Raw genomic sequence first — 57,671 nt, forward strand, 5'->3', positions numbered from 1 at the left:
TGGGAATTAAGCTATCCCGCAGGTGCATAACCTCCCTATCCAGGGTGAGAGTTTCGATCTGCCTGTGTGCAAAATGGAGAATCGTTCCTCCAGGGCACTCATAGACCCCCCTGGATTTGATGCCTACAAAGCGATTTTCTACTATATCAATCCTCCCAATCCCATTCCTGGACCCCAATGCGTTTAGAGATCGTAGTATTTCTACGGGCTCTATTATCTTCCCATTGATTCCAACACAGTTGCCCCTTTCAAATTCCAAGTCGACTACCTCCGGGCGGTCTGGGGCTTCTTCAGGATTTCTCGTTAACCGGAACAGATCACGGGGAGGCTCTTGCCATGGATCTTCAAGCACCCCGCTTTCATAGCTGATATGGAGTATATTCCTATCCATAGAATAAGGTCTTTCAGGACTGACCGGTATTTCTATACCTTGCTTGTGGGCGTAGGCGATAAGGTCTTCCCTTCCTTTGAAATTCCACTCTCTCCACGGCGAGATGACTTTTAAGTCCGGCGCCAAAGCAGCATAGGTCAATTCAAATCGGATCTGATCATTTCCTTTTCCTGTTGCCCCATGAGCTAAATAATCCGCTCCCTCTCTCTTGGCTATTTCCACTTGTCTTTTAGCTATAAGAGGACGCGCTATGCTTGTTCCCAAAAGATACTGGTTTTCATAGATGGCTCCAGCTCTAATCATCGGATAAACATAATCACTCACAAACTCCCTGGTCAGATCTTCAATGATACACTTTGAAGCACCGAGTTTTTTTGCCCTTTCTTCTAGACCTTCAAGTTCCTCCTGCTGCCCCAAATCGGCACAAAAAGCAATAACTTCAGCCTCGTAAGATTCTTTGAGCCACCGTAAAATAACAGAAGTATCCAATCCCCCCGAATAGGCCAAAACAATTTTCATATCGTTTAGTTCGTGTCCTCAAGCAATTTCAAGATTAGTGTCGGACTTAGGATGCTTTAAAATCTTTAGAGATTGCTCCAAGGCGTTCTCCACGGTAATCCCGTATTTCTTCCTTAGAATGTCCACTTTGCCATGTTCTATAAATTTATCCGGCCAGCCTATTCTCACTACGGGTATTCTTAGTCCTAGGGCTTGAAGCTCCTCAAGAATAAGAGAACCAAATCCCCCTGCAAGAACATGGTCCTCAATAGAAACAATAAGATCAACACTCCTTGCAAAAAACTCCAGCGTTCCTCGATCAAAAGGCTTAACCGTCCTTGGGTTGATTAAGGCCGCGGAATAACCACATTCTTCTAGCTTTTGTGCGAGTTCCTTCCCCATTTCCACCATGATCCCCAAGCTGAATATCGCAACATCTCTTCCATGCTTAATCACCTCCGCTCTCCCTATGGGAATCAGTTCAGGACGTTCTTTTACGGCGACTCCACTGCCGCTACCCCTAGGATACCGAATGGCTACAGGTCCCGGATGATGCATGGCCGTAAAAAGCATGTCTGCCAATTCATCTTCATCTTTGGGATGCATGATCGTAATATTGGGAACCGTTCTTAAATAGGCTACATCAAAAAGCCCGTGGTGGGTCGGCCCATCATCCCCGGACAGCCCGCCTCGATCCAAGCAGAAAACAACGGGTAGCTTCTGCAAGCAGACATCATGGATTATGGGATCATAGGCTCTTTGAAGAAAAGTGGAATAAATTGCACAATAAGGCTTGAATCCCTTGGTCGCCATTCCCGCCGCAAATATGACCGCATGTTCTTCGGCTATACCCACATCAAAGTACCTGTCAGGAAACTTGGGTTGAAACTTGTCCAAAGCTGTTCCATTAGGCATGGCAGCGGTTATGGCAACGACATTCCTGTTCATATCCGCAAGCTTAATCATTGTCTCAGCAAACACCTCTGAAAAAGTCTTTCTTGGACTCGAAGGGGTTTCTCCAGTAATCGGGTTATAAGGCCCAAGCCCGTGGAATTTCTTCTGCTTTTCCAATGCAGGAGGGAAACCTCTTCCTTTTTGGGTAATAACATGGAGTAAAACCGGATACTCCTGGTTTTTTAGAAATTCAAAGGTGGATATCAACCGAGCAATATCATGCCCATCTATGGGACCATGATAGGTTAACCCCAGCTCTTCAAAAATCACGCTAGGCCAAAGGAGGCTTTTAAAGGCTTCTTCAGCTTTCCTAGCCACCTTGAGAACATTTTTCCCAGGCCATTTTTCCAAAACCTTCTCAACCCTATCGCGCAGGTAAGAGTAAGCCGGGTTGGTAACGATCTTGTTGAAATAACTGGCTATGGCTCCTACATTCTTGTCAATTGACCACTCATTATCGTTAAGAATGACAATAAGCCTTTGAGTTGTGGAAGCGACGTTATTCAATGCTTCGAAAGTAATTCCACAGGTAAAAGCGGCATCTCCACAAAGGGCTATGACGTGTTCTTTTCCCCCTCTCCTATCCCGGGCTACCGCCATCCCCAGGGCAGCGGATAGGGCGGTTCCGGCATGGCCGGCGCCATAACAGTCATACTCACTTTCTTCCCGAGACATGAACCCTGAAATTCCTCCATGTTGCCTAATCGTGTGGAACCTATTCTTCCTTCCCGTAATCAGCTTATGGACATAGGCTTGATGACTCACGTCAAAAACAAAATGATCCCTTGGAACGTCAAAGACATAATGGAGTGCAAGGGTTAGTTCCACAACGCCGAGGTTTGGACCTAGATGACCTCCACATTTTGAAAGTACCGTGATCATCTCCTGACGGATCTCTTCGGCCAGTTTCGTCAATTCCGAAACCTGAAGTTTTTTAAGATCCGCCGGACTATCTATTCTATCGAGCAACTTCTCCATAATCTTCCCTCCACGATTAAAAAAAACTTAAGAATCCTCATTTTAAATACTGTTATTCTCTCGACGAGAGAGATGGATTATTCTTTGTTCAGCTTGATTCAGTTTATCATCGCAGATTTTCAACAGTCTCCTTCCTTCTTCATATTTCTGGAGAAGATCTTCTAGGGGCAATTGACCTGACTCCAAGCTGTGAACAATCTCTTGAAGCTTTTTAAAAGCTTCTTCAAAACGCATTTCTTTTTCTTCTGGGGCATTCGCTTCGCAAAGACTCATGATTCACAAAGCCAGGGGTTGATATTTTCCTATCTTGAACCGGGGATCGGAGGATATTAAGTTTCCAAGAGATTTCCATCTTACCCCCTCCATTTCATAAAACCCTTGAAGGTATATAGAGACATATTCGTTGGGAAACTCTTCAAAAAGCCTATCGACAGCCTTCCGTAAAGTCTCTAAATCGGGCTCGTCAGGGACATCTTCCACAACCCCTTTTTCATCATGAACTATCCCTAAAATGTCCAACCAGCGACACAACATCGGACTCTGAGTTTCTATAAGCCAATGAGAGAGAAGATAAAAACTCATGGTTTCACTCCGAGGATGGGAAAGCAGTTTTTTACATAGCGAGTGTCTTTGGGTTTTAGGCATTTCTAATAACTTGCTTTGTCTCATCCCTATTCCCTTGGAAACCATGTCAAGCAAAAGTCGATAGAGCTTTTTATCTGACTTTTGTGCACATAAAAGTATTTGATGGGCTAAATCATCGCTGATCGAATCCCAAATCAGGTAAGTAGGCATAAAGCAAAAACACATAATAGAAGAAAATTTTAAAAAAACAATCTCATTCTCTTTCTTCTGTTATTTTTCATTCTTTAGCCATCCTCATCGCTAAACGGCCTATCCCTAACAGGATCAACAGTTGCACCTTTTCTCCCAATAGTCTATAATCAGCTCAACCGGTCACTGGGCAAACGCCGTTTCCAAGCCAACGAAAAGGGGTTTGGGATGCAATCGTAAATGAGAACATAGTTTGCCTGAATTTGGACGTGCCTTGTGCTCTGCAAAAAAATGAGAAAATCTGGTAAAAGGGATAAAGGATAATCCCAAGCTTGTTTTTAGAAAACATTCCCTTTTGTTTTATCAATGATAAATTAGAGCTGATGCATACCGAAAATTTTTTCCCTAAGGCTTACGAACCGCTCACCGTACAAGACCGGCTTTATAAACAGTGGTTGGAACAAAAAATATTTCATGCCAACGCCCATTCATCCAAGCCTTCTTTTTCTATCGTTATGCCTCCTCCCAATATCACAGGCGTACTTACTTTAGGTCATGTACTCAACAATACCATTCAGGATATTTTGTCTCGAAAAGCACGCATGGAAGGCAAAGAAGTCCTTTGGCTGCCCGGACTTGATCATGCCGGCCTTGCCACTCAAGTCGCCGTACAAAAATACCTGCTTAAAACTAAAAAAATCGATCCCCAAACATTATCAAAAGAAGAATTTCTGAAAATCGTGTGGGAATGGAAAGAGAACCATTCTCAGAAAATATTGGAACAGCTCCAAAAATTGGGATGTTCGGCAGATTGGCAGAGAACAAGGTTTACCCTGGATGCTGCCTATAGCCAAGCCGTTGCAAACGCATTCATAAGGCTTTATCAAAAAGGATTGATCTACAGGGGAAAGCGGATGATCAACTGGTGCCCTGCCTCACAAACGGCTCTTTCGGATGAAGAAGTGATTCCTAAAAAAATCGATGGTGTCCTTTTTTTTGTTCGATACCGGCTCTTCGACGATCCCTCTGTTTCACTAACCGTAGCCACCACAAGACCCGAGACCATCCCCGCTGATTCCGCTTTAGCCGTTCACCCTGACGACAGCCGTTACAAGCAGTTTATAGGAAAGTTCTGTTTAAGACCCTTCCCCAAAGAACCGATACCGATTATCGCCGATCGGAGGGTCGATCCTCAATTTGGAACGGGTGTGCTCAAGATCACCCCGGCCCACGACAAGCTCGATTTTGAGATTGGAACTGAACACAACCTTCCCATTCGAGACATTCTCACAGCAGAGGCTAAACTTAATTGTCCTGAAGTAGTTGAACTTCACGGATTGGATCGGTTTGAAGCCCGGAAAAAAGCCGCAGAGCTGCTCTCTTCGCTAGGACTTTTAGAATCCGAACAACCCTACTCTCATGTCGTAGGGTTCAGCGAACGTGCCGATGTGGCTATTGAACCGAGAATCAGTGAACAGTGGTTTTTAAGGTACCCCAAAACAACAGAAGCCTTGGAGGTGGTCAAACAGAAAATCATTTCTTTCTTTCCTTCCTATTGGGAAAAAGTTTACGAACACTGGATAAAAAACATTCAAGACTGGTGTATTTCCCGCCAGGTATGGTGGGGACATCCCATTCCCGTATGGTGGAAAAACGGCTCCTTTGTTTGCCAGTTGGAATCTCCAGGTGAAGGTTGGAAGCCCGATCCGGATACACTCGACACCTGGTTTTCTTCGTGGCTTTGGGCGTATGAGACCATGGATGTTGAGACAAGAAAAAAATTTTATCCTACTGACGTCCTGGTTACAGGCCCAGATATTATCTTTTTGTGGGTTGCCCGAATGGTCATTGCAGGATTAGAATTTAAGCCTAGCCAGACCGAAGACCTTCAACAGAACATCCCCTTCCGTAAAGTCTACTTTACGGGTCTTATTCGTGATAAACAGGGAAGAAAAATGTCTAAATCCCTGGGAAATTCCCCTGACCCAATCGAGCTTATCAACAAGTATGGGGCTGATGGCTTGAGATTTGGTCTTTTGCGTATCGCCCCTCAAGGACAAGACATCCGTTTTGATGAATCTCAAATTGAAGAAGGAAGAAATTTCTGCAACAAGCTCTGGAATGCCTGCCGATTTAGAAATCGCCTTGGGCAAACCAATCCCCATCCCAACCCCTGGATACATCCCAAATCTTCTTTTTCTCATGAAATCTTGAAAAAAGTCGGCCAAACTTCCTCTCTTTTAAATGAAGCTTTTGATTGTTTTGAATTTAACCAGGCCGCCATTACTCTTTATGAATTTGTCTGGAACGAATTTTGCTCAAAATTTATTGAAGCCATGAAGTGGGAGCTTGCTTTCGATTGTAAAGAAACCCATTTAGGAGCCTATGAAACATTCGACTACACGATGTCAATCATTCTCCGGTGGCTTCATCCTTTCGTCCCCTTCGTAACCGAAGAACTATGGCAGAAAATGGGTTTTGGACGATCCTCCATTCAATTCGAAAAGTGGCCGGGAGAAGAACTCCAAGATATTTTAAGAAAGCCTCTGTATGATCCTGTTGCTTCCTCGATGGCCAGCGCTATTTATGAAGCGGCTGCTGCCGTTCGTACTCTCCGGTCTCTTTATTGTCCTAACCTCAATCAAAAAGTTAAGTTCTTTATAAAGAAAGAAAAAGAATTAACCGACCTTGAAAAAGCTGTATTCAGTGGCCTTATTGGGGCATCCTCGGTTCTCTCCATCGATGTTCGTCCTCTCGTTAAAACTCCAGCCGTGTTAACTCCTCTAGGAGAAATATTTTTGCCTTTAGAAGGCCTCATTAATTTTGAATTGGAAAAACAACGGATCGACAAAGAACTGACACGATTAAAAAAAGATCTTTTGCTCTTAGAAAAAAGACTGTCTGATGAACAGACTCTTTCTAAAGCCCCCAAAGAAAAAATTGAAGATTGGAAAGAAGAAAAAAACAGCCTTGCCCTGAAAATCAAAAAACTTGAAGAACAGCGGGATTTTCTTAACGATAGGACAAACAGATAATCTTAAAAAAAACTTCCTTTGTCATTCCTTAACTGCCCGATACCGGAGCAGAATTTTTCCCATAAATCTTTTCCTTGGCTGCAGCTTCAAGTTTAGCACAAAGATTGACATCCGTTTTCAAAAGGCTGACTACAGCTTCTCTACCCTGCCCTAGTTGTGTCCCTTCAAAATAAATCCATGAACCTCTCTTTTCGACTATCTGTTCTTCAATAGCCAAATCGATCAGAGAACCTTCCCTGGATATCCCTTCGTTGTAAAGAATATCGAATTCACATTCGGTAAAAGGAGGAGCCACCTTGTTTTTTACGACTTTCAGCTTTGTTCTGTTTCCATAAACGGTTCCATCCGTCCCCTTCAATTGGGCTAGCTTCCTGATGTCTATCCTGACAGAAGCATAAAACTTCAAAGCTTTCCCTCCCGGCGTCGTCTCGGGATTACCAAACATGACTCCAATCTTATCCCTAAGTTGGTTAGTAAAAATACAAACGGTTTTAGCCTTGCTTATTTGTGCCGTCAATTTCCTTAAGGCGCTGCTCATAAGCCTAGCTTGAGCGCCAACAACCGCATCTCCCATTTGTCCTTCTATTTCGGCCCTAGGAGTCAACGCGGCAACAGAATCAATGACAATGACATCAACCGCATTAGAGCGAATAAGAGTTTCGGCAATCGTCAAAGCCTCTTCACCTGAGTCAGGCTGGGAAATAAGCAGTTCATTCATGTTTACCCCTAATTTTCTGCAGTATTGTGGATCTAGGGCATGTTCAACATCAATGATTACGCCTACCCCTCCCATTTTTTGAGCCTGGGCGATAACCGTTAGAGCCAAGGTCGTTTTACCCGAGGACTCAGGACCATAAATTTCGACTATCCTCCCCCTGGGGAAGCCTCCCACCCCCAAGGCCTTGTCAATGACTAGGCAACCCGTTGGGATGGTTTCAATTTGAAGCCTGGATCGATCATCTCCCAACCGCAAAATGGACCCTTCACCGAATTCTTTGGCGATTGCTTGAATAGCAAGCTCTAGACTTTTATCCTTAAGAGGAGCTCTATCCTCGATTTTTGTTCCCATAAGTACCGTTCTCCTGTATAGCTTAATTGTAGCAGAGTTGCTTCCGCAATCGAGCATGTTTTTTGATATATTCGTTGGGTTTTTTCCAGCCGCCAGCCCTCCTTGTCGATCCTCGAAATAGGCGAATGGACACAAAATCCCGGCCCTTTAAACAAAGAATATAAAAGGTTAAAGAAAAAGCTTAAAAAAGCTGGTCTACCTCGAGGAAACCTTTCAAATGACGCAGTCTTGTAGGATGACGCATTTTCCTTAGGGCTTTGGCTTCGATCTGTCGGATTCTTTCACGAGTTACCCGAAACTGTTTGCCTACCTCCTCCAGGGTTCGAGGATAACCGTCAAGCAATCCAAAACGTTGCTCAATAACGGTTCTCTCTCGTTCGGTCAGCGTTCCCAGTACATCTTTAATTTTCTCCCTCAACAAAGAATAACCGGTCATCTCGGAAGGATTTTCAGCGGCTTTGTCTTCAATGAAATCTCCAAAGGTCGTATCCTCGCTTTCCCCAACCTGGGCTTGAAGAGAGATAGGATGTTGGGCCATCTTAATGATCGTCCGTATTCTATCCACGCTCATCTGGGTTTCATCCGCTATCTCTTCAGGAGTAGGCTCCCTGCCTAGTTCCTGGATTAATTGTTTTTGCACACGCATAAGTTTATTGATCGTTTCAATCATGTGCACAGGAATCCGAATAGTGCGGGCTTGATCGGCAATACTCCGGGTTATAGCTTGCCTAATCCACCAGGTCGCATAAGTTGAAAATTTGTACCCTCTCCTGTACTCAAACTTTTCAACCGCTTTCATCAACCCCATGTTTCCCTCTTGAATCAGGTCCAAGAAGGAAAGCCCTCGGTTGCTGTATTTCTTTGCAATAGATATAACAAGCCTCAGGTTAGCTTCCACCATTTCACTTTTAGCCTTAATCGCCTCATTCAGCCATTGTTTTAACTCCTGATGCTTTTCTTTAAAAACAGGCAGGGGAAGTTGGATCTGCTTTTCCAGTTCCCGTAGTTTTGAGTGAACGGCCTTGAGATTTTTTTCCCTTTCTTGGGGATCTGCCTCTTCTTTTTCGAAGTTCTCCAAATTTTGTTCTAGGCTTATTATTTCACGATAATAACTTTCACTGGTTTGAACGAAATCCTCGATAACCTTCTGTTTAAAATAAAATTTTTCATATATTTTTTCTAGGCATCCTTTTTGCCTTTGGAGCTCTTTTTCCAAGCTTTTCCTCTCTTTAGATTTTTCCGGACAGTCGAGGAGTTGGGAATAAAGAGAATCCACTTTTTCTATCAACAGCTCTAATCTCTCTATGAGCTCGGGTAGTTTCGCCAGATATTCCTCGCGACATTCCACCTGCTTATCCTGGATTACACGGTCAAACCTTTCTTTACCCTGTCTTAATTTTTTAGCCAGATTTAAATACTCCTTGGCAATAAAATGAAAGCTATGCAAGCAGCTCTTGACCATAGCTTCAGATTGTTCAATTCTTTTAGAAATTTCCACCTCCTGTTCCCTCGTTAATAAGGGAACTTGCCCCATCTGCTTCAAGTACATCCGTACAGGATCATCAACGATGTCCAGTTTTGATTCCTTGCCTTCGATCTCCTCTGCATCTAGAGCTGTAACCGCCTTAGCATTGTCAACATCCGAGCTATCGATAATGTCTATCTCTAGGGTTCTTAGAAAATCATAAACCGCCTCAATTTCTTCCGAATTATTTACACTTTCTGGAAGGGCTTCATTGATATCGTCATAAGTTAGATATCCTTGCTCCTTAGCCAATTTAATCAAGGTCCGCAGCTTCTCCTGCTTATCCGGGCACTCATCCCAAATTTTTGCCAGCCTGGAAGCGATCTGTCGATCTTCCAAGACAAGTAAATTAGAGGAACAATTCTTATCAGAGAACAAACTCCCTGCGGATCCATCTAAAGCTTTTTCACTCCGCTGCTCATTTCCATATTTAGCATCAGTTTCAGGGGGGGAATCGCTCGGGTTAGAAGATGAAGGGCTTAAAGATAGAGAGACAATATCACCGGGTTTTTTGCTTTTCTTTTTCATAGAGAAGAGCTTTTGAAATCAGTCTTTGAGCATTTTTGACAATGAGTAGTAAAATTATAGAAGCTTTCTTGCTAAGTCAACAATCTCCTTTAATTTTGCTGAAATTTCTTGCCCCGAAAGTATCCCCGATTGGCTTTGAAGCTTTATTCTTTCAAGGCATTTTTGCCTCCACAAAAGGAACAAACCTTCTTGAAGGATCCTACAGTGCTCTTCTGGAGTATAACCTTCAGGTTTTTCTTGAAGAGGATGAAACATAAAAGAAACGACGATCCCTTTTTGTTCTTGAGAAAGAGTTTCAAGAAAAGAACTAATCGATACCGTCTTTTGCGCCTCCTCAAAGTCATAAAGTCTTATCAATAATTCTGCTGCCGGCATAGCGGATAAAACTCCAGCAGGGAATGTTTCTTTGAAATGAGCGATAAACTGGGGATACTCCATTAAAAACCAAAGGCTTTCTAGTATTACCGGGGGAATCTTTTCTCCCCAAGACTGTTTTTCTTGATCTTCTTTGCGGTTCAGCTCTTCAGGTCTTTTGTTGGCCGTGTCGAGTTGAGCCATTTTTTGCTCGAAAATTTCCAAGCTGATCCCGAGCCGGGCAGCTACCTCTAAACTAGCCGTATGACGGCGGACAGGATCACTTATTTTGATAAGAAGTCCCGCCATCTTCTCGGCAATTTTGCTTTTGCCAAAAGCTTGTTGGGGAGAATATTCCAGGCAAGCTTTGTTTAAAACGAACGAAGGATAAGGAAGGGCTTCTTCAAGGACTTTTTCAAACGCCTCTCTTCCCTTTTTAGAAATCAGGCTATCGGGATCCTCTCCAGGAGGAAGCTGCGCTATTTTGATTTCAAGCCCCTCGGCAAGGAGTATCTCCGACGCCCTCAATGCTGCCTCTTCACCAGCCCTATCTCCATCATAAGCTACGAAGACCTCGGAACAAAATCTTTTCAATAATCCTGCTTGATGTTCGGTTAGTGCAGTACCCTGGGTAGCCACGGCGGTAGAAAATCCGGCGGCATGGAGTCGTATGAGATCGATATGACCTTCACACAAAATCGCTTTGCCTGTTTCTGCAATAGCTCTCTTTGCCTTATGGAAGCCATAAAGAATTTTTCCTTTTGTAAAAATGGGACTTTCGGGAGAATTAAGATATTTAGGTCCCTGTTCTCCTTCAATAAGCCTACCGCTAAAACCAACGACTTTCCCCGCTTCATCGGTGATCCTGAACATGAGCCTGCCTCGAAATCTATCGTATATTTTTGAATGCTCTGTTCGAATAACCAGTCCCGCCGGCTCAAGCATTTCGAGGAGCCCCTTTTTAGTCGATGCCCACCTAAGCAATCCATCCCAGCTGTTTAGGGCATAGCCGAGGCCAAATTCTTTTGCTATACATAAATCTATATTCCTTTCTTTGAGATAGGCCCGGGCAGGCTCCCCGGAAGGCTCGTCAACCAGGATCTTCGTCCAGTATTCCGCAACAGCCTCATGGAGTTCCCACAATTTTTGCTTTTGCCTCAAGGATTCATTTTGTTCTTCGTAGCGAAAGGACGAGGGAAAGCTCAATCCCGCTCTTCGGGCAAGATGTTTTAATGCACCTATAAAATCCAATTTTTCATAATACATGATAAAATCGAACACCGTCCCTCCATAACCGCTGCTAAAGCACTTAAAGAGTTGTTTTTGGGGATCTACAAAAAAAGAGGGTGTTTTTTCTTTCTTAAAGGGGCTAAGCGACTTAAACTTAGAACCGGCTCTTTTTAGCACCACGTATTCACTCACCACTTCAACGATGTCGTTGGCTTGACGCACTTTTTCGATGAATTCTTTAAAGTCTACTTTGTCCATGTAAAAAGAAGAATTAACCGGCTATTGTTCTTGTCATTTTTTTAATTTATCATTATGAATAAAACCGAATAAATTTATATCATTATAACCGCTTATAGTGATTATTGTTTATCTCTTATTTGTTGAACTTTTAGTTTGTCCCTTCTCTTCAATCTGGGCTACTGAGAAACACCGAGTTATCGTTGTAGAGAATTCGGCTTCCATTACGGGTTACGAAGCCAACGGCCCTGTAGTCAAGGCCATGTTTCAAGCCGCACTCAAGAGCTATACCCTAAAATCTACAGAAAAAGAAGCTTGGACGGCCTTTTTCCACATTAGTCCCAAAGAAGATGTGATCGGGATAAAGATAAACTCGAGTGGGGGAAAGGTGATGTCCACAAGAAAGGCGCTGGTGAACGCCATTGCAGAAAGTCTCATGGAAGCGGGTGTGCCTTCCCAGCACATCATTGTTTGGGATAAATATGAAGATGACCTTTACAATGCAAGTTATCTTCCTTTAGCTGAAAATAGCCGGTATTTTGTCAAATCGGTCATTCCTCAAACGGGTTTTGACCCGAAGGTTTTTTATGTCAATGAAATTTTAGGAAAGCTCATATGGGGAGATATGCTCTTTCAGGGACTCAGACCCACTCCCCTACAAGCAAGACAACCTTCAGATTCTGAGGAAAATGTTGCCCGATTGTACGAAAAAGGAGTTCCTGTAAGCAGCCTAGAAAGGCGGGTAAGCAATAAATCCTTTTATGCAAGGCTTGTCACCCAGATTTGCTCTAAAATTATCAATGTTCCCGTTCTTTCCGATAACCCCAACATTGGACTGAACGGCTGTTTGGCTTCCCTTGCCCTAGGCATGGTCGATAACACCAGAAGGTTTCAAGGCGAAGGGGTTTGGGGAGATCCTGCCATAGCTGAAATACTTGACCAACCCCTGGTTAGGAAAAAAATCATTCTTCATGTCATGGACGCTCTCATTGCCGGATTTGCCGGAGGACCTCAATTTAGCCCTGAATACTCGGTAGTTTCCGGAAGTATCTACTTGAGTACCGATCCTGTCGCTATCGATTCTTTCGTTCTCCCGTTGGTTGATTCCTGGAGGTTAACTGCAAAAATACCGCCCCTCAGTCCTTGCTCCCATTACATCCAAACGGCCGAAGAATATGGATTGGGTATAGCCAATCGCAAAAATATCGAAGTTGTAAAAATTTCCCTTTCACCCTAATCGCAAAAAAGGGGATAATTGTTTAACAGAGCGTTAATCCTTATAATAATTGAATCTCTTTATTGAGCTGACTATGAATCCCCCAGAATGGCTCCTTTTTGATCCTCTTCTCAGGGTACTAACGATAATGACCATACTCAGGTCTCCCCAGGGTTGTCCCTGGGATAGGGAACAGACGCATAAAAGTTTAAAATCCCAATTGATAGAAGAATGTTATGAACTTCTCGAAGCGATAGACCAAGAAGATCCATCCTCGATAAAAGAAGAACTGGGAGATATCCTTCTTCATGTTCTCTTTCATGCTCAAATAGCCCAGGAAGCAGGAAAATTTTCTTTTTGGGATATACTGGATAATCTCTCTGCCAAGCTCATCCGCCGTCATCCCCATGTTTTTGGAACCCAAACAGCTTCTACTACCGATGAAGTTTACCAAAATTGGGAGAAGATTAAGAAAAAGGAAAAACCCCATAGAGAAAGTCTTTTTGACGGAATTCCCCTTTATCTGCCTGCATTAATAAAAGCCATGAAACTCCAATCCAAGGCTTCAAAATTAAACTTAGACTGGAAGGATCCTCAAGGTCCTCTTTCAAAAATGCAGGAGGAACTCGATGAAATAAAAGAAGCTTACGGAGAAAAAAATAGAGAAAAGATAAAAAAAGAAATAGGCGATCTTATATTTTCTGCCGTGAATTTTTCAAGGATGCTTGGAATCGATCCTGAAGAGGCGATCAAAGAATCCTCTGTTGTTTTTGAAAAACGATGCCGGTTTATTGAAAAAGAATTAAAAGCCAGCACCCTTCCAGAAAACCCCGAAGATCTCGATAAACTCTGGGAAAAAGCCAAGGAGATCTACCCTTAAAAATATTTTGGCATTACCAAGGCCTCTGCATAGCTGGGTTGTAGCGAGGAGGGCTTTTCCTAAGCAATAGCTGCATATGCTGGGTATAATAAGCGACTTTCTTGAGCTGTCTAGCATTCCGCGCGACGGCTACTTCTCTAAAGTCCGTCCCAATGATTACGTATTTGATCTTGATCTTATTGCGTGCCATATTTGCACCAACTCCTTGATTTGCTGTTCCGTAAGCTCCCACCCAAATCCGCTCTGAAGCCTCGAGACAATGTCCAGCACTGCATCGAATTCTTCATCTTTAAGGCCAATATCAATGACCAAGTCCCTCGCAAGCTGCTGCGGCCCGGGGCCTCGAAAGCCCCACTCGTGCACGGGCCATCCCTTATCTAGGGGGATCCACCGCCCGTTTTCCTCCACGATATAGACGCGCGGCCAATGGTCACCTTCATATACACCGACGTATTTCTTCACTCCCATCTCCCGTTAATTTGCGGACTGGATTGCGACTAGCTGGCTGCTCGAACCGACAACGTCAAGCTCCACCCAGCACGCTCAACATGCTTTCGCGAAAGAACGCACGACTCTCTCCACGTCTCCAGCATCGCGTATCACGGCAAGACTGATATAGTCTTTTTTGCCGAAAGTGCGAACAGCTATAGTTGTGATTTTTGTTTCGCTGCATGCCATTGCTTCACCCTTTCCCTTATTTCTTGTTCCGTCAGTTCCCAGTTGGATCCGCGCCTAAGATTAAGAACGATATCAAGCACAGCATCGAAATCTATGTCTTCAAGACCAGCGTCAATGATTAAGTCCCAAGCGAGTTGCTTAGGCATGGAGCCAATGTATCCCCACGCGTGGGCGGACGAACCCCCGTCAAGGGGGTTCCGGATGTTAACCTTGAGGCTTCTCTTATTGCCGTGTTCTAAAACATAGACGCGCGGCCAACGGTCACCTTCATATACACCGACATATTTCTTCACTCCCACCTCCCATTATTTGCGGACTGGATTGCGACTAGCTGGCTGCTCGAACCGACAACGAACTTTCCGGTCCAACATTGACTATTGTTCCCTCGGTCAGCGGAGGATCAACGACAACAGTTACCTCATCGCGTCTTTCTTCCACTTGTGTAATTTTAGTTTGCGGAAGCTCTTCAATCCGTAGCCATTTTTGAGTTTGCGGGTCAAAGACCCTGGTAAACACGATGCCGAAACGTGGATGATCAATAACAAAGTCCAACTTCATGTCTGTCTCTTTGAATTTATATTATTTTTACATTATTTTTATTTTATTTCAATAAAAATTCTGTAAACCTTTTGAAAAATATGAAAAATCTGACTATTAAAAGAAAGTATAAGCCTCTGAGAATACCTCTTTGCACAAGAATAGCTCCGGCCGCGCGCCTGCGTCTGCAACAGCTCCGTGCGAGGTACAACCTGCCCGTCGGGGAGGTGATCGAGCTGCTTTTATTGTTACACGACAAAAAAATAAACAAAAACGATCTGGAAAAGATCGAGAAGGGGGAGAAAAAGTTCAGCGCCTACCACCAGGAATGAATAAAAAATGCCGGACGCTTGTTAGGAGAGAGGAGACAGGCGAGCGTCCGGTGGAACAGCTACTATGAAAAAAATAACTGAATGCAACAATGTAAGCAAGCAGATTAAGAATTTTGTCGCAGCCGCCGACGAGATTCATTCTGGTCCCCCAACACCGACGGACGTCGGCTTCTATCACAGAATTGTTTGCCAGGTAAGCTTGCCACGCAGTCAAGTAGATGGGGCATTTTTCGCGCGCAAGATCGGACGCGCATCCATAATTATACAACCAGGCACGCTAGTCATTGACGGCAATCCCACGCAACAGATAATTCCCTACAGCGTGTTCCCGAGGCTCGTTTTTGCGCGCATGATGACATATACGATCAAAACGCGATCGTGCGAAATTTCTTTAGCCCGCAACCCGGCGGACCTTCTCCGCTCCCTCGAGCTGTCAGCAGAGGTGCGTCGGTATAGAACATTATACAAGCAAACGGCAACGCTCGCCGCATGCTCAATACGCCTCGGCTGGGGACACACGACTATCACTCCCAGCATATTTGAAGAATTTATGATATGACATCAGGACGCGAGGAAAGAGGCGGCGATAGTTCTCTCATCGCGATTCTACGCGTCATTGATCGATCACGCCGTTTCGTTTGACATGCGCGCAATCTACGCTGTGAGAGGAACAGCTCTCGGTTTTGACATATATACAATGCTGGCATACCGGCTATGCAGGCTCACGGAAATGATCGTTGTGTCCTGGGCAGCATTGAAGGAACAATTCGGGCAAGAACACGCCAATCCTCGAGACTTCCGACGCGAGTTCATCCGTCTGTTGCGACGCGTCCTAGCGGCATACCCAAAAGCCCGCGTTTGCCCGGTTGCTGGAGGCCTCGAGCTCCGACCATCTTCACCACCAATTCCAATGCTGCTTTTGAAGTGAATAACCCTGTAAAATAAGAGTGGTCTTTTGAAAGATGATTGCCCCCTTTATGGCAGAGCAACCTTTTCTTTTAAATTGGACACTATATTTTAAAAAAGAATATTGCAGCTATGACAGTTCCTTTTCACGATCCAGAATGGGTTCACAAAAAAATGATCCAGATTAGCAAGGAGCTAGGATGGAAGAGAAAACTCCTGTGCACTGTTGCCAAAAAGTTCCCCGTAGAAGCTTTTTATTCTCATCCCGGCCGCAATCCTCCATCTACTCCGCACATTTACTTGTCTGCAGGCATACACGGAGATGAACCGGCGGGAGTCCTGGCCCTTATTTATTGGTTAGAAAATTTCCGCTCTTTTTTTTATCCTTACCGTTTCTCCCTTATTCCCGTGATCAACCCTTGGGGATTGAAACAAAACAGTCGACTCAACGAACAGGGCATCGATCTGAATAGAGCATTCCAAAATACGAATCTTTCTCCTATTAAAGAAATCCGGTCCTTTCTCGAAACTCAAGGACCTTTTGATCTCTCCTTGCTCCTTCACGAAGACTATGACGCCCATGGAGTTTATCTTTACGAAACCCCGGCCAACCTCAAGCTGGGTAAAAAAATCTTGGATGAAGTTTCAAAAATTTGCCTCATAGAGAATCGCCCCAAGATAGAGGGGAGAAAACATAACGGCGGAGTGCTCTCTCGACCCTTAAGGAAAAACCGCTTTGAAAAAATGGGATATCCTGAAGCCGTTTATCTTTATTTTCAGCTCCAATGCAAGAAAATTTATACGATTGAAACTCCCTCAGAATGGGACATTGAGAAAAGAATACAAGCTCATTTTACAGCCATTAATACCGCTCTTTCCTTGCTTTCAAGGGAAAAACAGTTATTTTTGGAGAACGCTTCTACGGATTCTCCAAAGAATACCATTCAAGATTAAGACGTTGAAAGTCTCTCTCATTTTAGCCCGATTGTCGTCCAATCAATTTTTAAGGATTTTGGATAGAAAAGTGTCGAAAGAACGATTGCAAGAAACCGTTACCTGAATAGTCCTCGATCCTTTCCCAACCGTCATCCCATAAAACCACCTGGTTGAAAGTCCCCTGCCCTTTGAAGACCTACCTGGGGCGGGGAATTTTTTCTTTCCATCTCTGCTGGGCTGAACAAGGCCATTCAAAAGGCTCAATGTTGTGCTGTTTAACAAGCTGCCAAAAGAGCATAAGGAGGCTATCATGGATTTTTTGCGTCAACTCGGCCCTTTTTTCCCCTTTTTCGGGGAAAATCAATTCTCCAAATTTTACAAATATTCTCGGTCTATAAAACCAAGTTTTAGGTTGATACAAAAGGTCGGAACCTATGATGACCACCGGCAGGATTGGGCATTGAGAAAGTTGAGATAAAGTAGCCGGACTAAAAGACAATTTTGCCCCAAGCAAAATAGAATTCTTTCCATGTCTAATCCCTCGTTCCGGGAACAGTCCCACAAGCCTTCCCGCTTTGAGCCTACTGACGATGGCCTTCGCAGCCTTAGGGTCCATCCGCTCCCTATCCACCGGAATGACATTAAGATTGGTTAAAATCTGGGAAAGAACAAGATCGTTAAAAAGCTTACCATCAGCCACGTAATCAATGGGGCGGGGAGCATGCATCCCCAAAATAATAGGATCAAAATGGCTAATGTGATTGGAAACCAGTAGACAGCCCCCGCTCGAAGGTATCCTTTCTAAACCATAAATATGTATTTTAGAGGAAATGTTAAGAATCCTCTTGCAAATGATTCCAGAAAAGAAAAAAAAACCGTCTCGCGCTTCTTGATTCATCGCAACTATAGCGAATCAGAACATCCGACTTTTGCTTTTTTTTAAGACTATGACAAGAAAAAGTTTCAGACAAGAAAAAGGCATTCAAACAAAACGCACCGAAAGCGTCAAGGCTAGGGCTAATCTCCGGAGATATTCGCTGCGCGGTATATCCACGGCTCCCATTAAGCGCGTAACGGGTGTGGCGACCTGGGTGTCAAAAAGGACAAAACCCCTTTCCTTCAAATGAGCAACGGTAAAAGCCAAAGCCGCCTTCGAAGCATCGGTTATCCGATGAAACATCGATTCACCGGCAAAAAAACCGCCGATAGCAACTCCATATAATCCGCCAACCAACATCCCCTTGGCCCATACTTCCACGCTGTGGGCATAACCGTAACGATGAAGCTCGGTATAGGCTTTTATAAACCTGGGGCTGATCCAGGTGTGTTCTCTGCCAGGTGCCGGTTTAGCACAATTTTTGATTACTTCACTAAAACACTGGTTAATTGTAAACTGGAACTTCCCCTGCCTAATTTTTTGAGCAAGCCGCCTGGGAGGCTTAAAAGTCTCTATTTCGAAAATCGCCCTGGGGTCCGGTGACCACCACGTCAACGGTCGATCCGTCCAAGGAAATATTCCGGATCGATAACCTGCAAGAAGCCTGGAAATAGACAAATCCCCACCGACAGCAACCAAGCCGTCAGGATCGGCCTTTGTCACATCGGGAAACTGTATCCGAAATAAATTAAGAATCACGGCAGCCACGTTTATAAAATCAACAAAAAATAATTTAATGCAACTTTTAAATTACTTAACATTTAGGCAAATCTTTGTCGAGTATTATCCTCCTTAATAGGTCTATACCGAATTGAGAAACCAATCGTTTAAAGGTAATTCTATCGGAAGGGAAAAACCGTTTATAAGCCACGGGGACCATTCCCTTCCTACTTATGGCTATCCATACCAGCCCTACGGGTTTTTCGGGGCTTCCCCCTTGGGGACCGGCAATACCCGTCACGGCAAGAGCAATATCCGCTCCACTTGTTTCCAAGGCTCCCTGGGCCATGGCTTCAGCAACCTCCTTACTCACGGCTCCAACAGAATCAAGCAAAGATTTATTCACTTTCAATTGGCTTACTTTTGCCTCGTTGGAATACGTAACCCATCCATAAGTAAAAGCGGCTGAACTGCCGGGAACATTGGTAAGCCTGTTGCTTATCAAGCCTCCAGTGCAAGATTCAGCCGTAGCTATCTTTAATTTTTTTGCCACGGCATTTTCTATGACCACTTCTTCTAGCTCTTTATCTTCCAAGGCATATAAATCGCTACCGAATGTTTCGGTCAAAAGTTGCATGATTTTTGTCGCCTTCTCTTGCTCCTGGAACGACAAACGAATCGAGACTTCTCCCGGACTCTCACAATAGCCTATCTCATCAACACCTATTTTTTTGAGTTTTTCTTCTACTTTTTCCTGGATCAAGGATTCGGCTATCCCGACGACCTTACCGATAAGCCGGTAAGCCTTTTTAAGGTCAAAACGGGAACGCCACCAAGGAACAACATGCTTTTTCCACATCGGTTCCAGCTCATGGGGAGGGCCAGGAAGCATGATGAGGAAACGGCCTCCCTTTTCAATTATTGACCCACAGGCGCTACCATACTCATTATCCAAGAGAAGTGCATTTTCAAGGCAAAGAGACTGTTTCTGGATGGCCCAGTCCGGGACGGTTATTCCCGCCGCATCGTAAAAAGACTTGATCTTTCTTGATAGCTCTTGATTACCTATTAATGGAATGCCTAGAGCTTCGGATACCGCCTCTTTGGTAACATCGTCAGAAGTAGGACCCAATCCTCCCGTAACGATGGTGAGAGCTGAACGATAAAAGGACCGCCTTATGATTTCCACCAGGTCTTTGCTGTCCGCAGCGGCAATTTGTAAAGTAAACTTTTCACCGAGAAAAAACAGTTCATGGGCCAAAAACGGCAAATGGGTATTGCTCCTATCACCCCGGATGATTTCCGTACCCGTATTAATCAATTCCACTCTCATGAACGACCCTATCCAGGACAATAAAATGGCTACTTTTTAGCCCCTTTGTGCCCCTCTTCAGGATAAGGAAAATCCATGGCTATCTTTAAACAACATTTAGCTCCCTGCGCTCCACAACAGTTCTTGAATTTTTTCCTTGGATCCAAGGGGCAAGGATCATTTCTTCCCATCTTTGGTCCCGATCTTCTAACAGGAAGACTCACTTTTGTTGATTTTTTTTCATGATCTTCTTTGCCGTCTTCCTCAGGGACTTGAGATTGAACGGCAGGCAACTGCTGGGCCAACTGCTCGTTGCGGTTTAAAGAAGAGAGAAACTGTTCAAAAGCCATGACACTGGATGCAGACCGGAAAACATTATGGGCTATCTCTTTTTTGATGCGATCCATGAGATCTTCAAAAAGAGAATAGGCTTCCTGCTTGTATTCGATCAAGGGATCTTTTTGTCCATAAGCTCTTAAGCCGATGCTTGCCCGGAGACCATCCATCGAATAAAGATGCTCTTGCCAGAGCTTATCAATAGCGGATAGAACGATGTATCTTTCCAAGGAAACCAGTTCTTCAGGATTTTCAAATTTAATCTTCAATTCATAGGCGTTCTTTACCTTTTGCAAAATGAAGCGGGCGATCCCCTCTATAGAACCATTCTTTTCTAATTCTTCCTGTTTCAAAGCTACCGGGAAAAGTTGGTTGACCCAATGGACAAGCCCTGGGTAGTCCGGGTTTTCTCCCAGAGAAAGCCTATTCTTTACCTCCTTTTCTATAACTTCCTGTACAGCAGCAAAAATTTCCTCCCTTGGATTATCCGTCTCCAAAACCTCGTTGCGGTATCCGTAAACGACCTCCCTCTGCAAGTTCAAAACATCATCATACTGCAGGGTATGCTTGCGAATCATGTAGTTTCTCTGCTCTACCCGCTTTTGTGCCGTCGCTACGGCTTTGGTCAACCACGGGTGTTCTAATTCCTCATCCTCTTTCATGCCCATTTTCGTTAAGAGAGAGGCGATTTTGCGGGAATCCCCAAAATTGCGCATTAAATCGTCTTCAAGAGATATATAAAATTTAGAAACCCCTGGATCTCCTTGCCTGGCGCATCTGCCCCTGAGTTGGAGATCAATCCTTCGGGCCTCATGCCTTTCTGTTCCGAGTACAAACAATCCCCCCAAGTCCGCAACGCCTTCACCCAGTTTTATGTCCGTTCCTCTTCCCGCCATGTTGGTGGCTATAGTCACAGCACCCCGCAATCCCGCACGGGCTATGATTTCAGCTTCTTGCTGGTGATGCTTGGCATTCAGCACATTGTGAGGAATATTTTCCCTTTTTAACATTCGGCTGAGCAGTTCAGAAGCTTCGACCGAAATCGTTCCTACCAATACGGGTTGACCCTTGGCATGGAGCTCCTTGATTTTTTGGACAATATTCTGATATTTTGCACGCCTTGTTTTGAAGATCGTATCTTCATAGTCTATTCTTCTACAAGGTTTGTTTGTGGGGATGACAACCACGTCTAGCTTGTATATATCATGAAATTCGTTGGCTTCTGTCTCTGCCGTGCCTGTCATTCCTGCCAGCTTCTCATAAAGTCTAAAGTAATTCTGAATGGTTATCGTGGCTAAGGTCTGGGTCTCTCTATCAATATGAACCCCTTCTTTGGATTCGATCGCCTGGTGCAAACCTTCACTCCATCTTCTCCCCGGCATCAACCTCCCTGTAAATTCGTCAACAATGACTACCTTGTTATCCTGGACGACATAATGAACATCTTTTTCATAAAGGCAATAAGCCCGGAGTAACTGAGAAACACAATGAATTCTTTCCGTGGCTTCTTCGTATTTTTGTTGGGCTTCAAGCCTGATTTTTTCTTTTTCATGAATTCCCAATTCCGGATTTCTCTCCAGCTCATCAAAAAGGGCGACTAGATCAGGAGGAGCAAAGTAATCCGGGTCTGTTGGATTAAGGAATTTCCTTCCCCTCTCGCTGATGTCCACCTCGTTATTCTTTTCATCTATGGAAAAAAGCAGTTCCTCTTTGAGAGCATAAAGCTCAGTTCTGCGAGAATCCTGGTAAAGCGAAAGTTCGGCATCGTCCATGAACCTTCTTATCTCAGGATCTTCAAGCAATTTCATCAGTTGCTTGTTCCTCGGCATACCCAGCTTTATTTTGAAAAGAAGCCTGCCGATTTTGTCTTTGTTGGAGGTTTTATCCTTGAGTAATCCTTGGATTTCTTCAGCCATTCGGGCACACTCGATCACTTGTTGTTGAACAAGGCGATTAACCAGGGGTTTATAACGTTCGTATTGTTGATTTGTAGCTACGGTAGCCGGACCCGATATAATTAAAGGAGTGCGCGCCTCATCGATCAAAATACTATCCACTTCGTCAATAATCGCATAGAAATGGCCTCTTTGGACTTTTTCTTCCTTCTGAGTAACTATGCTGTTATCCCGGAGATAATCGAATCCAAATTCACTGTTTGTCCCATAAGTGACATCACAAGCGTATTGAGCCCTACGTTCTTCATAGGATTGACCTTGCTGTAGGCAGCCAACACTGAGATTCAAAAACCTGTAGATTTCCCCCATCCACTCGCTGTCTCTAGCCGCCAAATAATCGTTGACCGTTACAACATGAACCCCTTTGCCCAGTAGTGCATTGAGATATACAGGAAGGGTGGCAACCAATGTCTTCCCCTCGCCCGTGGCCATTTCAGCGATTTTCCCCATGTGAAGAACAATGCCTCCAAGGAGTTGAACATCAAAAGGGACCATATCCCAGACAACAGGATGACCGCGAACAATGACTACCTTGGCTCGCTGCTTAAACCTGCGGCAAACATGCTTAACAACGGCAAAAGCTTCTGGCAAAAGAGAGTCTAAGCTTTCACCGTCTGCTATCCGTTTTTTAAATTCAAAAGTCTTTTGAGCAAGATCGTCGTCGGAAAGGCTAAAAAGTTCTTTTTCTAACTCGTTTATTTTTTGAACGATGGGCCAAAGCCGGCTTAACTCTCTTTCGTTTTTCGAACCAAATACCTTCTGAAGCAACTGCTTGATCATACACTTTTCCCTTCCCTTCCATATTCTCAAAAATAAAACAGAGCCACTATTTTTTCTTTAAGACATATCAGGGAAAAAATACACTGTTTTCTCTTCCATTTCGAATGGCAAAAATCTATCTCGCAAACACCTCCACCGTAGCCGTCTGGCTGAGAAAAAAACCTTGGCTTTCTTTAACCATCATCACCGTCATCAAAACCGCCTCTCCACTTTTTATGCCTTTAAGGAGCTCTGGATATAATTCTAATTCATCAATTTTCCTATTTCCTATGCCAAGGATGATCATTCCAGACTTTATTCCTGCCTTGGCCGCCGGTCCATACGGATCCACATCTGATACCAGAAGCCCCATTCCTTCCTGTACATGGAATGCCTCGGCTAAATCCCGGTTTATTTCTTGGACGTGCAACCCAAACCTTTTGGCCAATACCTGCTCGATATTCAATTCTTTTCGGCTTGCAGGACCCTTTTTCAGTTGAGCTAACGTCTCCCGATAAAAAATATTCACCCTTCGGGCAGGAATAGCAAATCCTATCCCTTCGATAGCTTCTCCGGCGAATTTTGCCGAACTTATGCCTACAAATTTTCCGGAGATGTCAACTATCGGCCCACCGCTATTCCCTGGATTGATAGCGGCATCCGTTTGGAGTAATCCTTCTATTTTCCCTCCCTCCGTTTCGATTGTCCTATCTACAGCACTCAATATCCCCTTAGAAACGCTATTTTGATAGCCTACAGGGTTACCCAGGACAATGACGGTCTGCCCAAGCAAGGTCGGAGAGACACTTTGAATATCCAAGAAGGGGAGAGCTGTTTTAGAATCGACTTTTAAAAGAGCAAGATCCGTGGAGGGATCAACAGCAAGTATTTTGGCTTCAGTCTCTATTTTTTTTTCATTGAGTGTTACCTGGACCTTCCGATCTATCGACCGTTCAACGACATGGGCACAGGTAATAATGTATCCTTCCGCACTGACAAGAACACCGGAACCCAGGCTTTTGACCCTTTCCTTATAGCTGTAATACCTTCCAAAAAAAAGATCGAAAGGATCTTGCACCCTTTTTTGCACTATCCTTTCTGAACTGATATTGACGACAGAAGGCATGACCTTTTTAACCACTAAGACGGCGGGTTCATCTTCGGCTTGGTAAAGAGGGCTATCTTGGGATAAGGCGGGAAGTAGAAAAAACGAAAAGAAAAGAACAAAGCTGATCCCTGTTTTCAGAAGGGACTGAAAAAAAAATAGTCTAAATGAAGGAAAAAAACAATGAAGGGGGGATGCTGATAAACAAGGCAAAGGCAACACATCGGCGCTATTCCTTTTTGTCATTGAGGGATTTCTCTAAAAGTTAAAAAAGATTTTTATTCTTTATAAACCTTTTTAGACTACTTTACGCGTTTTAAAGCCTCCTGTAAGGGTATTCTTTTCCCCACTCGAATGCAAAAACTCGGGCTTGATGCAACTTTTTGTAAACCATTCCCGAATCTATCGCTTCTTCTATAGATTGTAGGGCCTCTTCGAGTTCTCCCTTCCAACCCCAACTTAATAAGCCCAGAAAAGAGTTGGCCACAACCAGGCCTCGAGCATATCCCTTTATTTCTCCCTTGAAAATAGCCTCGATTATTCGAGCACTTTCCAAGGAAGAATCGACAACCGCTTCATTCACCGATCCAAGGGTATAGCCTCTTTGGCGCGCATTTTCGGTTAGAATGGGTCCTATAATTTCAAGAGAAAGACCGGAGGCTTTACCTCTTCCCTCTATCCCAATCTCCCCCATGGGATTGCATTCTTCATCAACGCCCCAGATGACAACCGGCTTTTGAACACCTAGACGGCCCAACGCCGCGGCAAAAAGATCAATATGCTCTTCTCTAAAAACACCGGTCAACTGGGTCCTCGGTCTTGCCGGATTAAGTAACGGTCCAAGAAAATGAAACACCGTCTGAATCTTTCTTTTAGCTAACTTTTGCCTTATAGGGGCAAGCCGAGCATAACCAGGATGGTAATCCGGAGCAAAAATAAAAGCAAAGCCCAGTTCCTCTAGCGACCTATAGACCCCTTCCGGAGGAAGCCTGTAGGCTATTCCTAACTTTTCAAGGACATCGGCGCTTCCCGAAATTTTCGTTATGCCCCTGTTGCCATGTTTAACAACGGGAACTCCCAGGGAAGCAAGGACAAATATCATGGCCGTCGAAACATTAAAAAGGTTGCGTCCCCCTCCTCCTGAACCACAACAATCAAAAAGGGGTTGATTTTCCCATTCTTCTTGAAAAGAAAGTTTGACGCATTTTTGTAAAAAAATCTTTGCAAAATAAACCAATTCATCCGCATGAAGTCCACGAGAGGAAAGTAAAACCAAGAAATTTTCTTTTTCCCAATCGGCCAAAGAGGGATCCAAGAGATATTCCACGACTTGGGAAGCTTGTTCTTCATCCAAAACCTTTCCCAATGAGACAAGCTCACAAATAGTTCGCCATTTCGGAATCATCTTACCACTCACTGCTTTTCTTACTTTTATCGTTCTGAACCTTGTTAAAAAAAAGTTTAAAATAATCTAACGCATCGTGAGGACCCGGTGCAGCTTCAGGATGATACTGGACGGAAAAAAGAGGGAGTGATTCATGAATGAATCCTTCAATGGTTCCATCATTAAGATTGATTTCGCTGATTTTAAGTCCCTCCGGAAGAGAATCTGCGCAAACCGCATAGCCATGATTCTGAGAAGTAATTTTGATCGTCGAATCAAAAAGATTTTTTACAGGGTGGTTGGCTCCCCGATGTCCGAACCGAAGTTTAAAAGTTTTTGCTCCAAGGGCAATAGCCAGCAACTGATGACCCAGGCATATCCCAAATAAAGGTTTTTTCCCTAAGAGAGATTTTATTTTGGAATGCAATTTTTCAAATAGAGCGGGGTCCCCTGGACCATTGGATAAAAAAATACCATCGGGATCGGAGTCCAAAACAGCTTTTGAAGAGGTGTACGCTGGAAAAACGTATAAATCAAATCCCTGGCGACGCAAGTACCTCAATGTAGAAAACTTGACCCCAAAATCTAAAACCGCCAACCGATACAAAGGAGGATCTAAACGGCGTAGGTTGCTTTTCCACTTTTCTATTAAACATTTCTTCTCTTCGGTTAACGGATTTTCAACTCCCATCCGTTCAATGATCGGATCCAAGAGCTCTTCTTCATTCCATTTATAAAAAGCAGGAGTGGTCACCTGGGCTATAAAATCAATCTTCGAGTAATCCCACCGATGAGCCAACCCCATAGCGTCCATCCTCTCCATATCTTCAGTTGTCAATACTCCCCTAAGAACTCCCGCTTCCCTTATATGCAGGGTGAGTTGGCGAGTATCCACTTTTTTTATACCCACGACCCCTTCCTTTTTTAAAAAATCGGAAAGATTACAGAACGATCTCCAGTTGCTGGCTATGGGCGAAAGGGACCGAATAACAAGACCTGCAACCTGGACGGCTTTCGATTGATGATCGAAGGGATTGATGCCGTAATTGCCGATCTCAGGATAGGTTAAACAAACGATTTGTCCCTTGTAAGACGGATCGGTAAGAATCTCTTGATAGCCGGTCATCGAGGTATTAAAACAGATTTCTCCTACCACCGTTCCTTCCGCTCCAAAGGACTCACCCCTAAAAACGGTTCCATCTTCAAGAATTAAAAAAGCTTTTCTCCGGTGATTTTTCATTGACTGAAACAAGAAGCCGATTTTTTATTCAAGTGCAGATTACATCCTTTAGGAAATTTTTAAACAACAGAATAGGAATCAACATTCATTCTTTTACGGTTCAATGGAGGTAGCCTCCCCCTCCTCGATAAAATATGGATCGAGGGCAAATTAAAGCCTGGAGAATAAGGAAAAGAAATAAAAAGAGCATTAAAAAAATCTATTTCACCACCAAATTTCTTTCCTCCCTTTGCCAGGCGATTTGTCCATCAACCATAGTCAACACGACTTTTCCTTTGAAAGTCAAACCTTCAAAAGGAGTATTTTTTCCCTTGGATAAAAACTGGTTTGAATCCACCTTCCACTCTTCCTCCAGATCCAACAGAATGAGATCGGCTACAGATCCATAACTTAACGAGGGTTGAGGAAGACCAAGAACCCGGCTAGGTCCCAAGGTCAATCGGCTAAATAGATCAAGAAGATCCATCTTTTTGGAAAAATAAAGTTCTTGGAGGCAGACCGACAACAGGGTCTCAAGCCCAACGACTCCAAAAGGAGCCTTGTCAAACTCCACTTCCTTTTCAAATTGGGTATGGGGAGCATGATCAGAAGCTATGACTTCGATCGTTCCATCGACAACGGCCTCTATCAAGGCTTCCCTATCTTTTTGTCCTCTTAATGGTGGATTCATCTTAAAACGGGTATCGTAATTCCTGAGCGAAGAGTCTGTCAAAGCCAGGTGATGGGGACAAACTTCAGCACTGACAGGTAATCCCCTTTTTTTAGCTTCACGGAGTAATCTTACAGATCCCTCGGTAGTGAGGTGCTGCAAGTGGATTCGAGCTTGTGTCTTCTCACAAAGAAGAATATCGCGGCTCACCATTAGCTCTTCTGCGATACTTGGCCAGCCGGGCAATCCCAGAAGAGTACTCCAATATCCTTCGTTCATTACCCCTCCATCGGATAGGGTCGTATCTTCACAGTGATCCAGGATGGGAACGTCGAGGACCGAAGCATACTCCATTGCTAAATACATAATACGGGAATTCTGAACGCAGTTTCCGTCATCAGATAGGGCAATGGCTCCAGCCTGGACGAGCGATTGAAAAGGAGAGAGTTTTTCACCTCTTCGCCCTTCGGTAATACAACCCGTAGGATAGACCCTTACCAGCGCCTCCTTTTCAGCTTTCTTTCCAATCCATGTTATCGTATCCGGGTTATCGGCCGGAGGAAGGGTATTGGGCATGGCTACAACGGTCGTTATTCCTCCGGCTGCTGCAGCCATAGTGCCGGTTCTAATAGTCTCTTTTCTTGTTTCTCCCGGTTCTCGTAAGTGCACATGCATGTCTATCAAGCCTGGGGCAACCACAAGTCCCCGAGCTTCAATCCTGGTCCATCGAACATCCGGCTGGAGCTCAGCGGGATTAACTACCCGTCCATCGAAAACATAGATGTCTGCAATTTCATCTCTACGGGACAAAGGATCAATAATTCTGCCCGAGGTGATGTGAAAACCGGTCTTTCGGTCGTCCATTTTCGGTTTTTAGTTATATGAAATGGTTTATCTCTACCTTACACAAGATCTACTGAGAAGATAATAAACGGCCATCCTCACCGCTAATCCATTTTCGACTTGCTTCAAAATAGCCGATTTGCTGGAATCGGCAAGCTCGCTTTCAATCTCTACCCCTCTTTCTACCGGTCCAGGATGCAGGATAAGAACATGCTGTTTACACCTACCCATTCTTTCCTTGGTTAATCCATAGGAAGCAATATATTCGTTTAAGGAAGGAAAAAGATCTTTTTTCTGCCTTTCATGCTGGATACGCAGCAAAACAATACAGTCAGCAAATGGCAGTGATCGATCCAGATCATAACTTATTTCAGCTCCAAAATCTCTAAAATAGCTGGGAAGCATAGTTTTCGGGCCCACAAATTTTACTTTTGCCCCACATTTTGAAAAAGCCCAAAACGTAGAACGAGCGACCCGGCTATGGAGAATGTCTCCAACAATTAAGACATGCAGACCGCTGACCGTGCCAAAATGTTCCTCAACAGTCATCAAGTCCAGAAGCCCTTGAGTCGGATGTTCATGAGCCCCATCTCCACCGTTGATAACAGAAATCTTAAGAAGATTGGCAAGAAAAAAGGGAGAACCTGCGGTGGGATGGCGAAGAATAAGAAAATCGATTCCAAGGGCTTCGAGATTTTTAGCCGTGTCTTTTAAAGATTCTCCTTTTTGTATGGAACTTGATTTATAGTCGATCGACAAAAAGGAGATACCCAGTTTTTTTGCCGCTATTTCAAAAGATACCCTTGTGCGGGTGCTGGGTTCAACCATTAAGGCGACCGCGGTATGCCCCTTTAAAGAAGGAAGGGGATCATCTTGTTGCAGTTTTTTCTTAAACTCCTTGGCTAAGAACAAGATAGATTCTATATCCAAACGATCCAGTTGTTCCAGAGAAATTAAATCTTTTCTTTTCCACTTTCTTTTTATTTCATCAAGTTCTAACTTTTGCATTAACTATTGAAAATATAAAAAGAAACCCAACGAGAAAATGGCAAATAGAATTTTTGGCAAGGTTTTTGTAGTAAAAGACAATATTGATACCGATCAAATTATCCCGGCACAATATCTCATGTACTTGCCGACGGTACCCGAGGAACTTGAAAAACTGGGTAGCTTTGCCCTCTCCGGGTTACCTGAATCCTCCTATCCCCATCGTTATGTAGAAGCCGGAAAGACCAAAACCATCTACCCCATCATAATCGCGGGCAAAAACTTCGGTTGCGGTTCATCTCGAGAACATGCTCCCATAGCTTTGGCCGCTGCGGGATGCAAAGTGATTATCGCTCGAAGTTATGCCCGAATCTTTTTCCGTAATTGTATCGCAACAGGAGCGGTTTTCCCCTATGAAATTCAAGACGAATTTCCTCAAGAAATCCCTACAGGAAAAGAGGTGATTGTTGATCTTGACGAGGAGAAAGTCATCATCGACAATCACTTTTTTGCCCTGAAATCTCTCGGCGATGCCAAGGCGGTTATCGAAGCCGGGGGAATATTTAATTATGCAAAAAAGTCTGGAATGATTCCCCTCAAGTCTTAGAGTGAATGACTTCTTTGATTTTTCATCCTTATGAAAACCTATCGTGTGGCTGTATTGGCGGGAGATGGTATAGGGCCAGAGCTTGTTAGAGCCACCATTCCTATCCTCAGGTTGGCTTCCCATTTATACGGTTTTGAATTAATTTTCGAAGAAGCCTTAGTGGGAGGTACGGCCATCGAAGCGACAGGCAAGGCTCTTCCCCCTGAAACCCTGGAAATTTGTAAAAGGTCTCAGGCTATCTTTTTCGGAGCAGTCGGTGGCAAACAATGGGAAAACCTCCCTCCTGAAAAACAACCTGAACGAGCAGCTCTACTTCCTTTACGGAAAACTTTTTCCCTTTTCGCCAACATCAGGCCGGTATACTGTTATCCCGAATTGCTGGATGCCTCTCCTCTGAAACCCGAAATCGCCTCAGGTGTGGACTTGATTATTGTCAGGGAACTGACCGGAGGGCTATATTTCGGTCAACCCAAGGGGAAAATCTATACCGAACAAGGAGAAAGAGCGATAGATACTCTTGTTTACGAAACCTCGGAGATAGAGCGAATAAGCATCATCGCTTTTGAAATCGCCCTGCGCCGAAAAAAAATTCTTACCCTTGTCGATAAAGCCAACGTCTTAGAATCGAGTGTGCTTTGGCGGAAAACAGTTAAAGAAATTTCGAAAAACTACCCTGACGTTCAACTGAACTTCCTGTACGTTGACAATGCCGCGATGCAAATGGTATTGAGACCTTCACAATTTGACGTCCTTCTTTGTGAAAACCTTTTTGGTGACATCCTCAGCGACGAAGCGGCAGGCATTGCAGGTAGCCTTGGACTCCTTGCGAGTGCTTCTATTGGTTCTACAAAATTTGGACTGTATGAACCTGCAGGGGGATCAGCCCCAGACATTGCTGGGAAAAACATAGCCAACCCCATAGCTCAAATACTATCCGGTGCATTGATGTTTGAATACAGTTTTCATGAAGAAGCAGCGGCTCAAGCCATCAAAACAGCCGTAGGCGATGTTTTAAAAGAAGGCTACAGAACTCTTGATATTGCTAAAGGTTCCTCCCGGTATTGTTCTACCGAAGAGTTTGCTGATAAAGTGGCACAAAAACTTGAAGAAAATTTCAAAAACAAAAAATAACCCTCTTTTCCGGTAAAAAAACCTTAAAAATGGGGCTTTTTGGAGTATATTTTTTTTAATAATTATTCGGGAAGTACTTATGCCTTACGCAGCCTTTGATTCTACTGCCAGTGTCGAAGATGAAATAAATGAAAAAATTCTTTCTATTTCTGAAGATAGGCTACAAGGATTTATTGCCGATCCTTTTAAAGAAATAGCTCTTCTTACAGGTCTTCCTTTATCCCTTGTTATAGAAAGAATCCGGGCGATGTTCTCCGCCGGAACCATCCGTCGCATTCGATTGACCCTCTTGGCGAACGACCTGGCTCCCGGGGCATTGGTCGCCTGGAAAGTTCCAGAGAATATTCTCCACGAAGCCTTTGATTTCTTGTTCCAAAAAGATCCTTTTAGCGGTCACGTAGTCATTCGCTCTACCGACCCCGGCGCGGCCGGAGCGCGCTACCGTCTATGGAGTACGCTCAAAGTTCCCCAAGGTTTTTCTTTAGAAACTCACTGTAAAATTTTGAAAAGTTTTATCGGTGCTGAAGGCTACAAGATCATGCCCGCCAAAGGAATTTTCACCCTTGGAGTGGGGCATATCCGCAGGAAAACAATCCTTCCCGGAACAAAATCGGATACGGTGGCCACCATGCACCCCATATCCTTAAAAAAATTAAACGACAAGCAGTGGAAAGTTCTTGGCGCCCTTAAAAAAGAACTGACCATTGATGAGATAGACGAAGGGTTATGGGATAAAAGAGCCCGGGCGATAGGCATGGAGAGTAAAGAGTTTTTTTCTGTTGCCAAGGAGCTTGAAAAATTGGGGGTTCTAGGACGTTTTTCAACATTTTTAGAACATGTCAAGCCTCTTTATGACGGCAAAAAGGTAACCAAGTTTAACGCTCTTTTTCATTGGGCGGTCCCTAAAGGGATGGAAATAGCAGCGGGAAGTCAAATTGGAAGATTTGAAATCCTCACCCATTGCTACTGGAGAGAGGCAGGAAGCGAATTTAAAGATGTCAATATTATGGCTGTAGCCCATGGAAAGGATAAAGATCTGCTGGAATCCCACAAAAAGGCTATTGATCACCACTTGGAATTGACGGGAATCCCCATCTCTTATACCAATATATTTTGGGGAGGAAGGAGTGAAATTAAACCTTCTGAAATTTTCCCTGAGGCATATAAAGAATGGCTCCAAAAGATGGGATTAGATTTAAACACAATCTAAAATTTTTGAAAAGAAGGTTCAAACCCTCTTTTCATAGATGGAAGGAACAGCTTAAAGACCAATTTCTTGAATTACATCTTGATCTTGGTCCATTCCGGAACATTTTAAAAAACTATTCGAAAGAAAAGTTTCAGACCGATTTCAAAGCCGGGATCAATGTCGCTTTGCTTTCCATTCCTCAAGGAATGGCTTATGCTCTTATTGCCGGACTTCCCGTTCAATATGGCCTATATGCCTGCGCCATTTCATCATTACTCGGGCCCTTCTTTCAAAGTTCCCGCTACGTGGTTCTGGGACCCACCAATGCCACTTCGGTCCTTCTTTTTAGTACCTATTTAAATATCCAAAAACAGGTAGATAAATTATCCACTCTGCCTTTTGTTCTTCTTTTTGTAGGCCTTATCTTGATCCTGGTCAGCCTCTTCCGGATGGCGGGTTTAACCCAGTATGTATCAAGAACGGTTATCGTAGGCTACATTACGGGAGCTTCCTTCCTGATTATTGCCGGACAACTCCATCGGGTATTAGGTTTTGATCTCCAGGAAGCTTATACTTTTTTTGACATCGTCGCCCAAACCTTCAGTCGGCTTCAATTCACCCAATGGCCTTCCGTAGCCATGGGAATATGTTCCCTTGGCTGTTGGTGGTGGCTTAAAAAGCGATTCCCCAAAATTCCTGCCATCGCCATCAGTCTCTTATTGATGAGCTTTGTTGGCTATTTTTCCCAGTTCTTCCATCTGCACATCGAGTTTTTAAAACCCATTCCCATAGCTTCCTGGCCTATAACCTTGCCTACGGTGAACTTCCATTGGTTTTCAACTTTGGCAAGCATGTCTTTTGCCTTGGCTTTTTTTGCAGCGGTAGAAGGAACGGGAATTGCCAGGTCTCTATCTAATAGAACGGGTGAACCTCTTGAATTGAACCGAGATCTTTTCGCCCAAGGGATCGCCAACATTGGCTGTAGTTTTTTCAGCGGCATGCCCGTGTCCGGGTCCTTGACGAGATCAGCCTTGAATTGGGCAAGCAAGCCCGCCACCCAACTGGCCAATCTTTGGAGCGGCATTATCATGTCTATAGCCCTGCTGGTGGGTGGTCCTCTCCTCGGATACATTCCTATTCCTGCCCTTTCCGCCCTGGTCATCAGTGCGGGCTTATCCCTGATCAACCCCAAGGAAATAAAAATAGCTCTTACGGCCACTCGATTCGACTTAGCCGTTTTTGTAGTTACCTTTATCGGGGCTCTTCTTACCCCTCTTGATTTTGCCATAGGTCTCGGGATTGGGGCTTCTATTCTTTTTTTCCTTAAACAAGCCGGAGAACCCTTTTTTGTTGAATATACCTTTGATACGGAACAGGGAGATCTCAGGGAAAAAATCAAGGGTGAAACCACCGTCCATCCCGATATTTCCATTATACATATCGAGGGAGAACTTTTTTTTGGCGTTTCCGAACTCTTTAGGAGCCAAATTAACAAGATACTTTCTTTAAACCCAAAAATACGGGTGGTTATCTTGAGAATGCGTAATGCCCATCACCTGGATGCTACCAATGCCATGGCTATAGAAGAACTGCACCATTGGCTCACCGAACAGGGGAAATTTCTTCTTATTAGCGGGGTCATCCGTCCCGTTTTCCGCGTCCTGAGAAACTCGGGAGTTTTGGATAGAATAGGGAGAAAAAATGTTTTCCCTCTTATCCCCCTTCAACCCAATCTTTCAACACGTCAAGCCCTCATCAGGGCCCAGGAACTTTTAGGGAAAAAAGAAAGCGAAGTCAAAATTTTCTTTGAAAGCCTCCCCAAAAAGTAAGCTTATATTATCTGTTTTTAATACCGCATATAATAAGCAGAAAAACTTCAATCCTCTTCGGAGTTGACTTGGGCAAAAAACCTTTTTCCACACTTCAGTATCGATCCTTTTTTGAGCTCTATAACTTTATGGACGTCAGTCACTCTTTCACCTTGGAAATCTACTCCACCCTGGCTAATCAACCTCCTTGCTTCGGATTTACTTTTTACCGCACCCACCGCAACAAGCAGCTCTACGATAGGCATCGTTTTTTGAGGAAAGCTAAACTTCGGCATTTCCTCGGGAATCTCTCTTCTAGAGAAGATCCGTTCAAATTCGTTCCTCGCCTTTAATGCTTCTTCTTTGCTATAAAAGAGGCTAACTATTTTTTCGGCCAACCTTTTCTTTTCTTCCATAGGGTTGCATAGAGGATCGAGCTGTTCTCCAAAAAGGACTAAAAACCATCTTTTCATCAAGGCATCGGAAATACTCATGGTTTTGCCGAACATTTCTTTAGGAGAATCTGTCAGACCAATGTCATTTCCCAGGGATTTGCTCATTTTTTTAGTTCCATCAAGACCCTCAAGGATAGGTAAAGTCATAACAACTTGAGGAGTCATGCCTTCGTCTTTTTGAAAATCCCTTCCCAAAAGCATGTTAAATATCTGGTCTTTTCCTCCGATTTCCACATCGGCACAAATCTTCACCGAATCCCATGCTTGCAATAGGGGATAAAAAAACTCGTGAAGAAAAATCGACTGATCCTTTGAAATACGGTCATGGAAATCTTGCCTGTGCAGGAGATGGTTCACCGTAACCCTGCGTGCCAAAAAGAGGAGTCTTTCTGCCGACATTTCGTTGAACCACTCCCCATTAAAAAAGATTTCCGTTCTTTCCCTGTCGAGTATCTTGAATGCTTGATCGGTATAGGTTTTAGCATTATTCAAAATCTGTTCCCTCGAAATAACAGGTCTTGTCGAATTTCTTCCACTTGGATCTCCAATAGAAGCGGTAAAATCCCCTATAACCAGAAGAACTTGATGCCCAAAATCTTGAAATTGTCTGAGTTTCAGTAAAGAAACAGCATGGCCCAGGTGAAGATTAGGGGATGTGGGATCAACCCCGAATTTTATGCGCAGCCTCCGATCAAGGCTAAGGAGTTTTTCTAGTTCTTCCGTCGTAACAACCTGTTCGGTCCCTCTTATTAATATACCCAACTGAGGATGCATAACCGCTTGCTTTCAGTTGCAAAAATCAGCCTGTAGTTCTTAGAATTGGCTTGAATCTTTTCTATCGGATTTTGCTCCGGTAACGATAATGCGCCTACCCATGATTTCTATTCCATTGAGAACGGTTGCAGCTTTTCGAGCAGAATCAAGATCGGCCATTTCAACGAAACCAAAGCCTTTTGTCCGATTCGATTTCCTATCTCTCACAATTTCAACATTCTTGATCGGACCAATCTTGGCAAAGATCTCAAACAAGTCGCTGTCGGTCAAATTATAAGGAAGATTCCCCACGTAAAGCTTGTTTGATGTTACGGCTTGTTCGATAGACAGGGAAGAGGGTTGAGATTGAAGCTCTTTGTGCTCGGTCGGCTCTTTTTGTTCGCCGGCTTTCAACTGTTCTTCTTGAGCTTCGGATGGGACTCCTAATGAAGGAGATGGTTCAGCAATCAGACTATTTCCCTTGGGTGACCACTCCTGGTAGGTATTATTTTGTTCTTTAGGCTTAGTCGTATAAACCCTATCCGCTGGTCTTTGTTGGTCTAAATCATGTTTTACAGGGCTTTTCTTTTCTTCTCCTTTGGATTCCGCTTTTTTGTCAACTCTTTTGGTAAAAGAGAGATCTTTTGCGGCTCTGGCACCGAAAAGATTTCCAAAATAAGCCAAGACCTTGTCTTTTAAGCTCTTCCAAAAAGAAGTTTTCTCTTTTTTCGATCCTTCTATCCGCAAAACATGCTGATTTTTCCTTGTATATTTCCGCGGAGAAATCTTCCTGCGAGTGGTTTTTGATTGACGATCTTTCATTGATGTATCCTTTCTTCACGAATCCAGAGTTGAATTGTTCATTCAATACGGCTGCAGGGAATTCCCTTAGTCTAAAGAGAGCAAACACAACTAGCTGCTTGATGAACAAGGCCATTTCGAAAGCCAAAAAAAAGAATATTCTTAAGCAAACAAAGCGATTGAGAATAAATGCCTTCGCCGCCCCCTCCTCTTCTAAAATAAGAACAGGGGGAAAAAAGGCGTTAATGAAAAGATATTCCAGTGGCTCTCCTTTAACTTTCAGCTTAGCTACCCTGGATTCAAAATTCATGAATTCTACGTTATCTTCTCCTACAGCCATCTACTTCTTGTAAGCCACTAATTGGCTATTCCTTTACTATCTCTATAAGCGGGTTCTATGCCCACTATTTTAAAATAAATTAAAAAAGAAATTGTTCAAAATTTTTTCATCTTCAACCCGCTCCTCTCCCCTATGAAGCTAGGCAAACCCAAAAAAAAGGCTTTGAGTTATAAAGGGATGAAAATGTTGTTTTTTAAAAACTTTACAATGCATTTAAGGTGGAATTAAAAGAGAAAACTTGGGTATTGGAACGACTATGGGCATGTTTTCCGAATTGATTCCAAAATAAGCTCCCTCGGCCACACTGGGTCTAGAAAAAAAATGGTGGCTGGAATACCGGAATTTTTCCCCCAGCCGCAACTTTGGATAACTGCCTACAATACCCATTCCCTCGATGACGACCTTTTCTCCTAGATCATTGGTCACTATCCACTTTCTTCCCTTAAGGATAATGGTTTGAGGGCTTAAATTAATAATAGAAATATAATAAAAACAGACGTAAAGATAATAAGAAGAAAGACTCTTCGAGCGCTCGAATTCCAAGTGTTCAATAATGACTTTGACGTCATCCACCTTTTTTAGAGATTGACCCATCTGAAACTTTATTTGTTTTTTCCTCTACCTCATTTTATCTTTTTAGAAGATCATCACAAGATGAATGGTATACTTATCATTGGAGGATCTGATTGTAGTTGTGGAGCAGGAATCCAGGGAGACTTAAAAATTATAACTTGCCTTGGAGCCTATGCAACCACCGTTATCACCTGTGTCGTGGCCGAGCATCCCGGTCGAGTTGAATCCCTCTATCATCTCCCCTCATCCATCATCGAATCTCAATTTCATTCCATTCTCGATTTTTTCCCCATAGACGCCATCAAAATCGGCATGCTCTACAAAAAAGAACTTCCACAGAAGATAGTCGAATTGATCCGGAAATTTAAAATCAATGCCCCCATCGTCGTGGATCCTGTTCTTGCTGCAGGAAATGGCGACTCTCTTGCTGAACCCGGAATGGAAGAAGAACTGGCCAGGAATCTCTTTCCCCTAGCGACCGTTGTTACGCCAAACATTGAAGAGGCTGAACTATTGAGCGGGTTAAGAATTGAGAGCCCTGAAGACATGCTTCGGGTGGCACAAGATCTTTCAGAACAATATTCCACTTCGTTTCTAATAAAAGGTGGCCACCTCCAGGATAAAACCACTATCGATGTTCTTTACCATAAGGGGATAGCCCATAAGTTCGAACTGCCAAGGATTCTCCATGCTAATCCTCATGGGACAGGTTGTTCCTTAGCCTCTGCAACCGCCGTTTTTTTAGCTCAGGGTCTAGACCTTCCCAAGGCCGTAGAAAAAGCCAAAGCAAAACTTTATGAAAAGATAAAAAGTCAACTCCAAATCGGTCCCTTTTATTTCCTTCCCCCGACTTAACATTACCGCTTCACTGGAGCCGACTTCATACAAAGCCAGGTGCAGCTTTGAGGAAAACAAGGTAGAATCAATCAACGATTTTGATGACAATTTTCCCAAAATGCTCCCCGCTTTCCAATAAAGAAAAAGCTTCCTTGTAAGCATGGAAGGGAAATACCTCATGGAGGAGCGGTTTTATTCTTAATTTTTCAATAGCCCTATTCATCCCGATAAACAGGGATCGATTACCCACATAAATTCCATGAATTTTTACCTGTCTCATAAGAATTGAAACAACATCCACCTCGGTTTTAAAGCCACCCAAAATACCTATGGCACAGATCATGCCTCCAAATTTTAGCGATTGGATACTTTCATCTAAATCCACTCCAAGAACATTGACCAGGACATCAGCTCCTCTAGCCCCCGTAAGTTCTCTTATCTTTTGGCTCCAATGTCTATTTTGAGCGATATTAATCCCTTCCCTAGCTCCCATCTTTTTTGCCTTTTCTATTTTTTCATCCTTTCTTGAAAGAAAAATGACCTCCGCTCCACAAGCCCGGGCAAACTGTAAAGCAAAAAGACTTACCCCTCCACTGCCTTGGACAACGACCGTTTGCCCAGGTTGCAGTTGAGCCTGTTCAAACAGTCCATTCCAGGCCGTCAGAGCTGCACAAGGTAGGGTTGAAGCTTCTTCAAAACTCAAATGACTAGGAATCAGAAGAGCTCCTTGTTCTTTCAAATAGATGTATTCAGCCAATGTTCCATCGAGTGGACCACCCAAAACAGATTTCCCATATTCCTTTTGGTAAGGACCGGCTACCCAGTTTTGAAAAAAACAGCCCACTACCCTATCACCTACCTTGAACGATTCTACATCTTCGCCCACGGCTATGACTTCTCCCGCCCCATCTGAACAAGGAATAAGAGGTAAAGGCTGGGCAGGATTATATAACCCTTTGATCATTAAAAGATCACGAAAGTTCAAAGAAACCGCTTTAAGTTTTACCAATAGTTCTCCCTTCTTAGGAGGTAAGGGATCAGGCCGGTCTACCAACGCCAATCCATCGAGTCCAAATTTTTCAATGCATACAGCTTTCATCGATTTAAAAAAGTGAATATATCAAAAACTTCGGCAAATTACCAACCCTCGGTCAATAAATTGACGATGCGGTTTGCAAGATCCTCAGCAACCAAGGGAAGATCTTGTCTCTGGGCTTCCGGCATGTTCGTTTGTGTAAAGTAATAGGAGGAACCGCTGACGTGAGCTCCATTAATCGTCGCTTTACCCAACTTTCTATTAATCAGCGTAACCGATGCGGTCAGTACGAGCCTATATTCAGCGGTAGTAAAAGGATCCAGTATTTCTGGCCTTAGAATGATCCTGTTGAATTCGGTAATCGTCACGTCAAGCTCGGCATCCGCATCTACATTCCGGCTGGTTTGTAAAGTCCCATCATTATCAATGGCACGAATGATTTCATTGGTGACCATGGATTGAAGACCGGGAATAACCGTCTTATTCTTTACCGTAGGAACATAAATCGTCTTAACACCTTGAATCGATGGTCCACCAATACTTCCAAGCCGATAGCTCCCGGAACATCCTTCCATCCAAAGGGCAAAGTAAAGGAAAAACAATAAGAGAACAATACGGTATCTATCACTCATTAAGGAGATCCTTTTGCTTGGGGAGAAGGAGTCGAAGGAGGAGAGGTATTAGATGTGGAGGTAATGGAAGGCAGCCCCAAGTCTTTTGCTACCAGGGGATGCAGTTGAACAATTTTTTGCTGAGCGATCTTGGCTTGATCAGAGGTAGGATTTTGTTTAATGACATCACTATAATATATATAGGCAGCTTTAAAATTCTTCGCCCGTTCATAGAACTGGGCGATATGAAAACTCCCTAGAGTCGATTTACTCTTCAGTTCAGCTATGTGAGCTTTGGCTGCTTCGACCTTGTCTCCTGAAGGATATCTTACGATATAGTCCTCAAAACCTTCTATGGCTTTTTCAGTTGAACTCTGGTCGTATTCCGAAGCCTGAGAGGCTTGATACCACGTATAACCAATTTCATATTGAGCATCATCGGCCAGCGAATGATTGGGATATTTATCAATCAACCGATTAAAGGTTGCAATCGCATCGGTGTATTTTTTTTCCTTTATGTAAGTTAAGCCAAGCTGAAACTCCGCAAGAGGGGCAAACCGACCGTAAGGGGCAGCTCGAATGATGCTTTCAAAAATCTGGGCGGCGATGTCAAGACCAGACCCCATGGGAATATTGAACAGCCGTTTGGGCTCTCCGGCAAGGTAAAGATTACCGATGGCTAATTTTCTCTCCAAAGCTTGTTCGAAAAAACTCGAAGAAGGATATTTCTGAATCATCCGATCGTAAGCTTTATTGGCCCCAAGGAAATCCCCTTTCTTTTCGAGGCATTGCCCAATACGGAATTGGGCTTCGGGAGCGAAAACGGCATAAGGCCATTTCCTAATGAGAATGCGGTAGGCTTTCAAAGCATTTTCATAATCTTTTGCCTCTTCGAATTTTTTTGCCAAGTTCAGTTGATCTCTAGAGCTGGAAGCCGAAAGCCCGGTTCCGGTGCTTTCATCGACCCATCCTTCCCCAGGTCTCCAAACCAAGGGAGCGAAGAGCTCAGCCTTCAAGACAAAAAAGGATAAGATAAAGAGAACGATTCCTTTTCGGCTACGAAAGATGTCCATACCATTAATTTTGTTTTTTCTTCGCTTCGGCTTTGTTGTTTAATGGGCCTGAACTTTTTTAAGGAAAAAAAGGTTCAAAAATTTTTTTTATTTAAGTAATTTTGTCTTCCATGAGTGATAGGCGAACATATACAAACATAAGTCTTATCTCTTTAGTTTAGACGGCTCAAATCAATAAAATGTCGAAAAAATCAGAAAAAAAATCGAGTGGTTTTCATCAAAAAATTAAGGCCTATTTTCCCCTGCAAGTTAAAAGGGCAAAGGCAAAAAAAGCGAGAAATATTTCGCCCAGTCAAGAAAAAACTTCAAAGGCAATGGCCGGCTCCCCTTCGAAGGAAACCCTCCGCCCTTCCTTTTCCCATGATGCTGATCCTTTATTTCCAGGGTTACTTTCCTTAAGGAGAAAAAAGCCTTTTGTCTATCTTTTCGCCATCGATCCCTACTCTTTATACGCTTACTGGATCATTGATCAAAAAGAACTAAGAGGGGCTTGGAAAAATCAGTGGGTTCTGCGCTTGGTGAAAAATGACTCCATAGTTGAATCGGAAAGTCCCCTGGAATTGAAAACGCAAAAAAAATACTATTTCCAGGCAAAACCGAATACTTCCTATCATGCTGAAATCGGATTTTATAGCCTTCCTCGTAAAAACTTTTGCCTGGTTGCGCGTTCTGCCGACGCCATCACCCCCCCAGATACCTTTTCGGAAAAAAAAGAGATAAAATTAGCCCACCTTCCCCTGGAACTCTCTTTCAAGGAACTCCTTCCTTCGGCGCAAGCCAAAGCGATCGCAAAGGACGAACTTGCCGAAGCCTTTGTACTTTCCGAGCAGCAAGCACAAAATCTATACCCGGAAATGCCCCTGCCGGGACAAGACGGGCAAGAAGAGGAGGGTTTTTTTTATTCCTCAACGCTCATCGAAGATATTTTATGCATAGAAAATCAAAGCTTTGGCAGTGCCCACAATGTTGCTTTTTCTCCTCACCAGGCGAACCTATTTCAACATAAAAATACCTCTTATTGGAAATCTTTAGCCAATGAAGTGGAAAAATATTCTGCCTTTGATCTCTCTTGGATCACTCCCTTGACTTCTGCTGTTTCTTCCTCAATGGGGATAGACAACACAAACCCCAATGATTTTCCTCTAGAAATAGAAGTTGAACTTATCCTTCGTGGAAAGACCTTGCCCAAGGCCGTAATAAATATTGACGGCAAAGAAATAAAATTAAACGAGGATGGAGCATTTGCCCTTTGTATCCGTTTACCGGAAGGGATCCATGAAATCCCCATAGAAGCGATGAGCAGGGAAATAAAGCGCTCTAAAAAGGTTGTTTTATTTTATTCCCATTTCAGCCATTTGATTTCTCAGCCGATCGAGTAAATCTTTTCAGTTGCCTTCTATCTTCGGCTTGACTAGAGCAACTCCTTGGCATACAGAAAGCCAAGGCCGATGCATGAAAACTCCCCTTGGATATCTTGCCTTGCTTCTTCATGCTCATCTTCCCTTTGTTCGTCATCCTGAAAGCCAGGACTGCTTAGAAGAAGATTGGTTTTTTGAAGCCTTAACCGAAAGCTATATTCCTCTCCTTTGGGTTTTCGACGAGTTATCGCAATCGGCCGTTCCTTTCAAGATTACCCTTTCTTTGAGCCCGACACTCTGTACAATGTTAAAAGATCCTTTACTTCTCAGCCGTTATGAGCGCTACTTGCTAAAACGGCTTGAACTCTCCTCCCGGGAAATAGAGAGAAATATTGCCGACCCCGGTTGCTGTTCTCTTGCCCAATTTTATAAAGAAAGATTTTATGCGGTCTGGATAGCTTTTACTCAAAACTATAAAAAAAATCTCCTTGAAGCCTTTAAAAAACATCAAAAACTAAACAACCTTGAGCTCATTACTTCTACAGCTACCCACGGCTATTTGCCTCTTCTCAGAAATCCAACACAAGCTGTAAAAGCCCAAATCTTTATTGCCCTTGATCATTTTATCGATTGCTTTCATACTCCTCTCAAGGGGATATGGCTACCGGAATGTGGCTATTATCCCGGTATCGAAGTGCTTCTCCAAGAGGCTGAAATTAAATGGTTTGTTCTAGAAGCTCATGGTATTCTGCTTGCCAATCCTAGGCCCCGTTTTGGCTTACTGACCCCGATCTACACTCCTTCAGGTCCCGCAGCGTTTGGCCGGGACAGTCTTTCTAGCAAAGAAGTATGGAGTGCTCAAGAAGGGTATCCGGCTGATCCCTACTACCGTGAATTTTATAGGGATCTTGGATTCGATGCCGATCTCGATTATATCAAACCCTACGTCCTCCCTACGGGCCAGAGAAAATTTACAGGGATTAAATACTTCAGGGTTACGGGGAAGACGGATCGCAAAGAGCTTTATGAACCTCAAAGGGCCAAAGAAAGAACTAAAATCCATGCCGAAGATTTCATACAAAAAAGGGAAAAGCAGATTATAAAGGCTGCCCAAGTTTTACCCCAATCGATCAAACCCATTTTAGTATGCCCCTTTGATTGTGAACTCTTCGGTCACTGGTGGTTCGAAGGACCCCTTTTTTTAAAAGAAGTGATCAAAAAAGCTCATCAAAGTAAAGTCCTGGCCCTGACTACTCCTTCTGAGTATCTCTCCCTTTTCCCAATTCAGCAGGTCTGCCGTCCTTCCTTTTCTTCTTGGGGATGGGGAGGACACTCAAAAATGTGGCTCAATGAAACCAACGATTTTATCTATCCTCCGTTACATGAGGCCGCTCATCTTTTAGTCGATCTTATTCAGCAGCATAGAGCGGCCGACAAAATTATTCATCGATGCTTTAGGCAGGCGGCAAGAGAGCTTTTGTTGGCTCAAGCAAGCGATTGGCCTTTTTTAATCAGTCGCTCCACCGCCAAGGAATATGCGATATCGAGAATAACAACCCATCTCAACCGCTTTTTTGAACTTTCTTGGGGAATAAGGCACAAAAAGATAAACGTAAAACTGCTCGAATATTGTGAATGCACAGATAACATTTTCCCTAAGCTTAATCTTGATTATTTTAGTTGATATCCCACGGGAGTGTTTTAATGAAATGGATGGCGATCGAGAGGAAAATATTTTTTTTTCCTTTTCTTTTCTTTCTGTTCCTGCACCTTGGCGCAACCAACGGGGCTGTTTTCCTTCCCCTATCCCGTGTTTTTGTCGGGAAAGAAAAATTTGAAGAACTCATCGAGGTCGCCCAAAAAAAAGATTGGCCTTCTCTTCCCTTGGGTGAAAGAATCGTCCAGGTAGGTCTTTTTTTAGTCGGCACTCCTTATCGCCATTATACTTTGGAAATAGACGACCAGGTCGAATCCCCGTCTGTTAACTTCTATGCCATGGATTGTTGGACATTTTATGAAACCAGTTTGGCTTTTGCCCGAATGCTTCACTTCGACGCCAAGCTTTGGACTCCTCAAACCCTCCTCAGACTCATTGAAATCGAAAGATATAGAAACGGCGAGTGCACGGGAAGTTACCTATCTCGAATCCACTTTTTAGAAGAACTTTTTGATGATAATCAGAAAAGGGGCCTTGTTGTTGACAAGACCAAGACTCTCCATGGCGTCCCCATTTATAGAGAGGTCAAAGAAATGACCGAGGGCTGGCGTCAATATCGATACCTGCGCCATAATCCTTCACTTCTTCCTGCCATGGCCCTTATAGAACAAAGGGTGTCTAGGCTGCCTGTTTATCACATACCCAAAAACCATATCCGTTCTATAGAATCGAAAATCTCAAACGGGGATATCATCGCCATTACCACCCTCGATCCCCATTCTTATACCTCTCATGTAGGTATTGCCTATAAAGACAGGGAGGGAATACTGCGGTTTCTTCATGCTTCTTCAACCCATCACCAGGTCTACATCGATAAGCGGCTATCCGACTATGTTTTGAGCATCCCTAATGATGCGGGCATTATCGTTGTAGAGCCCAAGGAGGTTCCTCTTGGTTTGCTTTACCCGAGTTCTTCCCGGAAATAAGCTCCAGCCGGCTGACCCAAAAAGTGGTTTTCCCCTCCGATTCGATAGGCTTTCCCCAAGGTTTAAGTTCAAGCCACTGGTCTCTTGAGGCTTCATCGTAGTCGATTCTTTTGCCAAGAGTTAAGTCGTAGCGCTCGTAAAAAGGGCCCTGTGATGGTCCAATCGAAGAAAAGACCACCCCTTGACCTCCCTTTTCAAAATACCAGTTTTGGATTTGGGGATATTTACCGAATATTCTTAAAAAAATTCCCTCCCTGCCGTAAAACTCCAGGTAGGACCAACTCTTTTCTCCCCCTGGTTCCTTGACCCAACCGACATTTCCATTTCGAGCAATCTTGAAGTCTCTACATAAACCCAAGTTGTCCATTTCTATCCTTTTACCACTTCTCAAAACAAGAACAATACGGGTGGATTTTTTCGCCTGATCGAACAGGCCACTGGCCGCAACCGGGTAATCGCCATCCCTGCCGGAGTCAGCGGCATGATAAAAGATATAGGGCAGGAAATCAACGTCTTCCCGCAGAAGCTGTTCCCATGGCTCTCTTCCAAAACTCGCTTCCAACTCGTTTTCGGCTTTAATTTTTTTTCCGTTTGTCAAATCGAAAACCTCAATGAGCATTTGACCGTTTAGTCTTCTTGAACGAAGGGCAACGGCCCTCCCCTTTATTCCCTCAACTTGACAGAAAAGCCAGCCATCAATAAAAGGATTACTACTTCTAATCTCCAATGTTCGGGGACTGCCGGCTTTTTTTTCTACAAGCACCAGTTTATCGCACACATAGTCGATTCCCACTCCCACCCCTTCGTGCCTTCCTTCTACCCATCCATACCATTCCGGGCATTCAATAGGAATAACAGCGAGTCGACCTTCAGCACTCCCTTTTAAAGTCTCATGAGGCTTTTCACGGCTACAAACTTGCCCATGAACCCACCGTGCAGAACAGCTGGCATAATCACAGGGTAAAGGAACCAAGTAAAAAGATAAATCTTTCTTTCTTTTATTTTCTGCAAAGCTAGGGCTATGGAAGACCCAATAGCCAAGAGAAAAAAAAAGAAGTTTTATCACGGCCCCATAGGTTAAAAGCGGAGAAAAGGGAAAATGCTTTTCCCCAGGTATACCGTTCCATTTCAATGTCCACACGCTAAGAGTTTATAAAGCTCTTTTTATTGTAAGCCACTCTTTTTCGCAGGGAGAAGATTAAAAAAAGAAAAGATTACAAAGAAATTACCGATCCAAAAAAAAGCTCTGTATTTTTTTTTGCAGTTCATCAAAGGCGAGCTGAAAAGCTTGCTTGCGTAAACTCCATTCCCCTTCAACAGCTGCAGGATCGGCAATATTCCAGTGCACTACTGATGCTTCTTTTGGGTAAAGAGGACAGGCTTCTTTTGCTGCATTGGAACAAACGGTAACAACGTAATCAAACGAAGGAGAGTTGTTTTGCAAAAACTCCCGTAGGGATTTGCTCCGCAGGTTTTCGCAAGATATGCCGTTATTTTTCAAAGTTTCCAAGGCAAGAGGATGAACCTCGCCCTTGGGGCTGCTTCCGGCACTGAAAGCAAGGTATTTACCTTTCCCATAATGACGTAAAATGGCCTCGGCCATGATCGACCTCGCCGAGTTAGCCGTACACAAGAAAAGCACTTTTATAGGATTATTCATCGGTCTTTGTTTTTTGAAGTTCTTTTTCTTCTGAACCCTTACAAAAAAAGGGGATCAGGGATTGAAGGTCTTTGCCACAACAATCCTCGAGTAAATAGCCGATGAGCTCGGCAATTTTTGCAAAATCGGCCCTATAGAGGATTTGTCTCCCTTGTTGCGTTGCTTCTATAAGGGTTGAACTCTTCAGGTGGTGAAGGTGAAAAGAAAGGGTCGTTAGGGGAATTCCTAATTTTTCGGCGATCTCTCCGGGACAACACCCCGACGGGCCCTTTTTTATGAGAAGCTTAAAAATTTCGATTCGTGTCTTTTGGGCAAGAGCACTCAAAATCGACAAGGCGGTAGAAGTGTCCATGGTTTGATTCTTTCATTATATTAGAACTATTGGAATATACAACGAAATATTTTTCACAAAAGCAAACCATTCGACATTTTTAAAAAAATAAAAAATATATTCCATATTTTTAGTAATATAGTATAATATTGGATATGACTGCAAAACATCCAGCTAAGAAGGATATCGATCAGGAAAAGCCAATGGGGTTTTTCGAAAAATACCTCACCCTATGGGTCGCTTTATGCATCGGGGTTGGAATTTTTATCGGAAAAATGTTCCCTGCGCTTTTTAAATTTCTAGGAAGCCTAGAACTTATGCACGTAAACCTGGTAGTTGGGATTTTTGTTTGGCTCATGATCATACCGATGCTGATGAAGATCGACTTTGGTGCCCTTCACCAGGTGACCAGGCACATAAAGGGGATGATGGTTACGCTTATCGTCAATTGGGCGATTAAACCCTTTTCAATGGCTTTTTTGGGATGGCTTTTTCTAAAAAAGATTTTTTACTCTTACCTTCCGGCCGATCAAATCGACTCTTATATTGCCGGGCTCATTTTGCTTGCAGCAGCCCCCTGTACAGCCATGGTCTTTGTATGGAGCCATCTCTGTCTTGGAGATCCCTATTTTACACTCTGTCAAGTCGCCCTTAACGACACCATCATGATTTTTGCCTTTGCCCCTATTGTAGGAATTTTGCTCGGTATCTCCTCTCTTCATGTCCCTTGGGGCACTCTTCTCCTTTCTGTCGCTTTTTACATCGTTCTCCCCCTGCTGATAGGTCAAGGGTTGAGAACAAAAATACTAAAAGAGGGGGGCAGTGAAAAACTTCATCAGGTATTGAACTTCCTTCATCTGCCTACACTTGTCGCTCTTCTGGCGACCCTCGTTTTGCTCTTTGGATTTCAGGGAAAGATTATTGTCCAGAACCCTTTTGTAATTTTACTTATCGCCCTGCCCATCATCCTGCAGGTTTATTTTAATTCAGCTTTTGCCTATTTTTTGAATCGTATCTTTAAAGTTGAGCATTGTGCAGCAGGTCCTTCTGCCTTGATTGGAGCGAGCAACTTTTTTGAACTTGCCGTGGCCACCGCCATTAGTCTCTTTGGCCTGGAATCAGGAGCGGCACTGGCGACCGTCGTCGGCGTTTTGATTGAAGTCCCCGTGATGCTTTCGGTTGTGGAGATCGTTAAAAGGACAAAAAACTGGTATGAGCGATAGCTTTTTCTTTCAAAGAACGAATTGCTGATCTCCTCCTGCGGTCATCCCGATAGGATAAAAAGTTTTTGACTTTTCCGCACCATAAATATATCTCTTTTAGCTTTGTTTCGAGCTGTTCCCTGGCAAAGGAAAGGCCAATCGTTAGGCAATAAGGCCCATTTATTTCTAAAATGAAAAAATACAAATGATTACAATAAAATTTGACTATGCATTATTAAATTATTTATTAAAAACATAAAAAGTTGTATTATGACCGAAATTATTAAGGAATGGGAAAATTTTGCTCTTAAGAATAATTTTCAACCAAGGGTAAGAAACGAAATCCAGAAAAGTTGGGAAAGATGTAAACAAAAGGGGGTAGATATTTCCAACCATTCCCCTCTCCTTCCCGCTGGAGAAAAATATCCTTGTTTAGATTTAGACCCGTTTGCTTTCCTTAAACCTCTTTTTCCCTTGCTTCGCATGCAAGCCATCGATTTTGACTGTTTAATAACCCTTGTTAATTCTGATGGGATAGTCACATTTGTAGACGGGCCCGAAAGATTATTAGAAAAAGCCAATTTATACAAGCTTGTCATAGGATCTAACTGGAGTGAAAAATATTGTGGGTGTTCAGCCATAGGCATTGCTATAGAAGAAAAAAAACCGATCTCAGTGATTGGCCCCGAACATTACTGCGCTTCCCTTCATAACATATGGTGCACTTCCGCAGTTATCCACAAACCTGAATCTAATGAGTTATTCATGGCTCTGACCATGATCGGAGACATTGCCCAAAATCCGATTCCCATTAGCGTTGCCGTAACCAATACTACGCTGATTGAAACCAAATTGGCAAAAATCCTTTATACCGATAGGGTCCTTCTCTACAATAAATTTTTAGAAAAAAAAGGAATTTCTACCTCTCCCGCCTTTCTCCTCATCGATTCCTTAGGCACAATTTTGCATTGTCCAGAAGAAATTTTCGACGAATTTCAAATCACACGATACGATCCGATACTGATTAAGAATAAACCAAAACCCCATTTTGCGCAGGGTCAGTTCTTCGAATCGGATGTTATTTTGGGAAAAATTGCCGTTCCAGCCGTGATCGAACCTGTTCAATACCAGAACAGGACAGTCGGATATATCATAGAACTTAAAAATATTTTTTCATCTGAAAATTATAAATCATCTCCCTCTTCCTCTCTCTCCCCTAAAACTTTAAGAGGTCAAACCAATACGCTAGCCCCCTATTCTTCAGATTCAATAGTTGGCAAGTCTCCTGCCTTTGTTGCGGCAATTGAAGAAGCCAAAATAGCTGCTCAAAATGATCTTCCCGTCCTCCTTTTAGGAGAAACGGGAACGGGAAAAGAAGTATTTGCCAAATACATACACCTGAACAGTAAAAGATCAAAAGAGACTTTTCTAGCTCTTAATTGTGCTGCCATACCCAAGGATCTTGTCGTCAGTGAGCTTTTCGGATTTGAAGGTGGGACCTTTACGGGATCCGCTAAAGAGGGAAAAAAAGGCAAATTTCTTCTTGCCCATAAAGGTACACTATTTTTAGATGAAATTGGTGAGCTCCCCTTTGATATTCAAGGATCTCTTCTTAGAGTCCTCGAGGAATTCGAAATTTTTCCTATTGGTGCTAAAAGTCCTGTTCCCGTTGACGTGCGAATTATTGCCGCAACCAACCAGGATCTTAGTACATATTGTTCTAAGGGATTATTTAGAAAAGATCTTTTCTATCGTTTAAATATTTTTCCTATTCAACTCCCTCCATTAAGAGAAAGAGACAATGATATAGAATTACTATTTGTTCACTTCGTAAACGAGATATCATCACAATTGAAATTTACTTATCCTATTCCCTTTAACGATGTTATACCGTTTTTATATCAATATCATTGGCCTGGAAACGTTAGAAAATTAAGGAATGTTGCTTATAGATTTGTAGTGAAATTGTTGCATAAGAACAGTATTAAAACAAATAACTTATCAGAATTAATAAAAAGCATAATAGATATCAATAAAGAATGTAAACAATCTAATAATAATATCATTATCGGAAACATTGAGAGTTTGAATACAAATAATAATGATAATGAAATAGGATTAAATTACAAGATAGAAATTTTTAATAGAGCATTAGAAAAATCTAAAGGGAATATTAGTAAAGCAGCCAAACTTTTAGGAATACATAGGACAACATTATATAGATACTTAAAGAAAAATTATAAGTATTAATTAAAATAACTTAGATCTAAAATTAGTTAGCTAGCTAATACATATTAGCTAGCTAACTTTTTATATCTTATTGTATTAAAACATGAATCCTAGGTTTGCCGTTAAGAGTGGCTCATATACTTGATTTAAATTAAATGACCTTATACCAGCTTGAGTATTATGATATCCATTCAGATTTTGATCGAATAGCCAGAATAACGAAGCTCCGGTAAACCAGTGTTTATCAATAAGATAATTAAATCCGACAACTGGAGAATACCAACTACCCCAGACACTACCTAAATTTATATTACTGCTTTCAAGACTTAAAAGAACTCCTCCACCGGCTACACCAACATAGGGAACAAATTTTCCTGTGACGTATCCAACAATAGCAGCAAGACCTAAAAATCCTCCAATAGCGGAATTATTATCCATTTTCTGTAAGCCTTGGACATAAGACAAGCTTTGATTTCCGAGAAAAGCGCCTACAAAGGCAACTCCAAAAGTCAAATGTTTCCATCTATCAGGATCATACCATAAAATACCTACTTGTACAGCAGGTACATATGAATAATTTTTAGCTACATCAGTTGTCATTCCATTTAAAGTAGAAGTTCCTGAATAAGGAAAGGCTGGACCAAATCCTCCTAATACAAATAGATGATAAGGTTTTGGTTTATTGATTTCATTATGTTCGATAAGCTTTTTTTTCTGTTCATCATAGGATTTTGAATAATCATCATCCTTATTAATAATAATATCGTTATCTGTATTTGCAAATAAGCTTATGCATGACGAAGTAATTAGCATTGCTATACTTATAGTGATTTTTTTAATATATTTATGATAGAACATTTTCATTATACCTCCTCTTTTTCATATTTTATGTTTTTTTCTAACTCAGACACTTTGATTTTTATAGACTGAATAGAGCTTGGATTGACTGATATGCTATCTATTCCTTCAATAATTAAAAATTTAAGAAATTCTTCATACAGACTAGGAGCCTCTCCACATATTCCTACTTTTTTATTTTTTTTCTTAGCTACATTAATAACATTGGATATAGATTTTTTAACAGCATCATTTCTTTCATCATATATATAGGAGATAATTTCTGAATCTCTATCAACACCTAATATTAATTGTGTTAAATCATTAGTCCCGATAGAATAACCATCATATATATTTAAAAATTCTTCTGCTAATATAATATTGCTTGGTATTTCACACATCATGTAGATTTCTGTACCGTTTTTTCCTTGATTTATTCCATTTTTATTTAATTCTTCAATAACGCATATACCCTCCATAATAGTTCTGACAAAAGGAACCATAATTTTTATATTTTTTAACCCTATTTCATCACGAGCTTTTTTTATTGCACAACACTCTAATTTAAATGCTTGATTATATCTGTTATTATAATATCGGGAAGCACCCCTAAAACCTATCATCGGATTCCTTTCTTGTGGTTCAAATTCAGCTCCTCCGATTAAATTAATATACTCATTACTCTTAAAGTCACTGAGTCTTAGTATAACATCTTTTGGATAGAATGCTGCAGCAATTAAAGCAATACCTTCCGCTAGCTTATCTATATAATATTCTTCTTTATTAGTATAATTCTCAGTTATTTTATCTATGATATTTTTAGTATCATTTGAAGATAATTTATTATAATGAATTAATGCTAAAGGGTGTATTTTAACATAGTTTGATAATATAAATTCTTGCCTAGCTAGACCTACTCCATCATTTGGTAATGAAGATAACTGAATTGCTTTTTGTGGATTACCAATATTCATCATGACGCGTGTTTGCGTTATTATTTTTTTATTTATTTTTATTATATCTTTTTTATAGTTAATTATACCATCATAAACTTGTCCTTTTTCGCCTTCAATACATACAACGGTAACTTTTTGATCATCTTTTAATATTTTTGTAGCATTATATGTCCCTATAACTGCTGGTATATCTAATTCCCTACAAATAATTGCTGCATGACATGTTTTTGCCCCTTTATCAGTAATAATAGCTGATGCTTTACTCATTATGGATTCCCAATCAGGATCAGTATTTTCTGTAACAAGAATATCTCCTATATTAAATCGATGCGCTTCATTAATAGATTTTATATTTTTTATAGTTCCATTGATAATCTTTTCACCGATACGTGTACCTTCAATTATTACTTTCCCCTTCTCTTCAATTTTATATATTGTTATAATATTATTTTCGTTATTAATTTTTGTTGTAATAGGTCTTGCTTGTAAAACATAGATATTGTTATCATTACCGTCTTTTGCCCATTCAATATCCATCGGGGTATATTTTCCATATTTTTTACTATAATGTTTTTCTATTATTATACCCCATTTTGATAATGTTATTACTTCTTCTTTACTAAGAACATATTTATTACGATCAATGATAGGAACATCTATATCTATTAGATTTATTTCATTGTTATTTGTATTAGAGTATATTAGTTTTTTTTCTTTCCTACCCAAAACTTTTTTAATTACCGGATTATATCTGCTATGAATTAATTCTTTAAATATATAGTATTCATCTGGATTGACATTGCCACGTACAATATTTTCGCCAAGACCATATGAGGCATTAATGACAATAATATTTTTAAAACCAGATTCAGGTTCAATGGTAAACATTATTCCAGAATAAGCTAAATCTGATCTTACCATTTTTTGTATTCCAACTGACATTGATATTTTTAATGTATCATATCCCATTTCCTTTCTATATAGTAATACTCGATCAGAATATATCGAAGCATAACATAGTTTGATAGAATGGAGTAATCTTTCTTCACCTTTAATATTTAAAAATGTATCTTGTTGCCCAGCAAAACTTGCATTTGGTAGATCTTCAGCTGTAGCACTCGATCTAACAGCTACATCTACTTCATTAGTATTATATTCTTGCGATAGAATATGATAAGCTTCTATTATGCTACTTTTTATTTCTCTAGGGAATTTTCCATTTATGATACATTTTTTAATATTTTTACTTGCATTTTTTATATCATTTATGTTGTTATAATCCAATTTATTTATATATTCATTTATTATACTTCTTAATCCATTATATTTTATGTATTGATCGTATGCCCATCCTATAATAGCAAAACCTTTTGGAACGACTATTCCATTAAAGGATAGCTCTCTGGTCATTTCTCCTAATGAAGCATTTTTACCTCCCACATGACATATATCTTGTAATGATATATCATGATACCACCTAATATAATTATTTATAGATATACTAGAAGTTAATTTCATGTTATTTATATTATGAGCATAGTTTTATCTATACATTTTAATAAAAAGATATCCTATAAATGAACATATAACTAATATTATAGATAATACCTCTAATATTCTATAACAGAGTTCTTCAATATTGTATCCATCTTTTATATTAAATAAGAATTTGAATTGAATTATTCTACTATTTAAAAAAATACCATATTTGTTAAGTAATTTTTCTGTTTCATCATTTATCACAATCTCTACATTGGTAATATATTTTCCTTGATTTAAATATAACTTTTTGCATATAACTCCATTTATAGGTTTATCACTAAATGTATATATATTTTGATATGGTCTATTTTTATAGGCTATGGATATATTTATTGTTTTATTTTCTAATATATTAGCTACTCCAATTATATCATACACTAATGTTTGCATCCCTACATTTGGGCTAATGTTACACATGTTTTTAATAAAACATATGCTATTGCTTGATATTATGTTTGCGGGATATATTTCAAAATGTGCTGCAAAATATTCATTTGTGATAAATCTGCAATCATCATTTATATCTTTAGCATATAATATATTATAGCTATATATTATTGGTATAAATATGAATAATATATTAACATATGTTTTTTTTGCATATTGATATAACCTATCTATATACATTACTCAAAAACAGGTACTACGAATTGATCTGCTATCGCTATAATATTTCTTCTTCCTTCTGTATCACTAAAGAAGAGTAGTCCTCCAAATCGTGAAGCTGTTTCTTTGTATATGGTTGATAATCTTTCAACTTCCCACGCAGAACCTTGAGCTTTGACATGAAGTGTTTTTGTTTCACCAGCTAGAATAGGTTCAGACGGTGTAATTTGTAATTCTCCTCCGTTTACTTCCGGAGAATCAGAAGCCCACTGGTTGTTAGGTGCACTTGGATTTAGAAAGGCAACATTAGCCGTTTGAAATCTTTTTAAATAGACTTTATCAGTACCTTTATTTGTAACTTGTAAATCAAAATCCAGGCTACGCTGTTGAACGTTATATGTTGCTTTGGTCACCTTAGCTTCTACAAAAGCAGGTTCAGGAGCCAAAGGATCTATTCTAACGAATGTTTTCTGCAAAGGAACAACAATCGGAAATTGTTTTGATGTAATAAATGCACCGCCAAAGACAAGAATCACCACTATAGCAAGGAACAAAAGACCAAATTGTGTATCTTTTTTTGTAATAAGTTCCTCTTCTTTTTCTAAATATGCTAGGCCTAGTCTTGGGGCTGTAGGTTTAAGTATCAGCCAATAATATAACCATCCTATTCCTAAAAACACCCATAACATTGACCAACCAAACGCTCTACTCAAGCCATAATTTTCTAAGTTTACCGTCTGTCCTGTCAATGTTTTGATTATATATGTAAAAGGTGAATTGGAAGGATCTATAGCAACCTTGATTGAAGGTCCTACAATTGGGCCTATATCCTTTATGTTCATGGTTACACCAACGGGCCAATTTCCTGGTTGCCTAGCTGTAAGAACTTCCTTAAATTCATAGTTATCTCCTAATTTTATAATCATACTTGAAAATAGGGGTTGGCCGTTTACCACTGTTTCTTTACGTACAAGTCTTGGGCCTGGCTCAAAAAAGTTAATGTATCCAATACCTGAAAATCCTAGTTCATGTGGCCAAATAGGTAGAATCATTACCTTTCCAGTAACGACCAAATCTTCCCCAACTTTTAAATGATTTGTAGAAAATCTTACATCATAGAATTGAGCTGTCCTCATCCTCAGAATAGCTTCTTGTGCTCTTTCACCAATTCCAGATGAATATACCGGTGGAGCATTGATCAGCATCAATACCCCATAAATAATACTGATAAACGTTAAAAATAATCCTTTAATGTTGTTATTTTTCATAATTTATCCCTCTTTTTATTTGTATACGTAGTTACAATATTATATTTTCTTTACCCAACGATTTCTTGTAAATTGATCTCCTATCCACCAGAAAATTGCATATATGGCTATACCAACTACACCGCTAAAAAATATAGCCGGTCCTAAAGCTCCTCCTTCAAATGTACGTAATGTTCCGCTTTCTATCATTCTTAAATATTCTGGTATGGCAGACCGAACATAAGAAAATCCTATATAATCTGCTATACTCAAAGTTTGACCTAAAGCTTCAATTGGTTGATGAAATGGGGCAATCATTACCCAATTCGCCGGATAAAATGTCAAAGCAAAAGCATATGCGCCAAACAAATAAGTTAACAAAAGCTTCTTTGATAATAAAAGCACGCAATCAGCAGCTATTGCACAAGGTATTACGGTTTCTGGAAAGAGTTCATTCATTGGATAACTAAACCAACCCCACCAGTTAATATACCTTTCGAACCACTGCCATAGATTAATACCAACAGCACATAGTGTCATACCCATTGGTAGTCTAGCTTTAATCCAACAGGCTGACTGAACGCTGACCAACATTAACATGTAAGAAATAACTCCCAATATGGGAAAATAACGCCGATCTTTCCAATCAATCCAAAAACTCCAATCTCCTTCCAATAACGATTGGGATGCAAAGGTTCCTACCGTAACGGTCATTCCGATAATAACCCAAGCAACAAATTGTATTCTTTTTCCAATTTCCAATCCTTCCTTCTGCAATTCAGGGGAAGTTTTAATAGTCTGAGTTTGCATTTAATTACTCCTCTTGAATTTATGGGGGGAAAGGGGCTTTAAAAAGAATACCCCTCTCCCCTTGTTTGCATTTTCCTTATTCTTTACATTCCGGGTAACGTGTGTACCGGATTTGTGGCTTCCTCAGGATTTTCCATTGCTTCCGCAGCAGACATGCATTTTTCTCCAAAATAGGTTGCCTTTAAAACAGCAGCTATCCTTGGAAACATGTCAAAACCGTTGCCTAAAAACCATACAGCAGCCCATGCAAAGGGAACAAACGTCCAATGCAGCGGGGCAGCAAACCATTCTTCAAGTATCCAAGCACTATGTCCCCACTCATTTTCTCCAATTAATGGGATAAACATAATTGGCCAGGCCACTTCCATAACTAAAGGAAGCAACCACTTTTTACCCATTACAGGTAGCCTCGTTCGAGTAAGCATTAAACCTGCAACTCCAAAATTAATAAAAATTGGCCAACTCAGATAAAAATTAAAAATATGACTTGGAGTAAACTCCGTATCTCTGACCATTGAAGAATGCCAAACCCCATCTTGCTCAACAAAAAACACAGCCCATACCAAAGCCCACGCATATACTCCAAGAGTCAGAAGCCAATTTGAATACCATCTTTTTAGCTCCTCTCCTGGAGTTACTTGATCAAGATGTCTATCCCTATATACATACCATATCCATCCCCACGTTACAGCCCATATAACCACATTCATTATGGTTATACCCCAAAAAAGAGTCATCCAGTATTGCTGGAATTCTTGTGAGGTATAATCAATTCCTTTTGTTATAGCAAAAGCTCTTTGATAAAGCATACAAGCCCCATAAAAGAGCGATAATAAGATGCAATAGAGATAAAACCTCCAGTTATTGAAATATTCTTTTTTGGGAACAACTTCAATACTGGTCGTTACCTCCATTGCTCCTGCAGTTGCTATGCGTTCATTTGCCATTAAGCACCTCCTATTTTATTTTTTCTCTATGTGTTTGTTGCACACGATTTCTTTTGAGCATATTTTATGCCAATCAAAAAAAAATATCATTTTATGTTGATAATTAGGGTAATACAAAAAATTGGCAACTTTGATTACTTTACTTTTCATTTAATTTTTTAATATTGTTGCATAATGCATCATTTCTTATAGATATCTGCATCATCCGCTACATTTTATATATAAATCTCTAGTTATTTTTCTTTTATTATTTCTGGCATATTTCTTGCTCAACAACTTAGAAAAACAAAAGGAGTCATGATGGTACATCGTTTTCTACACACCAGGTATCGAGTATCCAACCTAGAAAAAGCCGTATCCTATTTTGTAAATGTTCTTGGATTGCAAGAAGTAGGGAGAATTACTTCTCCAAGGGGATCAAAATTGGTTTTTTTAAAGGCTCCGGAAAGCCAAGAACTTCTCGAACTTTGTGAATACCCGGGAAGTGGTAATGTGGTTGTTCCGCCTGACCTTACGCACTTGGCTTTTTCGGTACCTGATCTTAAAGAAGCGCGTATCCGATGTGATAAAATGGGATGGCCATTTACGGATGAAATTCAGCAAGCAGAGAATGGACAATACTTTACTTTCATTGATGCTCCTGATGGCTATGAAATTGAGCTCATAGAAGAAAAAAAGGATAATCCTTCTTAAAAAACAGAAGTTGCAGCTAATCTGCTTTCAATTATGAATATTTCACGCAGAAAATTCTTCTTTCTCTTTGCAGGAGCAATCTTTTTTTTAGAAAAGAAATTATCTTTTGGCGCATGTTGCAGTGCTGACAAAACTTTTTTGGCCGCTTCTGCGCTAACCGAAGTCGGTTCC

Annotated in this window: 52 protein-coding genes (2 of these 52 cut by a window edge); 18 read left to right on the top strand and 34 right to left on the bottom strand. The window is 41.8% G+C overall.

The genetic code is table 11. From position 1 onward, the window contains the following. The 4 genes in view from MINF_RS06805 to MINF_RS06820 are tightly spaced (at most 42 nt apart) and all read right to left on the bottom strand, a layout consistent with a single transcriptional unit that may run on beyond the window. Positions 1–910, bottom strand: partial view of an argininosuccinate synthase gene (locus MINF_RS06805; protein ID WP_012463872.1) — the 5' portion only. It extends 290 nt beyond the left edge of the window; 910 of the gene's 1,200 nt are visible here — the first part of the coding sequence; its start codon is at positions 908–910; its stop codon lies off the left edge, out of view. Positions 911–928: 18 nt separating this feature from the next. After that, positions 929–2,821, bottom strand: coding sequence for a 1-deoxy-D-xylulose-5-phosphate synthase (gene dxs, locus MINF_RS06810; RefSeq protein WP_012463873.1), 1,893 nt, complete (start codon positions 2,819–2,821; stop codon positions 929–931). Positions 2,822–2,863: 42 nt separating this feature from the next. After that, positions 2,864–3,094: an exodeoxyribonuclease VII small subunit gene (gene xseB / locus MINF_RS06815; protein ID WP_012463874.1), complete on the bottom strand. Its 231-nt coding sequence runs from the start codon at positions 3,092–3,094 to the stop codon at positions 2,864–2,866. A gap of 3 nt (positions 3,095–3,097) precedes the next feature. Beyond that, a complete protein-coding gene (locus MINF_RS06820; protein ID WP_148205183.1) occupies positions 3,098–3,616 on the bottom strand; it encodes a hypothetical protein in 519 nt (172 codons plus the stop codon). A gap of 362 nt (positions 3,617–3,978) precedes the next feature. Between MINF_RS06820 and MINF_RS06825 the strand changes: the two genes are divergently transcribed. Then, entirely contained in the window at positions 3,979–6,630 is a 2,652-nt protein-coding gene (locus tag MINF_RS06825; protein WP_048810499.1) for a valine--tRNA ligase, read from the top strand. Positions 6,631–6,658: 28 nt separating this feature from the next. Here MINF_RS06825 and recA read toward each other — a convergent pair whose 3' ends face one another. The 3 genes from recA to dnaG form a co-directional block, all read right to left on the bottom strand. Continuing rightward, the gene (gene recA / locus MINF_RS06830; protein WP_048810500.1) at positions 6,659–7,699 is read right to left on the bottom strand and encodes a recombinase RecA; all 1,041 of its coding nucleotides are present in this window, start codon (positions 7,697–7,699) and stop codon (positions 6,659–6,661) included. A gap of 181 nt (positions 7,700–7,880) precedes the next feature. Continuing rightward, on the bottom strand, positions 7,881–9,752 hold the full coding sequence (gene rpoD / locus MINF_RS11900; protein ID WP_012463880.1) for an RNA polymerase sigma factor RpoD: 1,872 nt from the start codon (positions 9,750–9,752) through the stop codon (positions 7,881–7,883). A gap of 54 nt (positions 9,753–9,806) precedes the next feature. After that, on the bottom strand, positions 9,807–11,594 hold the full coding sequence (gene dnaG / locus MINF_RS06840; RefSeq protein ID WP_012463881.1) for a DNA primase: 1,788 nt from the start codon (positions 11,592–11,594) through the stop codon (positions 9,807–9,809). 97 nt (positions 11,595–11,691) lie between these two features. Between dnaG and MINF_RS06845 the strand changes: the two genes are divergently transcribed. Both MINF_RS06845 and mazG read left to right on the top strand, forming a co-directional pair. Beyond that, positions 11,692–12,810, top strand: a complete 1,119-nt coding sequence (locus MINF_RS06845) for a DUF362 domain-containing protein (protein WP_012463882.1) — start codon at positions 11,692–11,694, stop codon at positions 12,808–12,810. Positions 12,811–12,883: 73 nt separating this feature from the next. Next, entirely contained in the window at positions 12,884–13,669 is a 786-nt protein-coding gene (gene mazG, locus MINF_RS06850; RefSeq protein WP_048810238.1) for a nucleoside triphosphate pyrophosphohydrolase, read from the top strand. Between the two features lie 156 nt (positions 13,670–13,825). Here the strand turns inward: mazG and MINF_RS06855 are convergent, their stop codons facing one another. The 3 genes from MINF_RS06855 to MINF_RS06865 form a co-directional block, all read right to left on the bottom strand. After that, a complete protein-coding gene (locus MINF_RS06855; protein ID WP_012463884.1) occupies positions 13,826–14,137 on the bottom strand; it encodes a DUF6166 domain-containing protein in 312 nt (103 codons plus the stop codon). 176 nt (positions 14,138–14,313) lie between these two features. Further along, a complete protein-coding gene (locus MINF_RS06860; RefSeq protein WP_238523462.1) occupies positions 14,314–14,640 on the bottom strand; it encodes a hypothetical protein in 327 nt (108 codons plus the stop codon). Between the two features lie 34 nt (positions 14,641–14,674). Beyond that, entirely contained in the window at positions 14,675–14,905 is a 231-nt protein-coding gene (locus MINF_RS06865; RefSeq protein WP_012463886.1) for a hypothetical protein, read from the bottom strand. An 80-nt stretch (positions 14,906–14,985) separates the two neighbouring features. On the opposite strand from MINF_RS06865, the gene MINF_RS06870 reads away from it, so the two are divergent. The 3 genes from MINF_RS06870 (at position 14,986) to MINF_RS06880 (ending at position 17,076) form a co-directional block, all read left to right on the top strand. Beyond that, a complete protein-coding gene (locus tag MINF_RS06870; RefSeq protein WP_048810239.1) occupies positions 14,986–15,216 on the top strand; it encodes a hypothetical protein in 231 nt (76 codons plus the stop codon). A 586-nt stretch (positions 15,217–15,802) separates the two neighbouring features. Then, positions 15,803–16,144, top strand: coding sequence for a replication protein RepA (locus MINF_RS11975; RefSeq protein WP_079200433.1), 342 nt, complete (start codon positions 15,803–15,805; stop codon positions 16,142–16,144). Between the two features lie 110 nt (positions 16,145–16,254). After that, entirely contained in the window at positions 16,255–17,076 is an 822-nt protein-coding gene (locus tag MINF_RS06880) for a M14 family metallopeptidase (RefSeq protein WP_148205184.1), read from the top strand. A gap of 178 nt (positions 17,077–17,254) precedes the next feature. On the opposite strand, the gene MINF_RS06885 is transcribed toward MINF_RS06880, so the two are convergent. The 9 genes from MINF_RS06885 to MINF_RS06925 all read right to left on the bottom strand — a co-directional run bounded on the left by MINF_RS06885 (position 17,255) and on the right by MINF_RS06925 (position 29,246). After that, the gene (locus tag MINF_RS06885; RefSeq protein WP_079200434.1) at positions 17,255–17,956 is read right to left on the bottom strand and encodes a lysophospholipid acyltransferase family protein; all 702 of its coding nucleotides are present in this window, start codon (positions 17,954–17,956) and stop codon (positions 17,255–17,257) included. Positions 17,957–18,040: 84 nt separating this feature from the next. Continuing rightward, on the bottom strand, positions 18,041–18,703 hold the full coding sequence (gene aat, locus MINF_RS06890) for a leucyl/phenylalanyl-tRNA--protein transferase (protein ID WP_012463893.1): 663 nt from the start codon (positions 18,701–18,703) through the stop codon (positions 18,041–18,043). A 46-nt stretch (positions 18,704–18,749) separates the two neighbouring features. Beyond that, positions 18,750–19,988, bottom strand: a complete 1,239-nt coding sequence (locus tag MINF_RS06895; protein ID WP_048810241.1) for a CinA family nicotinamide mononucleotide deamidase-related protein — start codon at positions 19,986–19,988, stop codon at positions 18,750–18,752. A 29-nt stretch (positions 19,989–20,017) separates the two neighbouring features. Beyond that, positions 20,018–23,038, bottom strand: coding sequence for a preprotein translocase subunit SecA (secA, locus tag MINF_RS06900; protein ID WP_048810242.1), 3,021 nt, complete (start codon positions 23,036–23,038; stop codon positions 20,018–20,020). Between the two features lie 115 nt (positions 23,039–23,153). Beyond that, on the bottom strand, positions 23,154–24,368 hold the full coding sequence (locus tag MINF_RS06905) for a S1C family serine protease (RefSeq protein WP_012463896.1): 1,215 nt from the start codon (positions 24,366–24,368) through the stop codon (positions 23,154–23,156). A 70-nt stretch (positions 24,369–24,438) separates the two neighbouring features. Further along, positions 24,439–25,527, bottom strand: coding sequence for an anthranilate phosphoribosyltransferase (gene trpD, locus MINF_RS06910; RefSeq protein WP_148205185.1), 1,089 nt, complete (start codon positions 25,525–25,527; stop codon positions 24,439–24,441). Between the two features lies 1 nt (position 25,528). After that, the gene (carA, locus tag MINF_RS06915) at positions 25,529–26,746 is read right to left on the bottom strand and encodes a glutamine-hydrolyzing carbamoyl-phosphate synthase small subunit (RefSeq protein ID WP_048810243.1); all 1,218 of its coding nucleotides are present in this window, start codon (positions 26,744–26,746) and stop codon (positions 25,529–25,531) included. A 199-nt stretch (positions 26,747–26,945) separates the two neighbouring features. Continuing rightward, entirely contained in the window at positions 26,946–28,259 is a 1,314-nt protein-coding gene (locus MINF_RS06920) for a dihydroorotase (protein WP_012463899.1), read from the bottom strand. A 33-nt stretch (positions 28,260–28,292) separates the two neighbouring features. Next, positions 28,293–29,246, bottom strand: coding sequence for an aspartate carbamoyltransferase catalytic subunit (locus MINF_RS06925; RefSeq protein ID WP_012463900.1), 954 nt, complete (start codon positions 29,244–29,246; stop codon positions 28,293–28,295). Positions 29,247–29,283: 37 nt separating this feature from the next. Here MINF_RS06925 and MINF_RS06930 point away from each other — a divergent pair, with 37 nt between their 5' ends. The 4 genes from MINF_RS06930 to MINF_RS06945 all read left to right on the top strand — a co-directional run bounded on the left by MINF_RS06930 (position 29,284) and on the right by MINF_RS06945 (position 33,981). Continuing rightward, positions 29,284–29,832, top strand: coding sequence for a LeuD/DmdB family oxidoreductase small subunit (locus tag MINF_RS06930; RefSeq protein WP_012463901.1), 549 nt, complete (start codon positions 29,284–29,286; stop codon positions 29,830–29,832). Between the two features lie 30 nt (positions 29,833–29,862). Beyond that, positions 29,863–30,963 carry a 3-isopropylmalate dehydrogenase gene (leuB, locus tag MINF_RS06935; protein WP_012463902.1) on the top strand — a complete coding sequence of 367 codons (1,101 nt, stop codon included), beginning with the start codon at positions 29,863–29,865 and terminating at the stop codon, positions 30,961–30,963. Between the two features lie 79 nt (positions 30,964–31,042). After that, complete coding sequence (locus tag MINF_RS06940) at positions 31,043–32,173, top strand: Lrp/AsnC family transcriptional regulator (RefSeq protein ID WP_012463903.1); 1,131 nt, start codon at positions 31,043–31,045, stop codon at positions 32,171–32,173. A gap of 5 nt (positions 32,174–32,178) precedes the next feature. Beyond that, positions 32,179–33,981 (top strand): SulP family inorganic anion transporter, encoded by a 1,803-nt coding sequence (locus MINF_RS06945; protein ID WP_238523463.1) that lies wholly within the window; start codon positions 32,179–32,181, stop codon positions 33,979–33,981. A 47-nt stretch (positions 33,982–34,028) separates the two neighbouring features. On the opposite strand, the gene tyrS is transcribed toward MINF_RS06945, so the two are convergent. The 3 genes from tyrS to MINF_RS06965 form a co-directional block, all read right to left on the bottom strand. Beyond that, positions 34,029–35,189, bottom strand: coding sequence for a tyrosine--tRNA ligase (tyrS, locus tag MINF_RS06950; RefSeq protein WP_012463905.1), 1,161 nt, complete (start codon positions 35,187–35,189; stop codon positions 34,029–34,031). Between the two features lie 39 nt (positions 35,190–35,228). After that, entirely contained in the window at positions 35,229–35,990 is a 762-nt protein-coding gene (locus MINF_RS11190; RefSeq protein ID WP_148205186.1) for an RNA recognition motif domain-containing protein, read from the bottom strand. A 532-nt stretch (positions 35,991–36,522) separates the two neighbouring features. Then, positions 36,523–36,903, bottom strand: coding sequence for an ApaG domain-containing protein (locus tag MINF_RS06965; RefSeq protein ID WP_012463909.1), 381 nt, complete (start codon positions 36,901–36,903; stop codon positions 36,523–36,525). 60 nt (positions 36,904–36,963) lie between these two features. On the opposite strand from MINF_RS06965, the gene thiD reads away from it, so the two are divergent. Continuing rightward, a complete protein-coding gene (gene thiD, locus MINF_RS06970; protein ID WP_148205187.1) occupies positions 36,964–37,737 on the top strand; it encodes a bifunctional hydroxymethylpyrimidine kinase/phosphomethylpyrimidine kinase in 774 nt (257 codons plus the stop codon). 67 nt (positions 37,738–37,804) lie between these two features. Here thiD and MINF_RS06975 read toward each other — a convergent pair whose 3' ends face one another. The 3 genes from MINF_RS06975 to bamD are packed head-to-tail and all read right to left on the bottom strand — an operon-like array spanning position 37,805 to position 40,439. Beyond that, a complete protein-coding gene (locus MINF_RS06975; RefSeq protein ID WP_012463911.1) occupies positions 37,805–38,818 on the bottom strand; it encodes a zinc-dependent alcohol dehydrogenase family protein in 1,014 nt (337 codons plus the stop codon). Positions 38,819–38,856: 38 nt separating this feature from the next. Then, complete coding sequence (locus tag MINF_RS06980; RefSeq protein WP_012463912.1) at positions 38,857–39,387, bottom strand: LptE family protein; 531 nt, start codon at positions 39,385–39,387, stop codon at positions 38,857–38,859. Continuing rightward, the gene (gene bamD, locus MINF_RS06985) at positions 39,387–40,439 is read right to left on the bottom strand and encodes an outer membrane protein assembly factor BamD (protein ID WP_012463913.1); all 1,053 of its coding nucleotides are present in this window, start codon (positions 40,437–40,439) and stop codon (positions 39,387–39,389) included. Before bamD ends, MINF_RS06980 begins: the two co-directional genes overlap by 1 nt. Before the next feature lie 179 nt (positions 40,440–40,618). On the opposite strand from bamD, the gene MINF_RS06990 reads away from it, so the two are divergent. The 3 genes from MINF_RS06990 to MINF_RS07000 all read left to right on the top strand — a co-directional run bounded on the left by MINF_RS06990 (position 40,619) and on the right by MINF_RS07000 (position 44,440). Then, positions 40,619–41,818: a DUF4912 domain-containing protein gene (locus tag MINF_RS06990; protein WP_012463914.1), complete on the top strand. Its 1,200-nt coding sequence runs from the start codon at positions 40,619–40,621 to the stop codon at positions 41,816–41,818. Positions 41,819–41,891: 73 nt separating this feature from the next. Further along, the gene (locus MINF_RS06995; protein WP_048810244.1) at positions 41,892–43,481 is read left to right on the top strand and encodes a glycoside hydrolase family 57 protein; all 1,590 of its coding nucleotides are present in this window, start codon (positions 41,892–41,894) and stop codon (positions 43,479–43,481) included. 20 nt (positions 43,482–43,501) lie between these two features. After that, positions 43,502–44,440, top strand: coding sequence for an N-acetylmuramoyl-L-alanine amidase-like domain-containing protein (locus tag MINF_RS07000; RefSeq protein ID WP_238523464.1), 939 nt, complete (start codon positions 43,502–43,504; stop codon positions 44,438–44,440). Here the strand turns inward: MINF_RS07000 and MINF_RS07005 are convergent. From MINF_RS07005 to MINF_RS07015, 3 genes are all read right to left on the bottom strand, one after another. Further along, positions 44,376–45,506, bottom strand: a complete 1,131-nt coding sequence (locus MINF_RS07005; protein WP_148205188.1) for a hypothetical protein — start codon at positions 45,504–45,506, stop codon at positions 44,376–44,378. The two genes, MINF_RS07000 and MINF_RS07005, sit on opposite strands and share 65 nt — an antisense overlap. A 159-nt stretch (positions 45,507–45,665) precedes the next feature. Beyond that, on the bottom strand, positions 45,666–46,100 hold the full coding sequence (locus MINF_RS07010) for an arsenate reductase ArsC (protein ID WP_012463918.1): 435 nt from the start codon (positions 46,098–46,100) through the stop codon (positions 45,666–45,668). Beyond that, on the bottom strand, positions 46,093–46,452 hold the full coding sequence (locus tag MINF_RS07015; RefSeq protein WP_012463919.1) for an ArsR/SmtB family transcription factor: 360 nt from the start codon (positions 46,450–46,452) through the stop codon (positions 46,093–46,095). Before MINF_RS07015 ends, MINF_RS07010 begins: the two co-directional genes overlap by 8 nt. A 182-nt stretch (positions 46,453–46,634) precedes the next feature. Here MINF_RS07015 and arsB point away from each other — a divergent pair, with 182 nt between their 5' ends. Beyond that, entirely contained in the window at positions 46,635–47,654 is a 1,020-nt protein-coding gene (gene arsB / locus MINF_RS07020; protein ID WP_048810502.1) for an ACR3 family arsenite efflux transporter, read from the top strand. Between the two features lie 249 nt (positions 47,655–47,903). Beyond that, complete coding sequence (locus tag MINF_RS07030; protein WP_012463922.1) at positions 47,904–49,883, top strand: sigma-54-dependent Fis family transcriptional regulator; 1,980 nt, start codon at positions 47,904–47,906, stop codon at positions 49,881–49,883. Positions 49,884–49,958: 75 nt separating this feature from the next. On the opposite strand, the gene MINF_RS07035 is transcribed toward MINF_RS07030, so the two are convergent. The 6 genes from MINF_RS07035 to MINF_RS07060 form a co-directional block, all read right to left on the bottom strand. Then, entirely contained in the window at positions 49,959–50,726 is a 768-nt protein-coding gene (locus tag MINF_RS07035; protein WP_012463923.1) for a hypothetical protein, read from the bottom strand. After that, positions 50,726–53,173, bottom strand: a complete 2,448-nt coding sequence (gene ppsA, locus MINF_RS07040) for a phosphoenolpyruvate synthase (protein WP_012463924.1) — start codon at positions 53,171–53,173, stop codon at positions 50,726–50,728. The genes MINF_RS07035 and ppsA overlap by 1 nt, the downstream gene beginning before the upstream one ends. 24 nt (positions 53,174–53,197) lie before the next feature. After that, positions 53,198–53,824, bottom strand: coding sequence for a hypothetical protein (locus MINF_RS07045; RefSeq protein WP_048810247.1), 627 nt, complete (start codon positions 53,822–53,824; stop codon positions 53,198–53,200). Next, on the bottom strand, positions 53,824–55,071 hold the full coding sequence (gene amoB / locus MINF_RS07050) for a bacterial ammonia monooxygenase, subunit AmoB (protein WP_012463925.1): 1,248 nt from the start codon (positions 55,069–55,071) through the stop codon (positions 53,824–53,826). The genes MINF_RS07045 and amoB overlap by 1 nt, the downstream gene beginning before the upstream one ends. Before the next feature lie 39 nt (positions 55,072–55,110). Beyond that, the gene (locus MINF_RS07055) at positions 55,111–55,860 is read right to left on the bottom strand and encodes a methane monooxygenase/ammonia monooxygenase subunit A (protein ID WP_012463926.1); all 750 of its coding nucleotides are present in this window, start codon (positions 55,858–55,860) and stop codon (positions 55,111–55,113) included. An 83-nt stretch (positions 55,861–55,943) separates the two neighbouring features. Then, positions 55,944–56,807, bottom strand: coding sequence for a methane monooxygenase/ammonia monooxygenase subunit C (locus MINF_RS07060; RefSeq protein WP_012463927.1), 864 nt, complete (start codon positions 56,805–56,807; stop codon positions 55,944–55,946). Positions 56,808–57,104: 297 nt separating this feature from the next. Between MINF_RS07060 and MINF_RS07065 the strand changes: the two genes are divergently transcribed. Beyond that, positions 57,105–57,500, top strand: coding sequence for a VOC family protein (locus tag MINF_RS07065; RefSeq protein ID WP_012463929.1), 396 nt, complete (start codon positions 57,105–57,107; stop codon positions 57,498–57,500). A gap of 33 nt (positions 57,501–57,533) precedes the next feature. Beyond that, on the top strand, positions 57,534–57,671 hold the beginning of the coding sequence (locus tag MINF_RS07070; protein WP_012463930.1) for a hypothetical protein. Its footprint extends 444 nt past the window's final position; the window shows 138 of its 582 coding nt (coding positions 1–138); its start codon is at positions 57,534–57,536; its stop codon lies beyond the right edge, outside the window.

Source organism: Methylacidiphilum infernorum V4 (assembly GCF_000019665.1).
Lineage (GTDB): Bacteria > Verrucomicrobiota > Verrucomicrobiia > Methylacidiphilales > Methylacidiphilaceae > Methylacidiphilum > Methylacidiphilum infernorum.

Excerpts from the sequence above, each read along its gene's own strand:
- dxs (WP_012463873.1), bottom strand. The coding sequence starts at position 2,821 with ATGGAGAAGTTGCTCGATAGAATAGATAGTCCGGCGGATCTTAAAAAA.
- xseB (WP_012463874.1), bottom strand. The coding sequence starts at position 3,094 with ATGAGTCTTTGCGAAGCGAATGCCCCAGAAGAAAAAGAAATGCGTTTT.
- MINF_RS06820 (WP_148205183.1), bottom strand. The coding sequence starts at position 3,616 with ATGCCTACTTACCTGATTTGGGATTCGATCAGCGATGATTTAGCCCAT.
- MINF_RS06825 (WP_048810499.1), top strand. The coding sequence starts at position 3,979 with ATGCATACCGAAAATTTTTTCCCTAAGGCTTACGAACCGCTCACCGTA.
- recA (WP_048810500.1), bottom strand. The coding sequence starts at position 7,699 with ATGGGAACAAAAATCGAGGATAGAGCTCCTCTTAAGGATAAAAGTCTA.
- rpoD (WP_012463880.1), bottom strand. The coding sequence starts at position 9,752 with ATGAAAAAGAAAAGCAAAAAACCCGGTGATATTGTCTCTCTATCTTTA.
- dnaG (WP_012463881.1), bottom strand. The coding sequence starts at position 11,594 with ATGGACAAAGTAGACTTTAAAGAATTCATCGAAAAAGTGCGTCAAGCC.
- mazG (WP_048810238.1), top strand. The coding sequence starts at position 12,884 with ATGAATCCCCCAGAATGGCTCCTTTTTGATCCTCTTCTCAGGGTACTA.
- MINF_RS06855 (WP_012463884.1), bottom strand. The coding sequence starts at position 14,137 with ATGGGAGTGAAGAAATACGTCGGTGTATATGAAGGTGACCATTGGCCG.
- MINF_RS06865 (WP_012463886.1), bottom strand. The coding sequence starts at position 14,905 with ATGAAGTTGGACTTTGTTATTGATCATCCACGTTTCGGCATCGTGTTT.
- MINF_RS06870 (WP_048810239.1), top strand. The coding sequence starts at position 14,986 with ATGAAAAATCTGACTATTAAAAGAAAGTATAAGCCTCTGAGAATACCT.
- MINF_RS06880 (WP_148205184.1), top strand. The coding sequence starts at position 16,255 with ATGACAGTTCCTTTTCACGATCCAGAATGGGTTCACAAAAAAATGATC.
- MINF_RS06885 (WP_079200434.1), bottom strand. The coding sequence starts at position 17,956 with ATGAATCAAGAAGCGCGAGACGGTTTTTTTTTCTTTTCTGGAATCATT.
- MINF_RS06895 (WP_048810241.1), bottom strand. The coding sequence starts at position 19,988 with ATGAGAGTGGAATTGATTAATACGGGTACGGAAATCATCCGGGGTGAT.
- secA (WP_048810242.1), bottom strand. The coding sequence starts at position 23,038 with ATGATCAAGCAGTTGCTTCAGAAGGTATTTGGTTCGAAAAACGAAAGA.
- MINF_RS06905 (WP_012463896.1), bottom strand. The coding sequence starts at position 24,368 with ATGACAAAAAGGAATAGCGCCGATGTGTTGCCTTTGCCTTGTTTATCA.
- trpD (WP_148205185.1), bottom strand. The coding sequence starts at position 25,527 with ATGATTCCGAAATGGCGAACTATTTGTGAGCTTGTCTCATTGGGAAAG.
- carA (WP_048810243.1), bottom strand. The coding sequence starts at position 26,746 with ATGAAAAATCACCGGAGAAAAGCTTTTTTAATTCTTGAAGATGGAACC.
- MINF_RS06920 (WP_012463899.1), bottom strand. The coding sequence starts at position 28,259 with ATGGACGACCGAAAGACCGGTTTTCACATCACCTCGGGCAGAATTATT.
- MINF_RS06925 (WP_012463900.1), bottom strand. The coding sequence starts at position 29,246 with ATGCAAAAGTTAGAACTTGATGAAATAAAAAGAAAGTGGAAAAGAAAA.
- MINF_RS06930 (WP_012463901.1), top strand. The coding sequence starts at position 29,284 with ATGGCAAATAGAATTTTTGGCAAGGTTTTTGTAGTAAAAGACAATATT.
- leuB (WP_012463902.1), top strand. The coding sequence starts at position 29,863 with ATGAAAACCTATCGTGTGGCTGTATTGGCGGGAGATGGTATAGGGCCA.
- MINF_RS06940 (WP_012463903.1), top strand. The coding sequence starts at position 31,043 with ATGCCTTACGCAGCCTTTGATTCTACTGCCAGTGTCGAAGATGAAATA.
- tyrS (WP_012463905.1), bottom strand. The coding sequence starts at position 35,189 with ATGCATCCTCAGTTGGGTATATTAATAAGAGGGACCGAACAGGTTGTT.
- MINF_RS11190 (WP_148205186.1), bottom strand. The coding sequence starts at position 35,990 with ATGAAAGATCGTCAATCAAAAACCACTCGCAGGAAGATTTCTCCGCGG.
- MINF_RS06965 (WP_012463909.1), bottom strand. The coding sequence starts at position 36,903 with ATGGGTCAATCTCTAAAAAAGGTGGATGACGTCAAAGTCATTATTGAA.
- thiD (WP_148205187.1), top strand. The coding sequence starts at position 36,964 with ATGAATGGTATACTTATCATTGGAGGATCTGATTGTAGTTGTGGAGCA.
- MINF_RS06975 (WP_012463911.1), bottom strand. The coding sequence starts at position 38,818 with ATGAAAGCTGTATGCATTGAAAAATTTGGACTCGATGGATTGGCGTTG.
- MINF_RS06980 (WP_012463912.1), bottom strand. The coding sequence starts at position 39,387 with ATGAGTGATAGATACCGTATTGTTCTCTTATTGTTTTTCCTTTACTTT.
- bamD (WP_012463913.1), bottom strand. The coding sequence starts at position 40,439 with ATGGACATCTTTCGTAGCCGAAAAGGAATCGTTCTCTTTATCTTATCC.
- MINF_RS06990 (WP_012463914.1), top strand. The coding sequence starts at position 40,619 with ATGTCGAAAAAATCAGAAAAAAAATCGAGTGGTTTTCATCAAAAAATT.
- MINF_RS06995 (WP_048810244.1), top strand. The coding sequence starts at position 41,892 with ATGAAAACTCCCCTTGGATATCTTGCCTTGCTTCTTCATGCTCATCTT.
- MINF_RS07000 (WP_238523464.1), top strand. The coding sequence starts at position 43,502 with ATGAAATGGATGGCGATCGAGAGGAAAATATTTTTTTTTCCTTTTCTT.
- MINF_RS07010 (WP_012463918.1), bottom strand. The coding sequence starts at position 46,100 with ATGAATAATCCTATAAAAGTGCTTTTCTTGTGTACGGCTAACTCGGCG.
- MINF_RS07015 (WP_012463919.1), bottom strand. The coding sequence starts at position 46,452 with ATGGACACTTCTACCGCCTTGTCGATTTTGAGTGCTCTTGCCCAAAAG.
- arsB (WP_048810502.1), top strand. The coding sequence starts at position 46,635 with ATGGGGTTTTTCGAAAAATACCTCACCCTATGGGTCGCTTTATGCATC.
- MINF_RS07030 (WP_012463922.1), top strand. The coding sequence starts at position 47,904 with ATGACCGAAATTATTAAGGAATGGGAAAATTTTGCTCTTAAGAATAAT.
- MINF_RS07035 (WP_012463923.1), bottom strand. The coding sequence starts at position 50,726 with ATGAAAATGTTCTATCATAAATATATTAAAAAAATCACTATAAGTATA.
- ppsA (WP_012463924.1), bottom strand. The coding sequence starts at position 53,173 with ATGAAATTAACTTCTAGTATATCTATAAATAATTATATTAGGTGGTAT.
- MINF_RS07045 (WP_048810247.1), bottom strand. The coding sequence starts at position 53,824 with ATGTATATAGATAGGTTATATCAATATGCAAAAAAAACATATGTTAAT.
- amoB (WP_012463925.1), bottom strand. The coding sequence starts at position 55,071 with ATGAAAAATAACAACATTAAAGGATTATTTTTAACGTTTATCAGTATT.
- MINF_RS07055 (WP_012463926.1), bottom strand. The coding sequence starts at position 55,860 with ATGCAAACTCAGACTATTAAAACTTCCCCTGAATTGCAGAAGGAAGGA.
- MINF_RS07060 (WP_012463927.1), bottom strand. The coding sequence starts at position 56,807 with ATGGCAAATGAACGCATAGCAACTGCAGGAGCAATGGAGGTAACGACC.
- MINF_RS07065 (WP_012463929.1), top strand. The coding sequence starts at position 57,105 with ATGATGGTACATCGTTTTCTACACACCAGGTATCGAGTATCCAACCTA.